General features: G+C 66.2%; 53 protein-coding genes, 1 tRNA gene, 2 pseudogenes and 1 riboswitch (2 of these 57 cut by a window edge). Of the genes and pseudogenes, 25 read left to right on the plus strand and 31 right to left on the minus strand.

Going from position 1 to position 56,630, the window contains the following annotated elements; all coding sequences use genetic code 11:
• On the plus strand, positions 1–323 hold the 3' portion of the coding sequence (gene purF, locus LOC60_RS03000) for an amidophosphoribosyltransferase (protein WP_230021811.1). 1,237 nt of this gene lie to the left of the window's left edge; the window shows 323 of its 1,560 coding nt (coding positions 1,238–1,560); the start codon falls outside the window, past its left edge; its stop codon occupies positions 321–323.
• Entirely contained in the window at positions 320–1,429 is a 1,110-nt protein-coding gene (purM, locus tag LOC60_RS03005) for a phosphoribosylformylglycinamidine cyclo-ligase (protein WP_230021813.1), read from the plus strand. The genes purF and purM overlap by 4 nt, the downstream gene beginning before the upstream one ends.
• Positions 1,430–1,574: 145 nt before the next feature.
• Here the strand turns inward: purM and LOC60_RS03010 are convergent, their stop codons facing one another.
• Positions 1,575–1,808 (minus strand): DUF3073 domain-containing protein, encoded by a 234-nt coding sequence (locus LOC60_RS03010; protein WP_146361664.1) that lies wholly within the window; start codon positions 1,806–1,808, stop codon positions 1,575–1,577.
• A 277-nt stretch (positions 1,809–2,085) separates the two neighbouring features.
• Here LOC60_RS03010 and LOC60_RS03015 point away from each other — a divergent pair, with 277 nt between their 5' ends.
• A complete protein-coding gene (locus LOC60_RS03015; RefSeq protein WP_230021821.1) occupies positions 2,086–3,552 on the plus strand; it encodes a septum formation family protein in 1,467 nt (488 codons plus the stop codon).
• A gap of 75 nt (positions 3,553–3,627) precedes the next feature.
• On the opposite strand, the gene clpB is transcribed toward LOC60_RS03015, so the two are convergent.
• On the minus strand, positions 3,628–6,252 hold the full coding sequence (clpB, locus tag LOC60_RS03020; RefSeq protein ID WP_230021822.1) for an ATP-dependent chaperone ClpB: 2,625 nt from the start codon (positions 6,250–6,252) through the stop codon (positions 3,628–3,630).
• 107 nt (positions 6,253–6,359) lie between these two features.
• Positions 6,360–6,956: an SRPBCC domain-containing protein gene (locus tag LOC60_RS03025; protein ID WP_230021824.1), complete on the minus strand. Its 597-nt coding sequence runs from the start codon at positions 6,954–6,956 to the stop codon at positions 6,360–6,362.
• 282 nt (positions 6,957–7,238) lie between these two features.
• Here LOC60_RS03025 and LOC60_RS03030 point away from each other — a divergent pair, with 282 nt between their 5' ends.
• Complete coding sequence (locus LOC60_RS03030) at positions 7,239–9,203, plus strand: penicillin-binding transpeptidase domain-containing protein (protein WP_230021827.1); 1,965 nt, start codon at positions 7,239–7,241, stop codon at positions 9,201–9,203.
• A 25-nt stretch (positions 9,204–9,228) separates the two neighbouring features.
• Here the strand turns inward: LOC60_RS03030 and LOC60_RS03035 are convergent, their stop codons facing one another.
• A complete protein-coding gene (locus LOC60_RS03035; protein ID WP_230021829.1) occupies positions 9,229–9,693 on the minus strand; it encodes a YccF domain-containing protein in 465 nt (154 codons plus the stop codon).
• An 87-nt stretch (positions 9,694–9,780) separates the two neighbouring features.
• Between LOC60_RS03035 and LOC60_RS03040 the strand changes: the two genes are divergently transcribed.
• Positions 9,781–10,242, plus strand: a complete 462-nt coding sequence (locus tag LOC60_RS03040; RefSeq protein WP_230021831.1) for a pyridoxamine 5'-phosphate oxidase family protein — start codon at positions 9,781–9,783, stop codon at positions 10,240–10,242.
• A 77-nt stretch (positions 10,243–10,319) separates the two neighbouring features.
• Here the strand turns inward: LOC60_RS03040 and LOC60_RS03045 are convergent, their stop codons facing one another.
• Positions 10,320–11,948 (minus strand): DEAD/DEAH box helicase, encoded by a 1,629-nt coding sequence (locus LOC60_RS03045; RefSeq protein WP_230021833.1) that lies wholly within the window; start codon positions 11,946–11,948, stop codon positions 10,320–10,322.
• Positions 11,949–12,235: 287 nt separating this feature from the next.
• Between LOC60_RS03045 and trmB the strand changes: the two genes are divergently transcribed.
• The 3 genes from trmB to LOC60_RS03060 all read left to right on the plus strand — a co-directional run bounded on the left by trmB (position 12,236) and on the right by LOC60_RS03060 (position 14,970).
• Positions 12,236–13,114 carry a tRNA (guanosine(46)-N7)-methyltransferase TrmB gene (trmB, locus tag LOC60_RS03050; protein ID WP_230021836.1) on the plus strand — a complete coding sequence of 293 codons (879 nt, stop codon included), beginning with the start codon at positions 12,236–12,238 and terminating at the stop codon, positions 13,112–13,114.
• A 5-nt stretch (positions 13,115–13,119) separates the two neighbouring features.
• A complete protein-coding gene (locus LOC60_RS03055) occupies positions 13,120–14,112 on the plus strand; it encodes an NYN domain-containing protein (protein WP_230021838.1) in 993 nt (330 codons plus the stop codon).
• A gap of 234 nt (positions 14,113–14,346) precedes the next feature.
• Positions 14,347–14,970, plus strand: a complete 624-nt coding sequence (locus LOC60_RS03060) for a dihydrofolate reductase family protein (RefSeq protein WP_230021839.1) — start codon at positions 14,347–14,349, stop codon at positions 14,968–14,970.
• A 19-nt stretch (positions 14,971–14,989) separates the two neighbouring features.
• Here the strand turns inward: LOC60_RS03060 and LOC60_RS03065 are convergent, their stop codons facing one another.
• The 5 genes and pseudogenes from LOC60_RS03065 to dnaK all read right to left on the minus strand — a co-directional run bounded on the left by LOC60_RS03065 (position 14,990) and on the right by dnaK (position 20,017).
• Positions 14,990–15,730: an MOSC domain-containing protein gene (locus LOC60_RS03065; protein WP_230021841.1), complete on the minus strand. Its 741-nt coding sequence runs from the start codon at positions 15,728–15,730 to the stop codon at positions 14,990–14,992.
• A 151-nt stretch (positions 15,731–15,881) separates the two neighbouring features.
• Positions 15,882–16,280 (minus strand): annotated as a pseudogene (locus tag LOC60_RS03070) (heat shock protein transcriptional repressor HspR); the annotation flags it as partial.
• A gap of 69 nt (positions 16,281–16,349) precedes the next feature.
• The gene (locus LOC60_RS03075; RefSeq protein WP_230021848.1) at positions 16,350–17,351 is read right to left on the minus strand and encodes a DnaJ C-terminal domain-containing protein; all 1,002 of its coding nucleotides are present in this window, start codon (positions 17,349–17,351) and stop codon (positions 16,350–16,352) included.
• A gap of 135 nt (positions 17,352–17,486) precedes the next feature.
• On the minus strand, positions 17,487–18,131 hold the full coding sequence (locus tag LOC60_RS03080; protein ID WP_230021850.1) for a nucleotide exchange factor GrpE: 645 nt from the start codon (positions 18,129–18,131) through the stop codon (positions 17,487–17,489).
• Between the two features lie 2 nt (positions 18,132–18,133).
• Complete coding sequence (gene dnaK / locus LOC60_RS03085) at positions 18,134–20,017, minus strand: molecular chaperone DnaK (protein ID WP_230021858.1); 1,884 nt, start codon at positions 20,015–20,017, stop codon at positions 18,134–18,136.
• Between the two features lie 242 nt (positions 20,018–20,259).
• Here dnaK and LOC60_RS03090 point away from each other — a divergent pair, with 242 nt between their 5' ends.
• From LOC60_RS03090 to LOC60_RS03100, 3 genes are all read left to right on the plus strand, one after another.
• On the plus strand, positions 20,260–21,063 hold the full coding sequence (locus LOC60_RS03090; RefSeq protein ID WP_230021861.1) for a methyltransferase domain-containing protein: 804 nt from the start codon (positions 20,260–20,262) through the stop codon (positions 21,061–21,063).
• A gap of 63 nt (positions 21,064–21,126) precedes the next feature.
• Positions 21,127–21,696 (plus strand): hypothetical protein, encoded by a 570-nt coding sequence (locus tag LOC60_RS03095; RefSeq protein WP_230021862.1) that lies wholly within the window; start codon positions 21,127–21,129, stop codon positions 21,694–21,696.
• Positions 21,697–21,742: 46 nt separating this feature from the next.
• Positions 21,743–21,925 (plus strand): hypothetical protein, encoded by a 183-nt coding sequence (locus LOC60_RS03100; protein ID WP_230021865.1) that lies wholly within the window; start codon positions 21,743–21,745, stop codon positions 21,923–21,925.
• A gap of 50 nt (positions 21,926–21,975) precedes the next feature.
• Here the strand turns inward: LOC60_RS03100 and cls are convergent, their stop codons facing one another.
• Positions 21,976–23,451, minus strand: a complete 1,476-nt coding sequence (gene cls, locus LOC60_RS03105; RefSeq protein ID WP_442860363.1) for a cardiolipin synthase — start codon at positions 23,449–23,451, stop codon at positions 21,976–21,978.
• 84 nt (positions 23,452–23,535) lie between these two features.
• Here cls and LOC60_RS03110 point away from each other — a divergent pair, with 84 nt between their 5' ends.
• Positions 23,536–24,417: an aminodeoxychorismate lyase gene (locus LOC60_RS03110; RefSeq protein ID WP_230021867.1), complete on the plus strand. Its 882-nt coding sequence runs from the start codon at positions 23,536–23,538 to the stop codon at positions 24,415–24,417.
• A 15-nt stretch (positions 24,418–24,432) separates the two neighbouring features.
• On the opposite strand, the gene LOC60_RS03115 is transcribed toward LOC60_RS03110, so the two are convergent.
• The 3 genes from LOC60_RS03115 to LOC60_RS03125 are packed head-to-tail and all read right to left on the minus strand — an operon-like array spanning position 24,433 to position 27,478.
• Positions 24,433–25,236 (minus strand): energy-coupling factor transporter transmembrane component T family protein, encoded by an 804-nt coding sequence (locus LOC60_RS03115; protein WP_230021869.1) that lies wholly within the window; start codon positions 25,234–25,236, stop codon positions 24,433–24,435.
• The gene (locus LOC60_RS03120) at positions 25,233–26,861 is read right to left on the minus strand and encodes an ABC transporter ATP-binding protein (RefSeq protein ID WP_230021871.1); all 1,629 of its coding nucleotides are present in this window, start codon (positions 26,859–26,861) and stop codon (positions 25,233–25,235) included. Before LOC60_RS03120 ends, LOC60_RS03115 begins: the two co-directional genes overlap by 4 nt.
• Positions 26,862–26,863: 2 nt before the next feature.
• Positions 26,864–27,478 (minus strand): ECF transporter S component, encoded by a 615-nt coding sequence (locus LOC60_RS03125; protein ID WP_230021872.1) that lies wholly within the window; start codon positions 27,476–27,478, stop codon positions 26,864–26,866.
• An 89-nt stretch (positions 27,479–27,567) separates the two neighbouring features.
• A riboswitch (TPP riboswitch) is annotated at positions 27,568–27,702 on the minus strand.
• 91 nt (positions 27,703–27,793) lie between these two features.
• Here LOC60_RS03125 and LOC60_RS03130 point away from each other — a divergent pair.
• A complete protein-coding gene (locus tag LOC60_RS03130; RefSeq protein ID WP_230021873.1) occupies positions 27,794–28,057 on the plus strand; it encodes a DUF4235 domain-containing protein in 264 nt (87 codons plus the stop codon).
• Between the two features lie 208 nt (positions 28,058–28,265).
• Here LOC60_RS03130 and mnhG read toward each other — a convergent pair.
• The 6 genes and pseudogenes from mnhG to LOC60_RS03160 all read right to left on the minus strand — a co-directional run.
• Positions 28,266–28,595, minus strand: a pseudogene (gene mnhG / locus LOC60_RS03135) (monovalent cation/H(+) antiporter subunit G); the annotation flags it as partial.
• Between the two features lie 43 nt (positions 28,596–28,638).
• Positions 28,639–28,899 (minus strand): monovalent cation/H+ antiporter complex subunit F, encoded by a 261-nt coding sequence (locus LOC60_RS03140; protein ID WP_227919225.1) that lies wholly within the window; start codon positions 28,897–28,899, stop codon positions 28,639–28,641.
• Positions 28,896–29,474 (minus strand): Na+/H+ antiporter subunit E, encoded by a 579-nt coding sequence (locus LOC60_RS03145; protein ID WP_230021874.1) that lies wholly within the window; start codon positions 29,472–29,474, stop codon positions 28,896–28,898. The genes LOC60_RS03140 and LOC60_RS03145 overlap by 4 nt, the downstream gene beginning before the upstream one ends.
• 14 nt (positions 29,475–29,488) lie before the next feature.
• Positions 29,489–31,099 (minus strand): Na+/H+ antiporter subunit D, encoded by a 1,611-nt coding sequence (locus tag LOC60_RS03150; RefSeq protein WP_230021875.1) that lies wholly within the window; start codon positions 31,097–31,099, stop codon positions 29,489–29,491.
• On the minus strand, positions 31,096–31,581 hold the full coding sequence (locus LOC60_RS03155; RefSeq protein ID WP_230021877.1) for a Na(+)/H(+) antiporter subunit C: 486 nt from the start codon (positions 31,579–31,581) through the stop codon (positions 31,096–31,098). The genes LOC60_RS03150 and LOC60_RS03155 overlap by 4 nt, the downstream gene beginning before the upstream one ends.
• Entirely contained in the window at positions 31,578–34,625 is a 3,048-nt protein-coding gene (locus LOC60_RS03160; RefSeq protein ID WP_230021879.1) for a Na+/H+ antiporter subunit A, read from the minus strand. Before LOC60_RS03160 ends, LOC60_RS03155 begins: the two co-directional genes overlap by 4 nt.
• Before the next feature lie 219 nt (positions 34,626–34,844).
• Here LOC60_RS03160 and LOC60_RS03165 point away from each other — a divergent pair, with 219 nt between their 5' ends.
• Positions 34,845–36,200, plus strand: coding sequence for an MFS transporter (locus LOC60_RS03165; protein WP_230022858.1), 1,356 nt, complete (start codon positions 34,845–34,847; stop codon positions 36,198–36,200).
• 174 nt (positions 36,201–36,374) lie between these two features.
• Here the strand turns inward: LOC60_RS03165 and dcd are convergent, their stop codons facing one another.
• Both dcd and LOC60_RS03175 read right to left on the minus strand, forming a co-directional pair.
• Entirely contained in the window at positions 36,375–36,995 is a 621-nt protein-coding gene (dcd, locus tag LOC60_RS03170; protein WP_230021887.1) for a dCTP deaminase, read from the minus strand.
• A gap of 22 nt (positions 36,996–37,017) precedes the next feature.
• Positions 37,018–37,872 (minus strand): tryptophan 2,3-dioxygenase, encoded by an 855-nt coding sequence (locus LOC60_RS03175; RefSeq protein ID WP_230021895.1) that lies wholly within the window; start codon positions 37,870–37,872, stop codon positions 37,018–37,020.
• Positions 37,873–37,941: 69 nt separating this feature from the next.
• On the opposite strand from LOC60_RS03175, the gene LOC60_RS03180 reads away from it, so the two are divergent.
• The 11 genes from LOC60_RS03180 to LOC60_RS03230 all read left to right on the plus strand — a co-directional run bounded on the left by LOC60_RS03180 (position 37,942) and on the right by LOC60_RS03230 (position 47,223).
• A complete protein-coding gene (locus LOC60_RS03180; RefSeq protein ID WP_230021897.1) occupies positions 37,942–38,445 on the plus strand; it encodes an SseB family protein in 504 nt (167 codons plus the stop codon).
• 137 nt (positions 38,446–38,582) lie between these two features.
• Positions 38,583–39,650 carry a M4 family metallopeptidase gene (locus tag LOC60_RS03185; RefSeq protein WP_230021899.1) on the plus strand — a complete coding sequence of 356 codons (1,068 nt, stop codon included), beginning with the start codon at positions 38,583–38,585 and terminating at the stop codon, positions 39,648–39,650.
• The gene (locus tag LOC60_RS03190; protein WP_230021902.1) at positions 39,647–39,928 is read left to right on the plus strand and encodes a protealysin inhibitor emfourin; all 282 of its coding nucleotides are present in this window, start codon (positions 39,647–39,649) and stop codon (positions 39,926–39,928) included. The genes LOC60_RS03185 and LOC60_RS03190 overlap by 4 nt, the downstream gene beginning before the upstream one ends.
• Positions 39,929–40,041: 113 nt before the next feature.
• Positions 40,042–40,115 (plus strand) — tRNA-Gly (locus tag LOC60_RS03195).
• A 64-nt stretch (positions 40,116–40,179) separates the two neighbouring features.
• A complete protein-coding gene (panD, locus tag LOC60_RS03200) occupies positions 40,180–40,641 on the plus strand; it encodes an aspartate 1-decarboxylase (RefSeq protein WP_230021904.1) in 462 nt (153 codons plus the stop codon).
• A 9-nt stretch (positions 40,642–40,650) separates the two neighbouring features.
• The gene (locus LOC60_RS03205; protein WP_230021906.1) at positions 40,651–41,577 is read left to right on the plus strand and encodes an AEC family transporter; all 927 of its coding nucleotides are present in this window, start codon (positions 40,651–40,653) and stop codon (positions 41,575–41,577) included.
• A gap of 140 nt (positions 41,578–41,717) precedes the next feature.
• Positions 41,718–43,040, plus strand: coding sequence for an extracellular solute-binding protein (locus LOC60_RS03210; protein WP_230021908.1), 1,323 nt, complete (start codon positions 41,718–41,720; stop codon positions 43,038–43,040).
• Positions 43,037–43,999: a carbohydrate ABC transporter permease gene (locus tag LOC60_RS03215; protein WP_230021910.1), complete on the plus strand. Its 963-nt coding sequence runs from the start codon at positions 43,037–43,039 to the stop codon at positions 43,997–43,999. The genes LOC60_RS03210 and LOC60_RS03215 overlap by 4 nt, the downstream gene beginning before the upstream one ends.
• Positions 44,000–44,842 (plus strand): carbohydrate ABC transporter permease, encoded by an 843-nt coding sequence (locus LOC60_RS03220; RefSeq protein ID WP_230021912.1) that lies wholly within the window; start codon positions 44,000–44,002, stop codon positions 44,840–44,842.
• Between the two features lie 41 nt (positions 44,843–44,883).
• Positions 44,884–46,143, plus strand: a complete 1,260-nt coding sequence (locus tag LOC60_RS03225) for an ABC transporter ATP-binding protein (RefSeq protein WP_230021914.1) — start codon at positions 44,884–44,886, stop codon at positions 46,141–46,143.
• A gap of 102 nt (positions 46,144–46,245) precedes the next feature.
• Entirely contained in the window at positions 46,246–47,223 is a 978-nt protein-coding gene (locus LOC60_RS03230) for a hypothetical protein (RefSeq protein ID WP_230021917.1), read from the plus strand.
• A 107-nt stretch (positions 47,224–47,330) separates the two neighbouring features.
• On the opposite strand, the gene LOC60_RS03235 is transcribed toward LOC60_RS03230, so the two are convergent.
• The 9 genes from LOC60_RS03235 to LOC60_RS03275 all read right to left on the minus strand — a co-directional run.
• Positions 47,331–49,289 carry an NHL domain-containing thioredoxin family protein gene (locus LOC60_RS03235; protein ID WP_230021919.1) on the minus strand — a complete coding sequence of 653 codons (1,959 nt, stop codon included), beginning with the start codon at positions 49,287–49,289 and terminating at the stop codon, positions 47,331–47,333.
• The gene (locus tag LOC60_RS03240) at positions 49,289–51,499 is read right to left on the minus strand and encodes a cytochrome c oxidase assembly protein (RefSeq protein ID WP_442860364.1); all 2,211 of its coding nucleotides are present in this window, start codon (positions 51,497–51,499) and stop codon (positions 49,289–49,291) included. The genes LOC60_RS03235 and LOC60_RS03240 overlap by 1 nt, the downstream gene beginning before the upstream one ends.
• Positions 51,500–51,715: 216 nt before the next feature.
• Entirely contained in the window at positions 51,716–52,003 is a 288-nt protein-coding gene (locus LOC60_RS03245; protein WP_269440137.1) for an HU family DNA-binding protein, read from the minus strand.
• 1,255 nt (positions 52,004–53,258) lie between these two features.
• A complete protein-coding gene (rpsN, locus tag LOC60_RS03250; RefSeq protein ID WP_227919276.1) occupies positions 53,259–53,564 on the minus strand; it encodes a 30S ribosomal protein S14 in 306 nt (101 codons plus the stop codon).
• Between the two features lie 2 nt (positions 53,565–53,566).
• Entirely contained in the window at positions 53,567–53,734 is a 168-nt protein-coding gene (gene rpmG / locus LOC60_RS03255) for a 50S ribosomal protein L33 (RefSeq protein ID WP_227919278.1), read from the minus strand.
• The gene (gene rpmB / locus LOC60_RS03260; protein WP_146360594.1) at positions 53,734–53,970 is read right to left on the minus strand and encodes a 50S ribosomal protein L28; all 237 of its coding nucleotides are present in this window, start codon (positions 53,968–53,970) and stop codon (positions 53,734–53,736) included. The genes rpmG and rpmB overlap by 1 nt, the downstream gene beginning before the upstream one ends.
• A 374-nt stretch (positions 53,971–54,344) precedes the next feature.
• On the minus strand, positions 54,345–55,487 hold the full coding sequence (locus LOC60_RS03265) for a glucose-1-phosphate adenylyltransferase family protein (protein WP_230021950.1): 1,143 nt from the start codon (positions 55,485–55,487) through the stop codon (positions 54,345–54,347).
• Between the two features lie 99 nt (positions 55,488–55,586).
• Positions 55,587–56,081: a MarR family winged helix-turn-helix transcriptional regulator gene (locus tag LOC60_RS03270; RefSeq protein ID WP_230021952.1), complete on the minus strand. Its 495-nt coding sequence runs from the start codon at positions 56,079–56,081 to the stop codon at positions 55,587–55,589.
• Positions 56,082–56,223: 142 nt separating this feature from the next.
• Positions 56,224–56,630 carry the 3' end of an MFS transporter gene (locus tag LOC60_RS03275; protein ID WP_230021954.1) on the minus strand. The gene runs 1,192 nt beyond the window's last position, so 407 of the gene's 1,599 nt are visible here — the last part of the coding sequence; the start codon falls outside the window, past its right edge; its stop codon occupies positions 56,224–56,226.

Genomic DNA, 56,630 nt, shown 5'->3' on the forward strand with positions numbered 1-56,630 from the left:
GCATCGATTTTGCCTCCCGCGCCGAACTGATTGCCAACGGAGCAGCGGTGGAGGAGATCCGCGCGTCCATCGGCGCGGACAGCCTGGCCTACATTTCCGAAGACGGAATGATCGACGCCACCATGCAGCCGCGGGAACGCTTGTGCACCGCCTGCTTCACCGGTGTCTACCCGATCGAGCTTCCCGCTGCGGACCGGCTGGGCAAGAACCTGCTGGAACCTGCCAATCCCGCGGAGGACGCCGGAGCCAACGGCTGCGACCCGGGACCGGACAGCGAATACGAGAACCTGCTTACCGATGCCGAAAAGAAAGAGGAAGTATGAACGCCACCTCCATCACTTACGCGTCCGCAGGGGTGGATGTCGAAGCCGGCGACAAAGCCGTTGAGCTGATGAAGGCGGCCGTAAGGGCCACCCACAATTCATCGGTACTGGGCGGGGTGGGCGGTTTCGCGGGGCTTTACGACGCCTCCCGGCTGCTCAGCTACCGGAAGCCGCTGCTCGCAACGTCCACGGACGGCGTCGGCACCAAGGTCGCCATTGCGCAGGCCATGGACATCCACGACACCATCGGATTCGACCTGGTGGGCATGGTGGTAGACGACATTGTGGTGGTTGGCGCCGAGCCCCTGTTCATGACCGACTACATTGCCTGCGGCAAGGTGGTGCCGGAGCGTATCGCCGACATCGTGCGCGGCATCGCGGCGGCCTGCGAGGTGGCCGGCACGGCACTGGTCGGCGGCGAAACCGCCGAACACCCCGGCCTGCTGGGTGAGCACGAGTACGACGTCGCCGGTGCCGCCACCGGGGTGGTGGAGGCAGACCGGCTCCTCGGGCCGGACCGTGTCCGCAGCGGCGACGTAGTCATCGGCATGGCGTCCTCGGGCATCCACTCCAACGGCTATTCCCTGGTCCGCCGGGTGATCAACCATGCCGGGTGGCAGCTTGAACGCCAGGTTTCGGAACTGGGACGCACCTTGGGCGAGGAACTGCTGGAACCCACCCGCGTCTACGCTGCGGACTGCCTGGATCTGGCGCGCTGGGAGGCGGCCGGGGTGCATGGCTTCAGCCACGTGACCGGCGGCGGACTGGCAGCAAACCTGGCCCGTGTGCTGCCCAAGGGGCTGCAGGCCACCGTGGACCGCTCCACCTGGGAGCTGCCTCCCGTATTCAAGCTGATCGCGGAACTGGGCAACGTGCCGCAGCCGGACCTGGAACGGACGCTGAACCTCGGGGTAGGCATGGTGGCGATCGTCGACGCCGGGAGCGCCGATGCCGCGCTGGAGCGTCTCGCAGCCCGCGGTGTCCCCGCCTGGACCATGGGCGCCGTCGGCCGGGCCGAAACCCCGGCCGGTAACGATTCCGATTTCGTTCAGGGTGCCAAGGGCGTGGACGGCGGCGCGGTCCGCATGGTGGGGACCTACGCCTAAGCGCTCCCGCTCCCGCTGCCCCGCCCCGGACCGGTCGCTGGTTCGGGGCTTAGGTGTCGAAGACGGCCGCTTAACGCCATTCAGCGGATCCACCCTGAGGTGATCCGCTGAATGAAGCAAATTGGCCAACGTCTTTGAGGAACCGCTAGCCTACGCGGCGGTTACCCTCATCATCGTCATCGTCGCCAAATTGATCCGCGTACTTATCTTCGTACGCCGAGTAGTCCGGCTCAGCCGGCTCCTCGGGATATCGACTTGATGGACGACTCGTCGGTCCTGAGAGCTCACGCTGCAGCGCCGAGTAGTCCGTGGCCGGGGTGAAGTACTTCATCTCCCGAGCCTGCTTGGTTGCTTTTGCCTTTTGACGGCCGCGCCCCATGGCGTGACCCCCTTTTTGCGTCGATCCGGAGGTTAGTCGTTCGGGCAGATGAACGAGGGCCCCGGAATATTTGGTCAATTTGTCGTAAGTACAGGTTACATGTTTTCCCGCTGCCTTGTGCCCCCTCCACCGCTGCGGGGCCTGTTGCCGGGGCACAAGAGCGGCGCGTCCGGCATGCCGTTGCCTGCACCCACCCTCGCATATTGGCTAAAGTCGGGGGTAGAGACAGTCTTGGGGTGCTTCACGGCACCGCCTACAGGGAGGACAGACGTTCACCATGAGCGATCAGAAAAGTACACCGGCAGCGGATTTTCCGCCACCGGAGAAGGACAGTACGCCGGGTGCCTTCCCCGATCTGAGCGCCCATTCGGACTCCCCCGCGTGGCTCTCCGAAGACGGAAGCCACGACGCCGGCGTCTGGAATCGGAGTTTCGACGCGGCAACGGATGGTGAAACCCCCGCTGCGGAAGCTGCGGACGGTGAAACGTCCGCTGCGGATGGGGACGCCGGAACCGAACCCATCGGTGACGAAACCGCCGCTGTGGATCTTCCGGCGGAGCCGGTGGTGGTGGCACCCGACGACCTCAAGCTGGAGGAACCTTCCCTGGCCGAACCGGCCCTGAGCGACGACGCCGTGGAAGCGGCTGCCCTCGACCAGATCGCCTCGGAAACCGCTGCGGCCGAGGCCGATGCAGCCGAGGCCGGACGCCTTTCCGGACTCGAACCCGCGCCCGCCGGAGCCGAAATCAAGGTGAACACCGCCGGGACCGCACCCGGAGCGGATTCAGAGAGCACGGGCGGTGAGGCAGCAGCCTCCGAGAACGAAGCGCCGACCGCGGACGGTGACACATCGGCCCCCGAAGACAAAGCACCGGCCACGGACGAAGCTGCCCTGACGAGCGCACCCGAAGCCGGGCCGGATGCCCTGGAACCCGAAGAGAACGCTGCACCGGCTCCGGACGCGGATAAGGAACCGTCCGCAGCGGACGCGGAACCGCACCCGCTGCACGGCATCAACGCGGCTGCTCCGATGACCGGAGCGCCCTTGGAGGGCACAGACGTCTCCGCTGCCGCGCCAAACGAACCGGAGGCCGTCACAGCAGCTGTCCCGGCCGGGGAGACCCGCCGGTCCCGCCGCCTCGCCGAAAACCGGGCGGCAGCGGGAGCGGACCGGAAGCAGCCCGTCGGCGCCACGGAAGCCGGCGCCACGGACCCCGGGGCGGACCACTCTCCAAGCGGAGCCGGAACAATTGGCGCCACGGCAAAGGACGGTGCCGGCAACAAGCGCAACACCCGCCTGCTCCTGGTGCTGGGCGGTGTTGTACTCGCAGCCGTCATCGCCATCCTGCTTTTTGTGTTCGTCTTTAACAACAAGGAGGAAGGCGTTATCTCCGAGGACGTCAGTCCGGTGGAGCTGGAAGACGGCGCATGCCTGCGGGGCTGGGATGATGTGAACTCCAGCGCCACCGTTGTCACCTGCGAAACACCGCATAACGCACAGCTCGTCGCTACCGACAGCTTCACCGAGGATGCTTCCTTCCCCGGCACCGCCGCTTTGGAAGAGCGGGTCAACGAGGTTTGTGCGGCTGTGGATTACTCCGACGCCGCCGCGGATTTCCCCGGCCTGAAGCTGACCAAGTCCATTCCCACCGAGCAGACCTGGTCCTCCGGGGACCGCCGCGTGGACTGCATCGTGTTCACTGCCGAGGACGAGGAACTCACCGAGTCCCTGCTGGCCGGATAGGCCGACCGTTAGGCCGACGACGGCGCGGCGGATACCACCGCCGCGCCGTCAGGCCGTGCCCCGCCGGATCCGGACCTAGGCCACTGCCGCCACGGTGAGGCCGGGCTCGGCCACCAGCCCGTCGCCGTCCAGGCTGTCGGCCGCCCGGTCCACCAGCACCGTGTTGCCGTCGTTGATCTTTCCGGCCAGGATGCCGCGGGCAAGCTGGTCGCCGATTTCCCGCTGCACCAGGCGGCGCAGCGGACGGGCACCGTACGCCGGATCGTAGCCGGTCAGTCCCAGCCATTCCCGAGCGGCATCGGTCACGTCCAGCACCAGGCGGCGATCATGCAGCCGGTTGGCCAGGGCACCCACCTGAATGTCCACGATCCGGGTCAGGTCCTCCAGGCTCAACGGATCGAACAGGATGACGTCGTCGAGCCGGTTGAGGAACTCCGGTTTGAAGTTTGCGTTGACCATGGACATCACCGACTCGCGCTTCTGATCCTCGGCCAGCCCGGGGTCCACCAGGAACTGGGACCCCAGGTTGGAGGTCAGGATCAGGATGACGTTGCGGAAGTCCACCGTCCGGCCCTGGCCGTCAGTCAGCCGGCCGTCGTCGAGCACCTGCAGCAGGATGTCGAAAACATCCGGATGCGCCTTCTCCACTTCGTCCAGCAGGATCACCGAATAGGGACGGCGGCGCACCGCTTCGGTGAGCTGGCCGCCCTCTTCGTAGCCCACGTATCCGGGCGGGGCACCGACCAGCCGGGAGACCGCGTGCTTTTCGGAGTACTCGCTCATGTCGATGCGGACCATGGCCCGCTCGTCGTCGAAGAGGAAGTCCGCCAAAGCCTTTGCGAGCTCGGTCTTGCCGACGCCGGTGGGGCCGAGGAACAGGAAGGAGCCGGTGGGACGGTCCGGGTCGGCGACGCCTGCCCGTGACCGGCGCACCGCGTCGGAGACGGCGGCCACTGCCTTGCCCTGTCCGATCAGCCGGGAGCCGATGGCTTCCTCCATGTCCAGCAGTTTCTGGGATTCGCCCTGCAGCATGCGTCCGGAGGGGATCCCGGTCCAGGCCGAGACCACTTCCGCAATGTCGTCGGCGGTGACTTCCTCGGAAACCATCAGTTCCCGGGTTTCTTCGCCGAAGTTGCTCTCCTCCGCCTGCTGGGCTGCCTCCAGTTCCTTCTGCAATGCCGGTATCTCGCCGTACAGGATGCGGGAAGCTTCCGTGAGGTCGCCGTCGCGCTGGAATTTCTCCGCCTCGCTGCGCAGCTCGTCAATCTTGGCCTTAAGGTCACCGACCCGGTTGAGTCCGGCTTTCTCGGCTTCCCACCGGGCATTGAGCGCGGCCAGCTGTTCCTTCTTATTGGCCATGTCCTCGCGCAGGACGGACAGCCGTTCGATGGAGCCCTCGTCCGTTTCGTTGGCCAGCGCGAGTTCCTCCATGGTCAGCCGGTCCACGGCACGGCGGAGTTCGTCAATTTCCTCGGGGGCGGAATCAATTTCCATCCGCAGCCGGGAAGCGGCCTCATCCACCAGGTCAATGGCCTTGTCGGGAAGCTGGCGTCCGGTGATGTAGCGGTTGGACAGCGTGGCGGCGGCCACGAGTGCCGAGTCGGCGATGGCAACCTTGTGGTGGGCCTCGTACCGCTCCTTCAGGCCGCGCAGGATGCCGATGGTGTCCGGCACGCTGGGCTCACCCACGTACACCTGCTGGAAGCGCCGCTCCAGCGCCGCGTCCTTTTCAATGTTTTCGCGGTATTCGTCCAGGGTGGTGGCGCCGATTAGCCGAAGCTCTCCGCGGGCGAGCATCGGTTTGAGCATGTTGCCGGCGTCCATGGATCCCTCGGCCGCGCCGGCACCAACCACGGTGTGCAGTTCGTCGATGAAGGTGACGACCTGCCCTTCGGCATTGGAGATTTCCTCAAGCACGGCCTTGAACCGCTCTTCGAACTCACCGCGGTACTTGGCGCCTGCAACCATGGACCCGAGGTCCAGGGACAGCAGCGTTTTGCCGCTGAGGCTCTCGGGTACATCCCCCGCGACGATGCGCTGGGCAAGTCCCTCCACCACGGCGGTCTTCCCGACGCCGGGCTCGCCGATAAGCACCGGGTTGTTCTTGGTGCGGCGGCTAAGCACCTGGATGACGCGGCGGATCTCCGCATCCCGGCCGATCACCGGGTCCAGCTTGCCCGAGCGGGCCATTTCCGTCAGGTCCGTGCTGAATTTCTCCAGGGCCTGGAAGGTGTTCTCCGGATCGGCATTGGTCACTTTGCGGTCTCCTCGTACTGATGGAAGCACGGCGCTGAGGGCGTCATGGCCGGCGTTGTTGTCCCGCAGCACTTTTCCTGCCGGACCGTTGTCGAGGGACAGTCCGAGCAGGAGATGTTCCGTGGATACAAACGCGTCTCCGAGCTTCTCGGCTTCCTGCTGGGCTGCGTTGATGACTTGGAGCAGCGGCCGGGAGAACTGGGGCTGCGCCACGGAGGAGCCGGAGGATGAAGGCAGCTGGTGGATGGCAGTGCTGGCTGCCGCACTGACGGTATCCACATTGACTCCGGCCGCCTTCAGCAATGCGACGGCCACCCCTTGCCGCTGGTCCATCAGCGCTTTCAGCAGGTGCGCCGGTTCAATCTGCGGATTTCCAGCAGTATTGGCGTTCATGGCCGCAGCAGAAAGCGCTTCCTGGCTCTTGTTCGTGAATTTGGTGTCCACGGTGGCTCCTCACCTCAGCGAAGAATACTTTGCTCAACAAAGTTGAGTCTAGTCAGCTCAACTTTTGAAGTAAAGTTGTTCCAGCGGATCCGCCGCGGAGGAATGGCCTAGGGAATGTGTTCCTGGTCGAAATCCAGCGCAGTCCGGCGCCACCGTTCCGTGCGTGCTTCGAAGAGCTGTGCAAGCGGGCCCCCGGATTCGATTTCGAACCGGATCCCCGGAGGCACGTCAGGAACAGTTCCAGCCAGGTACTCCTCCAGGACATCGAGGAAGTACTCCCATCCGGCACCGCCGGTCCAAAGGCCGGCACCCGGTGCCGCCGACACGGCGAACCCTTTGCGCACGGAGGCATACCGAAGTTCGAAGCGGGTATACCCATCCTCGTCGGTCAGATGGAACTCCACTTCCGCCACGGAGGATCCCTCCCGTGCCCAGGACAGGGTGAGAAGGCGGGGGCCGTCACAGCGCAGGATCGTCCCATGGGATCCGTCCGGAAGAGTGTAGGTGCCGCCGCGCCGGAGGTCCCCCTCCGGAAGCGCCACCCATTGGCCCAGCTGTTCCGGATCCGCCAGGGCGGACCACACCTCTCCGATGGGATGCGGTATGTCCCGTTCCATAACGATCATCAGCGCGTGGCCTGACTGGATCTGCCGGCGGCCGTAGGACCGCACCGTCTTCTCGAGAATTATGTCCAGATCGGACATTTGCCCACTCCTGCCGTAGAACAACCGGCAACCGATCCGGTTCTCCAGCGGCCATATCGGCCGTTCCGGCCGTCCGCGGGTTGCCGGTGGAAGCGAGTTGTATTCAGAGTTGTTCTGACTTCCCTTCAGTGGCCGTTTCCTGGCCGTTTTCCAAACCGTAGCAGGGAAACCAGGCACTGCACAGAGGCGGCGAGCGGCCGTCCGCCGGCCCCCGGGCAACCCGCCGAAGGTTTCCGGTGCACGTTCCGCCGGTCCGGGGCGCGCCCCGGGTAGCCTGTGCGGATGGGGAAAATCCGTACGCCTGTTTCCGTCCTAGCCGTCGCTGCCCTGGCCCTCACGCTGGTGTCCTGCTCGGGGGACAAGCCGTCGCCTGACGACGCCGCCGCGGACCTCGCCCGGGGCCTGAGCCAACTGGATGTGTCGGCGTCGGCCTTTACGGCGGGCACCCCCGAACAGGTGAACACCGAATTGGAAACGCTGCTCGCGGACATGGGTCCGTTCCGCCCCGAGGTAACCGTGGCCGGAGTGGACCAGGACGAAGACAACGACGACGCCGCCGCCGCACGGCTGGCCTTCGCCTGGGACGTGGACGGCGACGCACAGGCCGACTGGTCCTACGAGAGCACCGCACAGCTCCGCCGCGGCGAGGATGACCAATGGCTCGTCGAGTGGGCGCCGTCGGTACTGCTCGCTTCCCTGGCAGACGGCGACCGGCTGGTCCGCTCCACTACCCCCGGCAGCCGTGCAGACATCCTGGACCGGAACGGGGCACCGTTGATGACCCCCCGGCCAGTACTTCGTATCGGCATCAACAAACCTGACCTTCCCGAGGCGCAGCACGCCGCTTCGGCCGCTGCCCTCGCAGAACTGGTGGGTGTGGATCCCGCCGACTTCACCGCACGGGTGCAGGGCTCCGGCCCCGAGGCCTTTGTCGAGGCGATTGTCCAGCGTGAGGAAGCGGAGGGACCGGCCACCACCGCAGCCGTCGAGGCCATCCCCGGCGCCCTCGCGCTTCCCGCCCATCGGATCCTGGCACCCACCCGCGGCTTCGCCCGCGCCCTGCTCGGCACGGTGGGCGAGGCAACGGCGGAATTGGTCGAGGAGTCCGAGGGCAGGGTGTCCGCCGGGGACCAGACGGGGCTCTCCGGCCTGCAGAAGCAGTACGACGCGCAGCTGCAGGGCAGCCCCGGCGTCACGGTCACGGTCGAAGATGACGGCGGAACCAAGGACACCGTCCACAGCTCCGATCCCCAAACGGGCACGGACCTGCAGACCACCTTGGATCCGACGCTGCAGTTGCTGGCGGAAGGCATCCTGGAACAGGAACCCTCGGCCTCGGCCATCGTGGCCATCCAGCCCTCCACCGGCGAGATCCTGACCGTGGCCAACGGCCCCGGCAGCGAGGGCCAGCAAACAGCCCTCCTTGGCCAGTATCCGCCCGGGTCCACGTTCAAGACGGCCACTGCGCTGGCCATGCTGCGCAACGGCACCACACCTGCCAGCACGGTCGAGTGCCCGTCCGAGGTCACCATCGACGGCCGGAAGTTCAACAACGTCCCCGACTACCCCGCCCACGCCACGGGCAGCATCCCGCTGCGCACCGCATTCGCGAACTCCTGCAACACAGCCTTCCTCAATGCCCAGGACGCCGTGTCCCAGCAGAGCCTGTCAGCTGCCGCCGCGGACCTGGGCATCGGTGTTGATGCTTCCATCGGCACCGGTGCCTTCCTGGGCTCCGTACCCGCGGAGGCCGACGGCACGGCCCATGCCGCCTCACTGATCGGGCAGGGCGAGGTCCTGGTGTCCCCGCTGGCCATGGCCGTTGCCGGTGCCTCGATCGCCAACGGCGAAAGGATCACCCCCACGCTGATCCGGGAAGCGGCCGGATCTCCGGCGGCCGGATCCTCTTCGGCTTCGGCATCGGCTTCGGCATCGGCATCGGCTTCGGAACCCGCCGCACCCGCGCCGGGCAATCTCACGGCCGAGGAGGCGGCATCGCTGCGGGAGATGATGCGCGCCGTCGTCGCCGAGGGCGGAGTGCAGATGCTGCTCGGCGTGCCGGGCGAACCCGTGCTGGCCAAGACCGGAACCGCTGAGTTCGGCAGCCAGACACCGCCGGAAACCCACGCGTGGGTGCTGGCTATTCAGGGTGACCTGGCTGTCGCGGTGTTCGTGGAGCAGGGTGAGCGGGGCTCAACGTCGGGCGGCCCGCTGATGAAGACTTTCCTCGAAGGTGCCCGGAGGTAACCGGAGGTAACCGGAGGTAACCGGATCAGGACGGCCACTGCTGCTGCGGAACCACCCGTCCCTGATAGCCGGGCTGCCGGTAGGCGTTGCCGGCGTACGGGGTGACCTGCCAGGTGTCCGTGGGCACAATGACCTTGCCCAGCGGCATCAGCGAGATCGGCAGCATTTTCAGGTTCGCGATGCCCAGCGGGATGCCGACAATGCTGACGAACATCGGAACGGCCGTGAGGATATGTCCAATGGCGATCCAGATACCGGCGAGCAGCAGCCAGATGATATTTCCCAGCAGGCTGAGGGGGCCAGTGAAGCCGCCGCGGTCCACCACCGTCCGCCCGAACGGCCACAGCGCGTAGTTGGCGATCCGGAAGGACGCGATACCGAACGGAATGGTCACGATCAGCAGGCAGCAGATAACTCCCGCCAGCGCATAGCCAAGGGCAAGCCAGATACCGCCGAACAGAAGCCAGATGACGTTCAGGATCGCTTTCATGGCTCCATTGTTGTCCACCCGGCACCGATAAGCCACGGCTTCGCTGCCTGCATACCCGCCCGCCTGCTCCTGCCCTAGACTGGCGCCATGCCGACCAGCGATGAAAACACTGCAGACCACCTGACCTCCAGCCAGTGCTGGGAGTACGTCCGGCAGGCCCGGTTCGCCCGGCTCGCCGTGATTGTCGACGGGCATCCCGAGATTTTCCCGGTTAACTTTGCCGTGGACCACGGCACGGTGGTTTTCCGCACCGCCGCGGGAACCAAGCTGGCCGGCGCCCTTTCCGGGAACCCTGTTGCCTTCGAGATCGACGGGTACGATGACACGCTGTCCTCGGCCTGGAGCGTGGTCCTCAAGGGCAGTGCCACCCTGTTGGCGGACTATGCAGAGATTATGGACTCCGAGGAACTGGCGCTGTTCCCATGGCAATACGGCACCAAGAACGCGTTTGTCCGCATCGAACCGGAAGTGACCGCCGGCCGCCGGTTCCTGATCTCCAACGCAGCGCGCCGCAATGTGCTGCGCGGAATGGGGCTGTACACGGAGTAGCGGTGCCGCGGCAGGGACACAAAAAAGAGGCGCCGCATCCGAGGGGATGCGGCGCCTCTTTCAGCTCGGGCTAAACCCTAGCGGGAACGGCGTTCGTTCGAGGCCGGCGCGGTTGCGCGGCGGGGACCGGCGGCGCGTGCCGGACGGCCGGAGGCTGCACCGGCGGCACCGCGGGAGGCTCCGCCTGCACGCTGGCCGCTGCCGGCACCCTCGGCGCGCTGGCCGGTGGCCGGACGGCGGTTGCGCCCGGACGCGGTCGCAGCCGAGGCGCTGTTGCGGCGCCCGTCTGCGGACCGGGCCGGCCGCTGCGTACGCAGGTCGTCGCCTGCTGCTGCGCGGTCGTTGCGTTCGCTGCGGTCCGGGCGTTCAGCCGAAACGCGGCCGCGTCCGCCTGTACCGCCGCGTCCGCCGGCGCGGGGCGCACCGGTGGAGCGGGCTGCACGCTTGCGCTGGGCATTGGCGCCGGTGGAGCGCCCGCCGCCCTGCTGCGGGGACTTGGCCGCAAGCTGCGCTGCGCGGACGTGCGGTTCCACAACGGCCGCGCGTTCGCCGACAAGCTTGGCGATGGACGGCGAATTGTGGCTGACCTTCTCGATCGAAACGTCGACGCCGGCCGCCTTCATCAGCTTCGACACCTCGCTCTTCTGCTCCGGGAGGGTCAGCGTCACCACGGTTCCGCTGGATCCGGCGCGGGCCGTACGGCCCGAACGGTGCAGGTAGGCCTTGTGCTCGGTGGGCGGATCAATGTGGACCACGAGTTCAACGTCATCCACGTGGACGCCGCGGGCGGCGACGTCGGTGGCTACGAGGACGCGGACGTCGCCGGAAGCGAACTCGGCCAGGTTGCGGTCACGGGCATTCTGGGACAGGTTACCGTGCAGGTCCACCGTGGGGATGCCGTTGTCCGTGAGGAACTGGGCCATCTTGCGGGCGTGGTGCTTGGTGCGCATGAACATGATCCGGCGGCCCTGGCCACCGGCCAGTTCCTTGACCAGCAGCTTCTTGGCCGTCTGGTCCTGGACCAGCAGCACGTGGTGCTCCATGGTGGACACCGCTGCCTGCGGCTCATCCACGGAGTGCGTCAGCGGGTTGGACAGGTAACGGCGGACCAGCTTGTCGACGCCGTTGTCCAGGGTGGCGGAGAACAGCATCCGCTGGCCCTTTTCCGGAGTGCGGTCCAGCAGGCGCTGGACAACCGGCAGGAAGCCGAGGTCGGCCATGTGGTCGGCCTCGTCCAGGACGGTGATTTCGACGGACTCGAGGCTGATGACCTTCTGCTTCATCAGGTCTTCGAGGCGGCCCGGGCAGGCGATGACGATGTCGACGCCGGCCTTGAGTGCCTTTTCCTGGCGCTGCTGGGAGACGCCGCCGTAGATCACGGTGGTGTTCAGGCCCAGTTCCTTCGCCAGCGGCTCGATCACGTTGTTGATCTGCGTGGCCAGTTCGCGGGTCGGCGCAAGGACCAGGCCCAGCGGGCGGTTCGGGCGGCGGCGGTAGGCTGCTTCGTTCTCGGCGAGCCGGGCAACCAGCGGGAGGGAGAAGGCCAGGGTCTTGCCGGAGCCGGTACGGCCGCGGCCCAGGACGTCGCGGCCCTTGAGTGTGTCCGGAAGGGTTTCCACCTGAATGGGGAAGGCCTCGTCAATTCCGGCGGCGGCGAGGGAGGAAACAAGTGCCTTGGGCACACCAAGGGCAGCAAAAGTGGTCATTAAAGACAGGCAACTTTCGGTAAGAGGCCCCCAACGCCGTTTGGGCCGGGGGTTCGCCGAAGAAAAGTCAGACAGTGTCTACCGCACTGAAGCGGGACAAAAGAAAGCGTTCATCGACGCAGGCTGGACTGCTTACACACACTGTTGAAACCTTGGATTTTAAGCATGGTTCGACAGTGGCAGGACCAACATCTGCCTCCAGTTTACCGTAATGCGGAATCTTTCCTAATCGGCGGCGTCGCGGGCGGTGAAATCCGGGCCCCTCCCAGCCGATAGCATTAACGGTAATGACTACTGAACCAGCCCTGCCCGACGCCGCCGAAACCGGGTCCGAGGACATTAAGACAGTCGCAGACGCAGACACCGGCGAAGAGCAGCATTTCCGCGCTCCGGTGTCCTTCGTCCGGCGCGGCTCCCGCCTTCAGGGCCGCCGCCAGCAGGCCTGGGATGAGCTCTCGGACCGCTTCGTGGTGGATGTTCCGCGTGATGAAGCAGACACCTCGGTGCATCCGGACTACGTGTTCGACGCCGCCGCCGAATTCGGGCGCACCGCTCCCCTCGTCGTCGAAATCGGTTCGGGACTCGGCGAAGCCGTTGCCCACGCCGCCGAGCAGAACCCGGACAAGGATTTCCTGGCCGTGGAGGTCTATCTCCCCGGCCTGGCGCAGACCCTGCAGCGGATTGGGCAGAAGGGGCTGACGAATATCCGCGTGGTCCAGGCCAACGCCCCGGAGGTACTGAGCAGCATGCTCCCGGCCGGATCGGTGGACGAGGTGTGGGTGTTCTTCCCTGACCCCTGGCACAAGACCCGTCACCACAAGCGCCGCCTGGTCAAGGAATCCTTCGCCGAGCTGGTCGCCCGGGTACTGGTGCCCGGCGGCACCTGGCGCCTGGCAACCGACTGGTCCGACTACGCCGTGCAGATGCGCGAGGTCCTCGACGAGTCCGCGCAGTTCCGGAACCTGCACGACGGCGAGCGTGCCGGGGAAGAGAGCCCGCTGACCCGCGTTCACCGGGAGGGCCTGGAGAACAAGGCCCCGGAGGACGACGTCGATGCCCGCGGCGGCTGGGCCCCGCGTTTCGAGGGCCGGACCCTGACCAGCTTCGAGAACAAGGCCCATGAGGCCGGCCGACTGATTTTCGACCTTGCTTACCGAAGGATCTAGGAACCATGACTGAACCGAACGACGCCCGCGTCGGCCTCTACATCGACTTCGACAACATTGTCATCTCGCGCTATCAGCAGCTGCACGGCCGCAACGCCTTCCAGCGCGACGGCATCCGCAACTTTGACCGGACAAGCCGCGAGGCTGATCCCGAGGTGGCCGCCAAGCTCACCGCAGCGACGGTGGACTTCAACGCCATCATCGACTTCGCCGCCTCCTTCGGCACCCTCGTGGTCAACCGTGCCTACGCCGACTGGTCGGTGCCCGTGAACGCGAGCTACCAGCGCCAGCTGATGTCCCGGGCGGTGGACCTGACGCAGCTGTTCACCACCACCACGCGTGGAACCAAGAACGGGGCCGACATCCGCCTCGCCGTGGACGTGGTCGAAGACCTCTTCCGGCTGCCGGACCTGACCCACGTCATCATTGTGGCCGGCGATTCGGACTACATCGCCCTCGCGCAGAAGTCCAAGCGCCTCGGCCGCTTTGTGGTCGGCATCGGCGTCGCCGGGTCGACCAGCACGTCCCTCGCCGCCGCCTGCGACGAATTCGAGGACTACGATTCCCTGCCCGGCATCGTGGCCGCCGCTGCTGCCCCGGCTGCGGCCGATTCATCCGCCGAGAAGCGGCCGGCACCGGAACAGCCGGATCCGGCCCCGGCGCGCAGGCTCACCACGGTTCCGATGTTCTCCCACACCGGCCAGGCCGGGTTTGAGGAGCCGGAACCCGCCGACGACGTCGATCCGGGTGTGCTCGCCACGGAACTCCTCGTGCGGGCGCTGCAGATCGGCCACGCGAAGGGCGACGCCGACGAGTGGCTCAACACGGGTACGGTCAAGAATCAGATGCGCCGGATGGATCCGGCCTTCAACGAGAAGCCGCTGGGCTTCCGGTCCTTCACCGATTTCCTCTCCTCGCACGGCGACCTGGTGGAGCTGGACGACGACGGCCCGCAGCGCCTCATCCGCCTTCGCCCGGAAGCGGCCGCCAAGCGCTGAGCGACTCCCCCGCGGGCCGTCTACGGGCACAGGGTCCCACTGATTGGTGCTCCTGTTGCAGATGGGGTCCCGGGCGGCAACAGAAACCCCAACCAGTGGGATGCTGTGCTGCCGCCCGGCCGATCGGCGCGCCGGAACGGAGGATGACGCCGGTTCCGTTGACAGGCAGATGCTTCCGTAGCCAGCATGGGAACCGGCACCGCTGCCCGGTGCCGCAGTGAACGGGAGAGCACCATGGCCGGCCGCATTTCCATCGACATATTCATGACCCTGGACGGCGTCGCCCAGGCTCCGGGCGCCCCGGAGGAAGACCCGGAGGGCGGCTTCGCCTACGGCGGCTGGCAGGCTCCCCTGCTGGATGACACAGCAGGCGCTCAAGTGGACGAGGGCATCTCCTCCATGGACGCGCTGCTGCTGGGGCGGAAAACGTACGACATCTTTGCCGCCTACTGGCCGCACCAGCTGGAGGGGACGGATTCCTCAATTGCACGGAAATTCGATGCCATCCCTAAATACGTGGCGTCGCGGGGCACCCCGGAGCTGGGCTGGCGGGATTCGCACCTCCTCGACGGAGAGCTGGCGGCGGCGGCGGCAGGTTTACGGGAGCGGCACCAGGAGATCCATGTCATCGGCAGCGTCGACTTCGCACGCACCCTGGTGGCCGAGGGGCTTTTCGATTCCCTGAACCTGTGGGTACATCCGATAGTGCTCGGCCCCGGAAAGCGCCTGTTCCCGCCGGACGGACCGCCCGCTGCCCTCACCTTGCTGGAGGCGCCTGCGGTTTCGGAGAAGGGCGTGGTTCTCCTGCGCTACGGCTGGTCGGGCGCAGCCCCGGCGACCGGCACTATCGGGTCCTGAGGCCTTCCCTCACATGCCGTTATCCGTTCCTGCTGCGGCGGAGGGTGACAACGTCGCCCACATCCAGCGTCCCGGTCCGCGCAGCATGCGCCTTGAGGCCGAAGTCCGTGGAGTGATGCGCACCGAGAAGCTTCAGGGCTTTGGTCTCTGCCGGGACACCGGCCTGCGCCTGGTCGATCATCACGCAGCGGGGCATCCCCTCCCCCAGACGCAGGATGACCTCGCCTCCGAGGACCAGGTCGGCGCCGACCCAGTCATCCTCACAGAAGCCCGGCAGGGACCCGGTGTCAATGACGATGTTGGCGCGGAAGCGCCGCTCATCCACTGCACCACCGGCCATGTCCCCGAGGGCAGCCAGTGAGGATGTTGTCACCAGGTGCAGGGGTGTCTCGTCGTGATGCCCGACGGCGGTTGTTTCGGGCCGCAGGCTCAGTTCCCGGCCGAAGGCCGTACTCAGAGCCTGGGACGCGGCTGGATCATCGACTTGGTACCGGACCCCCTCGGGGCTCAGAAGCAGCGGCACACCATCATCGTCCTCGACACTGGAGGACCACTGCATCAGCCCGGGCACCGGGCGGAAGCGCTGGGTCCGCTTACCGCTGGCGATGCCGCCGTCGTCCGTGTACACGGCCCACCGGCGGTCGTGCAGCAGTCCCGCGTCGGTGACGGCGGAGGTGCGCAGCAGCTGGCCCGCGGTGGACTTGACCGGATAGCGGTACAGCGCGCTGACGGTACCTACCCGAGTTTCCTCATATGGCATCCCGGCATTGTGTCACAAGGGCACCGGTGGCCGGCACTTAAAGCGACTGCACGTAGCCGTCGTCGGCGTAGTTCCGCTCGGCGGACTTCCCGGCCGGAAGCGCACGCAGCCGGCTCCGGCGCTCCATCAGCGAGACCAGTCCCAGCTGCTGCACCGCCGTGGCGGCGGCCGGCGGGCGCTGGCCGCGGCTGAGGGTGACGACGTCGCCGGCCAGTCCGGCAGCGAAGACCCGGCTGCGGTCGGAGGACCGCCGTTGGGCCTCATCCAGTTCGGTGGAGAGTTCCACGATCCGCTGGCGCAGGCCGGTGACCTGGTTCTGGAGCTCCATGATCCGCTTGATGCCCTCGAGGGATACCCCCTCCTGGGAAAGCTTCTGGACCTCGCGCAGCAGTTCGATATCCCGCTGGGAATAGCGGCGCGAACGCCCCGGAGCCCGGCTGGGACGGACAATCCCGAGCCGGTCGTATTGCCGGAGGGTCTGCGGATGCATTTCCGCGAGCTCAGCGGCAACGGAGATCACGAAAATAGGCGCATTGACGTCTATGCCCATTGTTCCTCCTTCACTGCTGTTGAAATGGTAACGCGGGAAGTGAACCCTCCGGCGAACGGAACGCCGGAATTACAGCCGTGCCTTGGCCGCCAATCCGACCCGGGGGTCCTCGCCCTTGGTCGCGTCGGCAAATGCCTCCACCGCTTCCCGGGCGTCCTTGCTCAGGTGCGAGGGGACGGCGACGTCGATGGTCACCAGCAGGTCCCCGTTGCCCTTCGAGGTGTGCACGCCGCGGCCCTTGACCCGCAGGGTGCGGCCCGACGGGGTTCCGGCAGGCACCTTGAGCCGAACGGTGTCGGAGGTGAGCGTAGGTACCTCGATCGTGGCACCCAGGGCGGCCTCCGGGAACGAGACCGGCACGTGGATCCGGATGTTGTTGCCCTCACGGACAAAGAAGTCGTGCGGCGTGACGTGGACGGTGACCATCAGGTCTCCCGCACCCGCGGCACCAGGGGCGCCCTTGCCGCGCACACGGATCTTCTGGCCGTCCTTGACGCCGGCCGGCACGCGGACCTCGACTACTTCGCCGTTGGGTTCGCGCAGGCCGATCACGGTTCCGTTGATGGAACCGGCAAACGAAATGGTGGTGCTGGCAGTACGGTCCGCACCCTTGGTGGGCGGCGGGGCGCCGAAGCCGCCCCCGCCGAATCCGCCGCCGCCGCCGAAGAGGTCGGCAAATTCGGGCGGGATATTGCTGCCGCCGGCGTTGAACGTGCTCCGCCGGCTGCCGCCGCGTGCTGTCTGGCCGAACAGGTCCCCGAAGATATCCTCGAAGCCCGCCCCGCCGGCTCCGCCGCCGCTGCCCGGAGCGCCGCCGGCAGTGAACCGGGCGCCGCCTCCCATGGCACGGATGGCGTCATACTGCTGGCGTTCCTCGGCGTCGGAGAGCACCGAATACGCCTCGGAGAGGTCCTTGAACATCCGCTCGGAGTTGGCATCCCCCTGGTTCTGGTCGGGGTGGTACTTCCGCGCCAGTTTGCGGTATGCCTTCTTGATGTCGGCGTCGGACGCATCCTTGGGAACACCCAGAATCTTGTAAAAGTCCTTATCGACCCAATCCTGACTAGCCAATTGGTGTCCCTTCCTCATTTGCCGATCCCGCTGCATTGCCGCGAACACGGCTGCCGGGCCTGCTGCCCCTTCTGCGGGACCTGCCGATGGAAAAATGTCCGGGGCCGCAGTACTGCGGCCCCGGACACTGTGCAACTACTGTTCCGGAACCGAAACAATCACCTGCGCGGCACGCAGGACCCGGGCGCCGGACTTGTAGCCGGCCCTCAGGATCTGCGTGACCGTATCGAACGTGACATCCGCACTCTGCTGCTGGATGAGTGCCTCGTGGATGTTCGGATCGAACTCCACGCCGGTCTCATCGATGCGGCTGAGGCCGTACGTCTTCAGCGAGTTCTCCAGCTTGGCAGCGATTGCGGCGAAGGGTCCCTCCGCCAGGTCGCCGTGCTGGCGCGCCGCGTCGATGTCGTCCAGAACAGGCATCAGTGAGTTCAGCACACCAATGACGGCCATGTCCCGGGCGACGTCGCGGTCGCGTTCCACCCGCTTGCGGTAGTTCACGTACTCGGCCTGCAGGCGCAGCAGGTCGTTGCGCAGTTCCGCTGCCTCCGGCGAACCGGTGGCGGCAGGCTGCGCCGGCACGTCGGCGTTGTTCAGGATCTGCTCGGCCTGGGAGAGTGCGTCGCCGTCTGCCCCGGCGGCGGGGGTGGAAGCCGAAGCTTCCTCCCCTCCCGCGGCACCGTTGGCGGAATCCGCGGTCTCGCCCGAGCCGGGCGTGTCCTGGCCGTTTACGGGCTCTTCACCTTCGGGAGTGTTCCCGTGCTCGTTTTCCGCCGGCATGATTACTTCTTTTCTTCGTCGTCGACAACTTCGGCGTCAACGATGTCTTCGTCACCGGCGGCGCTGCCTGCAGCAGCACCGTCAGCCGGAGCACCGTCAGCAGCACCGGGGGCACCTTCGGCGCCGGCGGCGGAGGCCTGGGCGTAGATGGCTTCGCCCAGCTTGGTCTGGGAAGCCTGCAGCTTCTCAAACGCGGTCTTGACCTCGTCGTCGTTGTCCGTGCCCTCGAGCGCCTTCTTCAGCGCGTCGACGTCGCCCTTGACCTCGGTCTTGACGTCTTCGGGCAGCTTGTCGTCATTGTCGGTGAGGAGCTTGTCCACCGAGTAGGCGAGCTGTTCGGCCGAGTTGCGGACGTCTGCTGCCTCGCGGCGCAGCTTGTCTTCCGCTGCGTGCTCTTCGGCTTCGCGGACCATGCGGTCGATGTCTTCCTTGTTAAGGGAGGACCCGCCGGTGATGGTCATGGACTGCTCGGCGCCGGTGCCCTTGTCCTTGGCGGACACGTGCACAATGCCGTTGGCGTCGATGTCGAAGGTGACCTCGATCTGCGGGACGCCGCGCGGAGCCGGAGCAATACCGGTCAGCTCGAAGGTGCCCAGCGGCTTGTTGTCGCGGGTGAACTCGCGTTCGCCCTGGAAGACCTGGATGGCCACGGACGGCTGGTTGTCATCCGCGGTGGTGAAGGTCTCGCTGCGCTTGGTGGGGATGGCCGTGTTGCGCTCGATCAGCTTGGTCATCACACCGCCCTTGGTTTCAATGCCCAGGGACAGCGGGGTGACGTCGATGAGCAGGACGTCCTTGCGCTCACCCTTCAGCACGCCGGCCTGCAGGGCAGCGCCCACGGCGACAACCTCGTCAGGGTTAACACCCTTGTTCGGCTCCTGGCCGCCGGCCAGTTCCTTCACCAGTTCGGAGACGGCAGGCATACGGGTGGAGCCGCCCACGAGGATGATGTGGTCAATGTCGGAAACCTTGATGCCGGCCTCGGAGATGACGTCCTGGAACGGCTTCTTGGTGCGGTCCAGCAGGTCCTTGGTCAGGTCCTGGAACTTGGCACGGGACAGGTGCTCGTCCAGGTGGACCGGACCTTCGGGAGTGACCGAGAGGTACTGCAGGGAGATGTTGGTGGAGGTGGCCGAGGAAAGTTCCTTCTTGGCCTGCTCCGCTGCTTCCTTCAGGCGCTGCAGGGCGATCTTGTCCTTGGACAGATCCGCACCCTTGGCCTTGGCCTGGCTCAGCAGGTAATCGACAATCCGCTGGTCCCAGTCGTCGCCGCCGAGGCGGTTGTCGCCGGCCGTGGCACGGACCTGGATGGTGGAGAATTCGTCTTCGTCCTTGCCGACTTCCAGCAGGGAGACGTCGAAGGTGCCGCCGCCGAGGTCGAAGACGAGGATGAGTTCGTCTTCCTTGCCCTTGTCCAGGCCGTAGGCCAGGGCCGCCGCGGTGGGCTCGTTGACGATGCGCAGCACGTTCAGGCCGGCAATCTCGCCGGCTTCCTTGGTGGCCTGGCGCTCGGCGTCGTTGAAGTACGCGGGAACGGTGACCACGGCGTCCGTGACCTTCTCACCGAGGTAGGCCTCGGCGTCGTTCTTCAGCTTCATCAGGATGCGGGCGGAGATCTCCTGGGCGGTGTACTTCTTGCCGTCCACGTCTACGTTCCAGTCGGTGCCCATGTGGCGCTTGACGGAAGCGATGGTGCGGTCAATGTTGTTGACGGCCTGGCGCTTGGCGATCTCGCCGACCAGGACTTCGCCGGACTTGGCGAAGGCTACGACGGACGGAGTGGTGCGGCCGCCTTCGGCGTTGGCGATAACCGTGGGCTCGCCGCCTTCCAGGACCGAAACAACCGAGTTGGTAGTACCGAGGTCAATACCTACTGCACGTGACATATTTGCTTCCTCTTTCCTTGGAGAAACCCGCATCTCGCGGCGGCACCGGCGCGGCCTGCCTCGGAGGACAGCCACTCGGTTCGCCGCGGAGAGCAATTGAGCGTTCTACACTCAACTTTACTCAGCAGCACTTCTTTGTCAACAAACTTGAGCGCCCAAGGCTCAACTTTGCCTCTCGGCTTGAAGAACACGGCCGCTTCGGCTTCCGGGCCCGAAAGGCCAACGGGCGGTAGGGTCCTGCCATGGCTTTCGAAACCTATTCCCACGGCCATCACCGCAGCGTGGTGGACGTCCATGCCCTCCGCACGGCACGGGACTGCGCGGCGTATCTGCTGCCGGAGTTGACGCCCGGAACAGGCATTCTCGACGTCGGCTGCGGTCCGGGCAGCATCACCGCCGACTTCGCGGCGCTCGTGGCTCCGGGGCCGGTGGTGGGCCTGGACTCGTCCGAAGACGTCCTCGTCCAGGCCCGGGAGCTGGCCGCCGGGCGCGGGCTGGCCAACGTCTCCTATCTGGCCGGAAATGTCTACGACCTCGACTTTCCGGACGAAACCTTCGACGTGGTCCATGCCCACCAGGTGCTTCAGCACCTGATGGATCCGGTGGCCGCACTGCGGGAAATGCGCCGGGTCACCAAACCGGGCGGACTGGTGGCGGTACGCGACGCCGATTTCTCCGGCATGGTCTGGCATCCGCCCACACCGGAGCTGGCGGAATGGATGCGGATCTACCAGGAGATTGCCCGCGGCAACTCCGCCGAGCCCGACGCCGGCCGGCACCTGCTCTCCTGGGCGCTCGAAGCAGGCTTCACCGACGTCACGCCCTCCTCCTCCAACTGGCTCTACGCCACACCGGCGGAGCGCAGCCGACACGCCGACTCCTGGTCGGAACGTGTTCTTCAGTCCGCCTTCGCCGAACAGGCCCAGGAACGGGGCCTGGCGGAGCGGCCGCTGCTGGACCGCCTTGCCGCGGGGTGGCAGGAGTGGGCTGCAGCCCCGGACGGCTGGTTCCTGGTTCCCTGCGGGGAGCTGCTGCTTCGGGCCTGACCCTTTCTGGCTAGGCTTGGGGAATGTTCCGAATCCTGACCGTGTGCACGGGCAACCCGCGCGATGCCCGCTAAACCCGGCATTCCCCTGCTCATCGCGGTGGACGGCTTCTCCGGTGCCGGTAAAACGACCCTGGCCACCGAAATTGCCGCCGCCATGTCCCGCCTCGGCTCCGTGCGGCTGTTCCACCTGGAGGACATCTACCCCGGCTGGGACGGGCTGGAATCGGGAATGACCTCCTACCGGGAATGCGTCCTGCGGCCGCTTGCCGAAGGGCGGCCGGCGCACTGGCAGGCCTGGGACTGGGACGCCGGCCGCTACGGGGACTGGCAGACCACCGATCCGGCCGACGTCGTGGTTTTTGAAGGGGTCGGCGCGGCGCACCGCGAGGCCCGGCCGCTGCTGGACACCAGTGTGTGGGTGGACGGTGAGGAATCTGTCCGGCGCCGGTATGCGCTGGACCGTGACGGCGGGACCTATGCGCCGCACTGGGAGCGCTGGGCCGCGCAGGAACGCCGCTGGGCGGCCGACGACGACGCCGCCTCCGCCGCGGATCTCACCGTGCGTCTGGTGGGATCACAGGGAAACGCCGCGGCGGCACTGGCGACAGTCCTTGCCCGGCTGCCTCGCTAAGCTCCGCAGCGAACCGACGCCGGACGGAGTGGAAAGGGCGCGGGAGTTGGCCGCTTCCACGTTTCGCTACTCCGGCTGGGGAAGCATCATCGACCGATACGTCTCCAGGCCGGACGGCTCCGTCGACGAAGTCCTGAACGATGACTACGAGGAGCTGACCCGGAAACTGAGCAACTTTGGCCACGGCGGACTCTGGCCGGACAGTCCGGGACCCGCGCCGGCGCAGTAGTTTCGACGCTGTGGGCTGCCGGCACGGGAGGCCGGCATGGTCCGGGCCCGCTACTGCAGGGTCGCGGTCAGCCGGGCCACGTTGTCGATGTACCGCTGCCAGAGTGGCCGGCCCACCCAGTTCTCCAGGATGAGCTCCTTGGACAGGGCCCGGTAGGTGTCCTCGATGCGGCGGATCTGCTTCACGATGGTGCCGTCGAACATCATCACCGACACCTCGAGGTTCAGCGAAAAAGAGCGCATGTCCATGTTGCTGGACCCCAGAACCGCCACATCCTCGTCGATGGTGAAGTGCTTCGCGTGCAGCACCAGCGGTTTGGGGTACTGGTAGATCCGGACACCGGCACGCAGCAGCGCCTCATAGTAGGAGCGCTGGGCGTGGTCCACCAGGAACTGGTCGCCTTTTTCGGAGACGAACAACTCCACTTCCACACCCCGCTGCGCCGCCGTCGTCACGGCGTACAGCAGCGTGTCATCGGGGACGAAGTACGGGCTGGTGATGGAAATGCGGTCACTGGCCGAGTAAATAAGGGACGCGAAAAGGCGCAGGTTGTTCTCGGTGCTGAACCCGGGGCCGCTGGGTACCACCTGGCAGGTGACGTCGCCGGGATTGAACGACGATTCGTACAGGTCCAGTTCCCGTTCCAGGTTTTCGTCCGTCTCGGCGTTCCAGTCGGTGGCGAAGACAACGTTGAGTTCGTCCACCACCGGCCCTTCCATCCGTGCCATCAGCTCTACCCATTTGCGGCCGGACCGGCGGTTGCGGCGTTTGTTGTAGGCCGGCTCCACCATGTTCTGGGAGCCGGTGAAACCCACTGCTCCGTCCACCACCAGGATCTTGCGGTGGTTGCGCAGGTCGGGGCGGCGCCAGCGGCCGCGGAGCGGCTCCACCGGAAGCATCCGCCGCCATTGGATGCCGCTGCTGCGTAGTTCCCGCAGCAGCTTCCGGTAGCCGGGAATGCGCAGGGTGCCGATGTGGTCGAAAAGCAGCCGGACGGTGACGCCGCGCCCTGCGGCGTCCTTCAGGGCCCGGTAGAAGTCCCGGGTCACGGCGTCATAGCCCATGATGTAGAACTCCACGTGGACGTACCGCTTGGCCAGTTCCACTTCGCGGGTCATATCCGCAATGGACTCCAGGTAGTCGCGCTGCACGTCCACCTTATTGCCGTCCAGGGTGGGAAAGGAGCCCAGCCGGCGGTTGAGTTCCGCGGCATTCAGCACCCACTCGGGGCCGCCGTAATTGGTGCCCTCGGTTTCCAGTTCCTTGGTGTTTTCACGGACCAGGCGGCTGATTTCAGCCTGCCGTTTGACCCGGTGTTCGGAGAGCCGGTGGTTGCCGAAGAGCGAAAAGAGGATGATCCCCGGAATCGGCAGGAAGAAGATGCACAACAGCCAGGCCATCGCTGTGGTGGGACGGCGGTTGCCTGGCACAATGCCGAGGGCAATGATCCGGATCGCGTAATCCACCGCCGTCAACACACCGGTAGTCCACCCGGGCAGGTCAATACCGGTCAGAGACCACCACACACTTATGCTCCTCCCCGCAGCCGCCTTTTAGACAGCCTATCCGCCGGAAGGTCCTATCCGTGCCAGCGCCGTTACGCTGGGCCCATGACTGTTCTGGTTTTCCTGGATTCCGCCTTCCCCGACGGACGTCCGGCCGACGCCGGCGTCCCCCAGCTAATGATCAATGACCTGGGCGTGACGCGCGGAGACGGGATCTTCGAATCGCTCCTGGCCGTGGACGGGGTGCCCCGCAAACCGGACGCCCATTTGGACCGGATGGCTTCCTCGGCGCAGCTGCTGGAACTGGAGATTCCCCCTCGGACGGCCTGGGAGCGGGCCATCGCCACCGCCCTGGCCCTGCATACGGAGGCGGAAACCGCCGGTTCCACCGGCCGGGCGGCGGTGAAGCTGGTGGTGACCCGCGGCGTCGAGGGTGCCGGCACGCCCACCGCGTGGGTGCAGGTCACCCCTGCCTCCGATGCCTCGCGGCAGCGCAGCGAGGGCATCAGGGTCCTGCTCCTGGACCGCGGTTATGACAGCCTGGCCGCTGCCCGCGCGCCGTGGCTGCTGCTGGGTGCCAAGACGCTCTCGTATGCCGTGAACATGGCGGCACTGCGCTATGCACGGCAGAACGGCGCCGACGACGCCATCTTCACTTCCTCCGACGGCAAGGTGCTCGAGGGGCCCACCTCCACCGTGGTGCTCGCCCGCGAGCGCGACGGCGTGCGCACCCTGCTTACCCCCGAGCGGAAGAGCGGCATCCTGGCGGGCACTACGCAGGATGCCCTCTTCAGGGCCGCCGAAGCCGCCGGCTGGGAGCTGGGGTACGGGCCGCTGGTGCCCGAGGACCTGTTCGCGGCCGACGGCGTCTGGCTGGCGTCCAGCATCCGGCTGCTGGTGCCGGTGCGGTCCATTGACGGCCGGGAGCTGCCGTTCTCCGAGGTCCTGAACACTGAGCTCACCAAGCTGGCGGACGCGGCGCTCTAACCGGGCCGGGAAGTCTCAGGTCAGGATGAAGTTGAACGTTCCGGCCGACACCGCAGCTGCCACGGCAGCAGCGGACACTGCCGCCCCGGCTCCGAACACGACGGCGTCGATCCGGCTGAAGGTCGACGTTCGGGCCCAGGTCCGCTCCGCGGCCCCGAAGCCGCGCGCTTCCATCGCCGTCGCAAGCCGGGTGGCCCGGCGGATCGCCTGCACCAGGAGCGCCAGGGACTGCCCGGCAAACCCCCGAAGCCGGGCCGCTCCCCCGGCGTCGGGACCTGCGCCGCGGGCGTGCCGGGCCAGTCCGATGGTGCGCCACTCCTCCACCAGCAGGCCGACCAGCCGCATGGCCGCCAGCGCGCCCAGGACAAACCGGTGCGGCAGCTTCAGCTTCTGCGCCAGGGCATCGGCCAGGTCCGTGGGATCGGTGGTGGTCAGCAGGTAGATTCCCGGCAGGGCGATTGCCAGGCCGCGCAGCCCGATGGCTATGCCGGCAGCCACGGAGCCGGAGGTAAACAGCAGCGGGCCGGCGTCGAGCAGTACCGTCCCGGTTTTTTCCGCCAGCAGCGCCGTCCCCCACGCACCGATCAGTGCTGCGGCGAGCAGCGGCCAGATCCGCCGTACCAGCGTCCCGATCCGGATATGCAGCAGCGGCAGCAGGGCCAGTTCGGCAGTGAGCACAACGGCGGCGCTCACCCAGTCCACCGTCACCAGCACTGCCAGGGTCAGGAGCACCGCCGCGGCCAGCTTGGAGAGCGGGTTGGCGCGGGCCAGGAACGTGCCCACGGGACGGGCCGGCACCCCTGCAGCTGCCGCGCTCATGGCCGCCCCCGGCCAGTCGGCGCTTCGGCCGTGTCTCCAAGGCCCGGCGTAAGCGTCTCGACGGCGCCGAGTTCACCGCCCGCCGCCTGAAGGTTCCGGGACCCGAGCGCCTGGATGAACTCGGCGTCATGCGTCACGGATACCACGCAGCTCCCTTCCGACAGCTGCCCGCGCAGCAGTGCCACCAGCTCGGCCCAGGTGCGGGCATCCTGTCCGAAGGTTGGTTCATCCAGCAGCAGGATGGCCGGTTCCGTGGCGAGCATGGTTGCCACGGACAGCCGGCGTTTCTCCCCGCCGGAAAGCGTGAACGGGTTGGCCTCAAGCAGCCCGTCCAGTCCGAGCCGTTCGGCGAGGTGCTGCACTCTGGCCAGCACCTGCCCGTCGGTGTCCCGGCCCAGGCGGCGGGGACCGAAGGCCAGTTCGTCCCGCACGGTATTGGTCAGGAACTGGTGTTCAGGTTCCTGGAAGACGGTGCCGATCCGGTCCACCAGCTGTGCCGACGTCCAGCGCCCCGGTTCCGTGCGGGCGGTTCCGGCCAGTGCCGGGGCAGCGGTAAGGGTTCCGGCCCTTGGCCGAAGCAGGCCGCCCAGGGTCAGGGCAAGCGTGGATTTGCCGGCACCGTTGGGTCCGGTGATGCCGACGGCGGTTCCGGCGTCCAGGGTCAGGTCCACTCCGGACAGCACGGCGGGACCACGGGCCGAACGCGCAACAGCCAGCCCGCGGGCCTCCAGCAGCCGGGGGCCCGCCGCTGCGGGGGTCCAGGGGCCGCCGGGGATTTCCGGGGCGGCGCCGGGAAGCCAGACCCCGGACGCGGCCAGGGTGCGCCGGTGCGCCGGATTGCCCAGCACCTGCTCCGGGGAGCCGTCAGCCAGCACCCCGCCTCCGGCGGCCAGGACCACCACCCGGTCCACGACGCCGGCCCAGACCTCCACCCGATGCTCAACCACAATCAACGTTGCACCGGTGCGGTCCAGCACCCGGGTCACGGCGTCGCGGATTTCGCCCACACCGTCCGGATCCAGGTTGGCAGTGGGTTCATCGAGCAGCAGCAGGCCCGGTTCCATGGCCATCACCGAGGCCAGGGCCAGGCGCTGCTTCTGCCCGCCCGAGAGCATGGCAGTGGACCGGTCCAGCGGAACATCCAGTCCGACGTCGGCCAGCGCGGACCGCACCCGCGGCCAGATTTCCCCGGCCGGCACAGCCAGGTTCTCCGCTCCGAAAGCCACTTCGTCCCCTACCCGGGACAGGACGGTCTGCGAGTCGGGGTCCTGCAGGACCAGCCCGGTCCGGCCACGGGCGGCGGGATCGGCCGGGTGGACGCCGTCGAGCGTCAGCGTTCCGTGTTCCTCCCCGCCGGTGTCCGGCCCCAGGACCCCGGCCAGGGCGTGCAGGAACGTGGATTTCCCTGCACCGGAAGCACCCAGGAGCAGTACCCGTTCGCCGGGGGAAACCGCCAGGTCCAGGCCGCACACTGCCGGAGCGTTCCGTCCGCCGTGCTGCCAGCCCCAGCCGGCGGCGGTGACGGCAGCCGGGCGGGACCGGCGTCGGGAACCGGGTGCCTCGGGGATCACGGCGGCCGGCGCCACCGCGGGCGGACGGCTCCGGGGCTTCCTGCCGAACAGCATGGCTACGCCTGCCGCGTTCGTCCTGACGCGAACGGTGCCAGCGCACCCGTCCGGGCCAGGGCGCGGACCGCCAGCCAGGACAGGGCGCCGGCAATCACCGCGCCGGATACGCAGGTGAGCAGGACGTACAGCACCTGCCACTGCGCTGCCCACTCCACGTTGTAGAGGACGTTTTCACTCAGGCCGAGGAACAGTCCGGATCCCAGCCCGGCCAGCAGTGCCACGGGCAGGGAGAAACGCCGGTACAGGAACAGCAGGAACACCAGCTCGGCGCCAAGGCCCTGCAGGAAGCCGGAAAGGAGTACGGACAGGCCGAACTGGGTGCCCAGCACACCCGACACGGCCGCGGCCAGCATTTCGCAGTAGACGGCGGCGCCGGGCTTGCGGATGATGAGCCCGCCCAGCACCCCGGCAATCAGCCAGCCGCCCGTGTAGAGCCCGGCAAGCGGCGGAAACGCCGCGGTAAGCGCGCTGATCCCGGCGTAGCCCAGGGACCAGGCCCAGAAGATCACGCCCACGGCCACCGCGAGGACGGAAGCCACAACAATGTCCACCACGCGCCAGGTGCGTCCGGAGGCCGTGGGCCGACGGCCCGGTGCTGCAGATTGGTCTTTCATGAATATCCTCCTGTTATCAGGAGGGGAGGGTGATGCTGCACCGGTAAACCGGCGCACTTCTCCCGCAGGCCGTTGCCGGCCAACGGGGATTCCCTGAGCTCTCGACTCCCTTCGCCGGTACTAACCGGATCAGGTTCGAGGGTCTGCGGATCTCCGCACTCTCAGCGCCTTGTCCTTCGGGGTCCGAAGACCTGCTGCGGGACGGCGCTCCCCTGTCGTATGTTTGCCGTTCCACTCTACACACGCACTCCCGATCCGGCGACGGGTAAACGGGTACCGTAGGGTTAGGAAAAACGCCCGAAGCTAGGAGTATTCATGAACCTGATCCTCAAACTGCTCGGAACCGGAGCGAGCATCCTTTCCGGAATCGTCGCCGCCAAGGTGCTGGACTTCGCCTGGACCAAGTCCACCGGCAAAGAACCGCCCAAGGATGCCGAGGGCAGCCTGGAAAACAGCCTCCGCTCCGCCGTGGCCTTCGCAGTGGTCTCGGGTGCCGTCAGCCAGGTCATCCGTGTGCTGACCAACCGCGGCACGCAGCGCGCCATCCAGCGCTACCAGAAGACTCCGGAAATCGTCTAAGCCCGGAACGGTTCCACCTCCGCCGCCGGCGGAGAAGCCGCGCTCAGCCCTCGGGGTTTTTCCCCGGGCGCTGGGCGTCGCTGTTTAACGCCTCGCCTGCACCGGTTCCGCGGGCGCGCAGCATCTCGTCGTCGTCGAGCTCCCCGGTGTAGCTGTGCCCGGGATCATCATCTACGCGCGGATCATCGTCCTCGTCTTCGAGTGCTTCCTCTTCCGCTTCCCGCAGCAGGCGCTGTGCCCGCTCGACGACGTCGTCCAGCTCGTCGATGACCAGCAGCTCGGGCCGCAGGTGCTTGGTCCGGTACCCGGCGCGGCCCACCATGTGGGCGGAGACGGGGGCCGTCAGGAGCATAAAGATCCACACCACGGCCAGGACGGGCAGCAGCTTCCAGCTCCGGAATTCCACGGCCAGCGCCAGCAGGAACAACAGCAGCCCAAGGACCTGGGGCTTGGTGGCTGCATGCATGCGGCTGAGCAGGTCCGGGAAGCGGATCAGGCCGATGGCGGCGGCCAGGGACATCAGGGCGCCGCCGAGCATCAGCACGGCCGTGATCACGTCATAGACGGTCTCTTCCACGGTGCTACCGCCTGTCCGTTACGAAGCGGGCAACCGTCACGGAGCCGATAAAGCCGATCAAGGAAATGGCGACCACCAGGGCCAGGTAGTCCAGGTTGCGGTAAACGATCATGTCGGTGATCAGGGCCGCACCAACAATGGCCAGCAGGACGTCCGAGGCCAGCACCCGGTCCAGGATGGAGGGACCGCGGGCAATCCGGTAAATGGCACCGGCGCCGGCCACCGCCAGCATGACGGATACCGCCACCACAGCTGCGCTCATCATGCCCGGCCTCCAATCTTTCGCTTCCGTGTTTCAGCGGTTTCGGCACGCAGGGCGGCCAGCTCCTCTTTGGTTCCCAGGGTGCGGATCAGCCAGGCCTCGGTGTCCAGGGCATCGGCCCGCACCTTCTCGGCCTGTTCCGCCGTGGACACATTCAGTGCGTGCAGATAGAGCGTCGAGGTGGAACGGTCGACGTCGACAACCAGCGAGCCGGGAATCAGCGACAGCACGTGGCCGGTGGCCGTGACCATCAGGTCCGACCGGCTGCGCAGCTTCACCCCGATCACTCCGTTGCGGATCCGCGGACCGCGGAAAACCGCCAGCCAGAACACATGGAAGCTGGCCTGCACCAGCTTGTAGAGAAAGCTTCCGGCGAAGGCGAGCCCGTAGATCGGGTTGAACCTGCCGCTGAGTTCCACGGGCGGCAGATAGAAGATGTTCGCCACGAAAAACGCGATCACCGCACCGAAGATCAGGTTGCCGGCGCTAAAGTCCTGCCACAGCGCCCCCCACAGGAACACCAGCCAGATCAGCAGGGGCAGTTCCTGCAGCAGCGGAACGCGGGACCCCTCACGCATGCGTGCTTCCTTGGTCACTGAGCTGCACCTTCTCCCAGGACCGCTTCAATGTACGGGGTACGGTCCAGCAGGTCCCTGGCTGCACCGTCGCTGAGTGAAAACAGCGGCCCGGCGGCCACGGTCAGGGCGACGCCGAGGGCCACCAGGCCCACCGTGGGGTAAACCATGGTCCGCGGCAGCAGGTCCACGGAGTCCCGGCCGGAGAACCGTCCGGTGGCGTGCTCGTTGACATTCTCGGAGCTGCGCAGGCTGGACCCGTCGGAACTCGTAGCGAGCAGGATCGGGTCCGGGTGCACGGCGTCCTCGGGGGTCCGCCAGAAGGCCCGGTTCCAGACCCTCGCCATGACCAGCAGGGTCAGCAGGCTGGTGGCGGCGCCTGAGCCCACCAGTACATACGCCAGCGGGGTGCCCAGGTCCACACCGGCCTGCATCAGGCCGAGCTTGCCCAGGAAGCCGGAGAACGGCGGGATGCCGGCCAGGTTAATGGCCGGAATGAAGTACAGCACGGCCAGCAGGGGCGACAGGCGGGCAAGTCCGCCGAGCCGGTCCATGTTCGCGGTTCCGCCGCGGCGTTCAATCAGGCCCGTGACCAGGAACAGCGAGGTCTGCACCGTAATGTGGTGCACCACGTAGAACACCGCGGAGCCGATGCCCGCCACGGAGGCCACCGCCAGCCCGAACACCATGTAGCCGATGTGGCTGACCAGGGTGAAGGAGAGCATTCGCTTGATGTCGGTCTGGGCCAGGGCACCCAGGATGCCGACCAGCATGGTCAGCCCCGCCACCACCATCAGCAGCGTGTTGATCCGGTCTCCCGGGAAGAGCAGGGTTTCGGTGCGGACCATGGCGTAGACACCCACCTTGGTCAGCAGGCCGGCGAACACGGCGGTGACCGGGGCCGGTGCCGTGGGATAGGAGTCCGGCAGCCAGAACGACAGCGGGAAGATTGCGGCCTTGATGCCGAACGCCACCAGCAGCATCAGGTGCAGCATCAGCTGGGTTGCCGGGTCCAGTTCGCCGAGCTTCAGGGCAAGGTCCGCCATGTTCACCGTGCCGGTGGCGCCGTAGATCATGGCGATGGAGATCAGGAACAGCAGCGAGGAAACCACGCTGACCACCACGTAGGTCACGCCGGCGCGGATGCGGGGCGTAGTTCCACCCAGGGTCATCAGGACGTAGCTTGCGGTGAGCAGGATCTCGAAGCCGACGTACAGGTTGAACAGGTCCCCGGCGAGGAAGGCATTGGAAACACCGGCCACGAGGATCAGGTACGTCGGATGGAAGATGGAAATCGGACCGTCTTCGTCGCCGTCGGCCATACCCTGGCCGGCGGCATAGATCAGCACGGACAGGCTGATCGCCGAAGAGACCACCAGCATCAGTGCGGAGAACTGGTCCACCACCATGGTGATGCCGAACGGCGGAAGCCAGGCACCCAGGTTCACGGCCTGCGCACCCGTCTCCCAGACCGAGGACAGCAGGACAACTTCCAGGATCAGGGTGACGCTGAGGATGCTGATGCTCACCGCCCGCTGCGCACGCTGGTGGCGGATCAGGATGAACGCGAGGGCAGCACCGAGGACCGGGAGCACCACCGCCAGCGGCGCAAGGCTGGCTGTATTCATCGGGTCACCTCCGGGTCGTTTGCTGTGTTGCCGCGTTGGGAGCCGGGAGCCTCTTCGGCTTCCTCCGGCGGAGTGAATTCCGTGGTGTCCTCCGGGACGTCTGCGTCATCTTCGGCATCGAAGCTGCTCTGGCTGGCCACGCGCCGGTCCTCAAGGTCGTCCTGGACCTCGTCCTGCCGGCCCAGCACCCAGGACCGGTAGATAATGCCGAGCATAAAAGCGGTGACCGAGAAGGAAATCACGATCGAGGTCAGGATGAACGCCTGCGGCAGCGGATCGTTGTAGGCATCCGCTGCAATGTCCTTGTTGAAGATGGGTGCCAGCCCGGCCGGTCCGCCGGTGGCCAGCAGCAGGATATTCGTGGCATTGGTGAGCATGGCCAGGCCAAGCACCACCCGGGTCAGGCTCCGCTCCAGCAGCAGGTAGATGCCGGCGGCGTACAGGCACCCCATAACCAGGAGGAGGGTGAGGTTCACAGTCACCGTGCCACCTCTTCCTCTTCGGGACGGGAGCCGGCATCGCCGGCGGGACTGGTCGCGATAGCCAGGATCTGGGGTTCCTCCACAATGCTGTCGTCTTCATCGTCATCGGCGTCGGCCTCGCTGCGCTCGTCGATCTCCGAACCCAGGCTGCGCAGGACATCCAGCACCAGCCCCACCACCACCAGGTAGACGCCGATGTCGAAGATCGTGGAGGTGACGAACTTGATCTCCCCGAAGACCGGCCAGGTGAATTTGAGAATCGCGCTCTGCAGGATCTGCCCGCCGAAGAACAGCGGCGCGGCAGCGGAAAGGGCAATCACGCCAAGACCGCCGCCCAGCAGGGTGCCGGCGCTGACCGGGCTGGCCTCGGCCAGCTCAAAGCGGCCGCCGGCAAGATACCGGATGGTCAGCGCGAGTCCGGCCATCAGTCCGCCGGCGAACCCGCCGCCCGGGGCGTTGTGGCCGGCAATCAGCAGGTAGACCGAGAACATGATGACGGAGTGGAAGATTAGCCGGGTAATGACCTCGAAGATGATGGACCGCCGCTCGGGTGCAAGCGTCCGGCCGGCCACCAGCCAGGCGTCACGGCCGACGCTGGAGAATTTCCGGGCCAGGGCGAGGGTGGCCTGGCGGCGGCCGGTGGGGGCAAACTGCTCCCGGCCGCGGTCCACCGAGCCGCTGGCCACTCCCTCGGCCCGGCGCCGCTTGTCACCGCGTCCGCGGACGAAGATCAGGGAAGCAAGGCCGGTGGCCGCGATGGCCAGCACAGTGATTTCCCCGAACGTGTCCCAGGCGCGGATGTCGACCAGTGTCACGTTGACAATGTTGGATCCGCCGCCGCCCTCATAGGCCAGCTTCGGGAAATCGAGGGAGACGGGGGCGGCGACGCGGGAGGCCATTGCGGTCATGGCAAACACGACCATGCTCGCGCCGAAGGCGATGCCCAGCAGTGCCCGCAGCAGGCGGTGGCGCTTGGGTTCGCGCTTCCACAGGCGGGCCGGCAGGGACCGCAGGGCCAGCACGAACGCCACCAGCACAATCGTCTCGACGAGCATCTGCGTCAGGGCAAGGTCCGGGGCACCCTGCAGGGCGAAAATCAGGGCTATGCCGTAGCCGCTGACCGAAACCATCAGCACGGCGAGGAAGCGCTTGGTGGCGCGGGCTGCGGCAACCGCGCCCAGGATGACCGCCGCGCCGATCACGGCCTGCAGCGGGGTATCGAACCAGCGGAAATTCTCCGGCAAGGGAGCGGAGCGCAGGATCAGCGCCGTCAGCGGGACCACGATCGCCATGGACAGAATGACAAACAGGTAGAACATCAGCGAACCGCGCTGGGTCCGGCCCGTGACCCACACGGCGACGTCGTCAAGCACACCGATGGCGCCGCGGTAGGACCGCTCGGCGTCGAGCGGGGACGCAACGGTCCGCTGGAAGGATTCCACCCGGCGGCGCAGCAGGAACAGGGCGGCGCCGATGGCGAGGGTAAGTACACTCAGCCCTAGCGCCGGGGTGAGTCCGTGCCACAGTGCCAGGTGCGTGGGCTTCCCCTCGGCCGGGAAGAGGTCCGCGTAGGAAGCGATCACCGAGTCCAGCGGAGCCGGCCACAGCCCGAACACCACGGTGGCGGCGGCCAGGAGCGCCGGGGCGGCGAGGAAGGACCACGACACGCTCTTGAACGGGGTGGGTGTGCGGCCTTCCTTGGAGGCAAAGGCACCCCAGACGAAGCGGGAGCTGTAGGCAACGGTGAGGATGGAGCCCGTCACCACGCCGGCCAGCAGGAGCCAGGCGGCGAAGGTGCCCTGCTGCTCGCCGTAATGCACAAAGGTCTCGTAGACGGATTCCTTCGCCACATAACCAAGCAGCGGGGGCACACCGGCCATGGACGCCGCACCGATCACGGCAACGACGGCGAGTTTCGGTGCTGCGCGGAAGATTCCGGAGAGCTTGCGGATGTCCCGGGTGCCGGCCTGGTGGTCGATGATCCCGACCACCAGGAACAGGGTCGCCTTGAAGAAACCGTGGGCCAGGAGCAGTCCCATTCCGGCGACGGCGGCTTCCCGGCTGCCCAGCCCCACCACCAGGGTGAGGAAGCCGAGCTGGCTGACGGTGCCGTAGGCGAGGAGCAGTTTGATGTCGAACTGGCGCAGGGCACGCCAGCCGCCCAGCAGCATGGTCGTCAGTCCCAGGACCAGCACAATGGGATGCCACAGCAGCGTCTCGGAGAATCCGGGTGCGAGCCGGGCGACCAGGTAGATGCCCGCCTTCACCATTGCCGCTGCGTGCAGGTAGGCACTGACCGGGGTGGGAGCGGCCATGGCCGCGGGCAGCCAGAAGTGGAAGGGCACGAGGGCGGATTTGGAAACGGCGCCGACCAGCAGCAGGGCAATGGCAACATTGACCAGCGTCCCGGTGGCCGCCAGTTCGGGTGCCTGCGCCAGGATCGCGGAGATCCGGTAGGTCCCGGCGACGGTGCCGAGCACGATCATGCCGACCAGCATCGCCAGGCCGCCGAAGGTGGTGACGATCAATGCCTGCAGGGCTGCACGGCGGGCGGAGAGCCGGTGCGCGGAATACCCGATCAGCAGGTAGGACAGGATGGTGGTCAGTTCCCAGAAGATGAACAGCAGGATCAGGTCATCTGCCGTAACCAAGCCGAACATCGCGGCGGCAAATGCCAGCAGCTGGGCGCCGAAGCTGCCCATCTTCGGATCATTGGGCCGGAAGTACCGGGCGCAGTAGAACAGGACCAGCGCGCCCACACCGAGGATCAGGATGGACAGCACCGCCGAGAGCGTGTCCATTCGGAAGGCGAGCTCCACACGGAGTTCGGGAATCCAGGGAATCGTGACCGACGGCGGCGCGTTCGGGGCGCCGGAGGCCAGGGTCTGGTCTGCTCCCGTGTACCGGGGGAAAGTGGCCATCAGCCAAACGAATGCGGCGGCGGGGAAAGCCGCAAGGATGTAGAACGCAGACCGGCCGACCTTCCGGAACACCAAGGGCGCAACAAGTGCCACCGTAAACAGAACGGTGAGCACAAACAGCACTATGATCTCCCGGGCTTTCGTCGATGATCCAGCGTCAAACGGCTGTAATTATCAAGGGGGCGGTCAAGGTCGGTATATACATTCTACCCATGGCATACGCATGCCCTCCTATTCGGCCGGTCCGGCCCGGAATGCAGGAATCGGCGTTTTAGGCGTCGAATACCGTTCCGGGCCGCGGGAGCCGCTAGGCTCGGCGGCATGAGTCTCAGCACAGATAACATGTCTCCGGACCGCCGGACGGCAAACCCCCCGGCACCTGCACGCTGGAAGCAGGTGGCGGCATGGGCTGCCTGGGACTGGGGCTCCGCTTCCTTCAACGCCGTGATGACCACCTTTGTGTTCACCGTCTACTTGACCTCGGAGCAGTTCGGGGACAAGGACCATAATTCCGCCGTCCTCGGCGCCGGCCTCGCCATTGCCGGCGTGGCCGTGGCCGTCCTCGCACCGGTTACCGGCCAGCGCTCGGACGCCGGCGGACGCCGCCGCACATGGCTGACCGTCAACACCCTGCTGACCTGCGCCCTGGTCGCGGCGTGCTGGTTTGTCCTCCCCGCCCCCGAGTACCTGATCCTGGGTGTGGCCCTGATCGCTGCGGCGAACCTGTTCTTCGAGTTTGCGGGTGTGAACTACAACGCCATGCTCAGCCAGATCTCCACGCCGGCTTCGGTCGGAAAGATCAGCGGCCTGGGCTGGGCGATGGGCTACGTAGGCGGAATCGCCGCCCTGGCGCTGGTACTGGTGGGCTTCGTGCAGCCCGACGTCGGCTGGTTCGGCGTCACTTCCGAAGACGGACTGAACATCCGGGCCGTGGCACTGTTTTCCGCCGTCTGGTTCCTGCTGTTCGCCCTGCCGCTGATGTTCACCGTGCCCGAGGTTCCCCGGCAGGATGCAGTGGCACGGCTGGGGATCCTTGCGTCCTACAAGCTCCTGTTCCAGCGCATCAAGGCCCTCTTCCGGACCGACCCCCACACCATTTACTTCCTGCTCGCCAGCGCGGTCTTCCGCGACGGGCTGGCAGCAGTGTTCACGTTCGGCGGCGTTATTGCGGCCGGCACCTTCGGCTGGGAACTCTCGGAGGTGATCATGTTCGCAATCTTCGGCAACGTGGTGGCCGCCGTCGGGTCCGTGATCGGCGGGTTCCTCGATGACCGTGTCGGTCCCAAGGCCGTGATCGTCGGTTCGCTGATCGGGCTGATCCTTGCCGGCACTGCCGTGGTGGTGCTGGGCCCGAAGGACCAGGATCTGCTGGGGCTGCAGTGGACCGGCGACACCACCTTCTGGATCTTCGGCCTGATGCTGTGCCTGTTCGTGGGCCCGGCCCAGTCCGCTTCCCGGGCGTTCCTGGCCCGGCTCGCCACGGAGGGCAAGGAAGGCGAGCTGTTCGGCCTGTACGCCACCACCGGGCGGGCGGTCAGCTTCCTGGCCCCCGCCCTGTTCTCGGCCTGCATCGCGATCTTCGGTTCGCAGCGCTACGGCATCATCGGCATTATGGCCGTGCTGCTGGTGGGCCTGCTGGTCCTGCTCCCGGTCCGCTCCCCCGCAGCACGGACCGCTCCGCCCGTCGATAAGGACTAAGCGCTATGGGTCCGGCCTATGGGCCTGGCTCCGGTTCCGGCCTATGGGCCTGGCTCCGGCGGCAACGAAATTCCTTCGCTCGCAGAGCTCTCTTGGAATATTAAAGCCGCCTCCGCCAGGCCCTCCGGCCGGACGTTCTCGCCGCCTCCGCCAGCCGGACAGTCCCGCCAGGCCCTAGGAGGCGCTGACTGCGTCCCCGTCCTTGGCCGGGGTGCCGGCAGTGACATCCGTGCGGTGGAAGTTCAGGTGGCTGCGCGACGCCGTCGGGCCGCGCTGGCCCTGGTAGCGGTTGCCGTAGCGGCCGGAGCCGTAGGCGTGCTCGGCCGGGGAACTGAGCCGGAAGAAGCACAGCTGGCCGATCTTGGAGCCGGGCCACAGCTTGATGGGCAGCGTTGCCATGTTGGAAAGCTCCAGCGTGACGTGGCCGGAGAACCCCGGGTCGATAAAGCCGGCGGTGGAGTGCGTCAGCAGCCCCAGCCGGCCCAGCGAGGACTTGCCCTCCAGCCGCGCGGCAATGTCGTCCGGCAGGGTGACCTGCTCGTAGGTGGAGCCCAGGACAAACTCGCCGGGGTGGAGGATGAAGGGCTCATCCGGGTCCACTTCCACCAGGCGGGTCAGCTCCGGCTGATCCTGCGAGGGATCAATGTGGGCGTACTTGTGGTTGTCGAAGAGCCGGAAGAAGCGGTCGATGCGGACATCGACGCTGGAAGGCTGGACCATTGCGGGGTCATAGGGGTCCAGGGCAATCCGGTTGTCGGCAATTTCGGTTCGGATGTCGCGGTCAGAAATCAGCACTCTTCAAAAATAGCGCATGCCCCTAGCGGCCGATTTCCGTCCGCACCGCATAGAGCTCGGGGAAAAACGTCAGTTCGAGGGCACGCCGCAGGAAGCCGGCGCCGCTGGAACCGCCGGTTCCGCGCTTCATGCCGATGGTGCGCTCCACCGTTTTCACGTGTCGGAAACGCCACAGCTGGAAATTGTCCTCCAGGTCCACCAGCTCTTCGCAGGCCTCGTACACGTCCCAGTTCTCCGCCGGGTTTTCGTAGACGTATTTGTAGACCGCCAGCAGCGACTCGTCATAAACGTGCGCCTGCCTCACGTCACGGTCCAGGAGTTCCGGTGCCACCGCGTAGCCGCGGCGGGCTAGGCAGCGGATGAACTCGTCATAGATGCTGGTCCCGGAAAGCAGGCCGGACAGCAGTTCCTGTGCCGCAGGGTCTGCCGCGAACACGGCAATCATTGCCTCGTTCTTATTGCCGAGCAGGAACTCGACCGCCCGGTACTGGTAGGACTGGAACCCGCTGGAGGCACCCAGGTCATCACGGAACCCGGCGTACTCGGACGGAGTCAGGGTTGCCAGCACGGACCACTGCTCGGTCAGCGAGCGCTGGATGTGCTTGATCCGGGCAATTCCCTTCATGGCCGACCGCAGGTCATCGGCCGCCAGGCGGGCACGTACGGCGAGCAGCTCGTGCAGGACGAGTTTCAGCCACAGCTCCGAGGTCTGGTGCTGGATGATGAACAGCATCTCGTCGTGGTGCTCCGGGCTGCTCACGGGATGCTGCGCGGAGAGCAGTTCATCCAGGGCGAGGTAGGACCCGTAGCTCATCTTGTCGCTGAAGTCCCGTTCAATGCCTGCTTCAAGGCTGCGGGTGTTCTCGTTCGGACTCATGCCCACCACGGTATCCGCTCGATATGCCAGACTTGGAGTTTTGGCACCGATCCCCCAAAGGAGTCCTTCATGGAACCGGACAACACCCCCGAGATCCCGACAATGCCGCTGGCCCACGACGACGTCGAAGCACCCGGCGCGGCGCTCGAAGAAGCCATCACCGCAGGCCGTGAAGGCCGGATCACCAACCGCGAGGTTATGTCCGTCATCTGGACGTCGGAACTGCTCAGCGTAGGGCGCCTCGCCAAGGAAGACGATCCGTCCACCTTCCAGGCAGTGGTCCTGAAGGCCCCCGACGCGGACTACTCCGTAGCTGCCACCTTCACCTCCCCGGACCGCATCCCGCAGCAGCTGCGCGAGGCAGCACCGGTGATCGTCAAGGCGAGCGGCGAGGCAACCATCCGCAGCATTGCCCCGGGATACGGCATGTCAGTGAACCCCGGGCACGAAGTGGGGCTGGAAATCGGCCCGGACGTGGTCGCCTCCCTCAACGAAGCGTCCGCACAGACCGCTGCCCAGGCGGAGGAACAGGCGGAGGAACAGGCGGAGGAACAGGCGGAGGAACAGGGCTAATCCTGCGCGGGAAGGGGCAAAAACGGCCGGTTAGGTTGCGTTATGGCCATTTGATGCCGTTTTTGCAGGCCTAGCCCTTGCAGTGTCGGTGGCGGGGCCTACGCTGGGGAACCTCACAACAGAGGGAGGGCTGTACCGTGACCAACTCGAGCGTGGCTTCTTCGATTTGCTCCATCGTTCCGCCGTATCTGCTTGCCCGCCTGGCCGCCGCCGAAGACCCCGCAAAGGCAACGGCGGCCAAGGCGGCCCGCCGGGCCCTGACCGGGATCGAGGGCGTGGAATCGGCGCGCTCAGTGCCCCGTTCAGCCCCGTCCCGGGGCTCAGGTACCGCGTTTCCCCCATCCCTGCGCCGTTCCATCGCCGATGCCCTGGGCCTCGAGGAACTGCCGGGCACCGTGGTGCGCTCCGAGGGCGAACCGGCCACGGGGGACGCGGCGGTGGATGAAACCTATGACGGTCTCGGTGCCACCTACCGGCTTTTCAGCGATGCGTACGGCCGCTCCTCGCTCGACGGTGCAGGGCGGACGCTGGAGGCCACGGTCCATTACGGGCACGCCTACGACAACGCCTTCTGGGACGGTTCGCGGATGGTGCTCGGCGACGGCGACGGCGAGGTGTTCGAACGTTTCAGCAAATCCCTCACCGTGATCGGCCACGAGCTGACCCACGGCATCATCCAGTACACCGCACAGTTGGATTACCGCGACCAGGCCGGAGCGCTGAACGAATCAGTGGCGGATGTGTTCGGCGTCCTGGTTGAGCAGAAGCTGCTGGGCCAGAGTGCTGACCAGGCCAGCTGGCTGGTCGGCGAAGGCCTGTTCACGGATTTGGTCCAGGGACGGGCGCTGCGGTCGCTGCAGGCGCCGGGCACGGCCTATGACGACGACGTGCTCGGCAAGGACCCGCAGCCGGCCTCCATGGAGGACTTTGTGAAGACCGCGGCGGACAACGGCGGTGTCCACATCAACTCGGGGATCCCCAACCGCGCCTTCTACCTGGTGGCTGAGGCCCTGGGCGGGTATGCCTGGGAGCGTGCCGGCCAGATCTGGTACGACACCATCACGGAACGCAATTTCCCCGCAGACGCCACCTTCGCCGTCTTCGCCGCCGCTACGCTCACTGCAGCGGAAAAACGGTACGGAGCCGGAGCGGAGGAAAGTACTGCTGTGCAGGCCGCATGGAAAGAGGTTAACGTCTTGGTATGAGACTGGTTGTAGTGCGCAGCGGCGGCTTCGCAGGCATGCAGCGCACCTGGAGCACGCAGGTCAGCTCCGAAGAGGCACAGGAGCGGTGGCTGCCGCTCCTCAGCGATCCGCCCGAGGCCGCGGACGGCGAACCGGACCGGTTCATCTATGAAATCTCCGTAGGACCGGCGGCCGTCACCATCCCGGAACGGCAGGTGAAGGGCAGGTGGCGCGAACTCGTGGAGCGTGCCCGGAACGGCGACGCCGGACAGGCCACCGGCGAGGCTGCCCGGGAGTAGGCCCGATGCCTGCAGGGCGAACCGGAACCCATCGGGGAACGGCCCTGCACGGATTAGGCAACCGGCGGGTTCCATGTAAAGTTAGGAGCTGTGCCGGATCCCTTCCGGACACTGCGGGCGTAGCTCAATGGTAGAGCGCTAGCTTCCCAAGCTTGATACGCGGGTTCGATTCCCGTCGCCCGCTCCACTGTGACCAACCGGTGTCAACCCCCGGCTCGAGTTCCGGCGTAATCGGCGTAGACTTGTCCGCGATGAACCGGAAAATGTTTAAGTCCAAAATCCACCGTGCAACGGTGACCCATGCCGACCTTCACTACGTGGGCTCCGTGACGGTTGACCTCGACCTCCTTGAAGCCGCGGATATCCTGCCCGGCGAGCTCGTATCGATCGTCGACGTCGACAACGGCGCCCGGCTGGAGACGTACACCATCGCCGGCGAGCGGGGCTCGGGGGTGCTGGGCATCAACGGCGCCGCGGCACACCTGGTACATGTGGGCGACACGGTCATCCTCATCACCTACGCAGACATGACCACCGAAGAAGCGCGCACCTTTGTGCCCACCGTGGTCCACGTTGATTCCGCCAACCGGATCCTGGAGCTTGGAACGGACCCGGCCGAGGCCGTGACCGAGGGGACCGAGCGTCCTCCGCTGGCCCTGGACAACACCCAGGTCATGGCCGGCAACCCGGGCGCCGCCGCCGAAGCCAGATAGCCGCATCCGGTGCTGGGGGTACTCACCGGATTCGCCGTTGTCTGGATCATCATCCTCACCGGCTATGCAATCGGCCGGCTCGGGGTACTGGGGGAAAACGCCCAGACCGTACTGAGCCGCCTGGCGTTCTTCGTCGCATCCCCGGCGCTGCTGCTCACTACCCTCAGTGATGCGGACCTGCGCACGGTCTTTTCGCTCCCGCTGCTGGTGGCCGCCGCCAGCGCCGGAGCCACGGCGCTCCTGTATGTGCTCGTCACCCGCTGGTGGCTGCGCCGTCCGCTGCCCGAGGTCCTTGTCTCGGCCATGTCCTCGTCCCTGGTGAATGCCGCCAACCTTGGGCTGCCTATCTGCGTGTATGTCCTCGGGGACGCCGCCTACATCGCGCCCGTGCTGATATTCCAGCTCGCCTTCTTCACCCCCTTCTTCCTGATGATGATGGATTCGGCCACCAGCGGCCGGCGGACGTCCATCCGGATCTTTGCAGGCCAGGTGGTGCGCAACCCGATCATCGTCGGTTCCCTGATCGGCCTGCTGCTGGCTGCCACCGGCACGCAGCTGCCCGAAATCATCCACGAACCCGTCTCCCTGATCGGCGGAGCCGCGGTTCCTGCCATGCTGCTGGCCTTCGGCCTCTCCCTGGTGGGTTCGCGGCCGCTGGACGCGGACGGCGGCCGGCGGGTCGACGTCGTCCTCGCCTCTGCCTTCAAGCTCCTTGTCCAGCCCCTGCTGGCTTTCCTGCTGGCACGCTTCATCCTCGGCATGGACGGGCACCTGCTTTTCGCCGTCGTCGTGACCGCTGCCCTGCCCACCGCGCAGAATGTGTTCGTTGCCGCGGCCCGCTACGGGGAAGGCGTGCTGGTCGCCAAGGACACCGTGCTCCTCACCACCATTGCCTCGCTCCCCGTGCTGGTTCTGGCCGCGGCCCTACTGACCTGAGGCAACACCCGGTTTGGCGGGTTTTGATGTGGCATAAATTACGTTCAAGGCATATGGTCAAACCGAAGGCTGCTTAGTGTGCAGCCCGTCACCTGCACCGCCGCAGGCGACGCCTACGACGAGGTGGAGGCACAGTACCGATGCCAAAGGACGCAAGATACTGGGGGCGTACCCGGAAAGGGGCACGGGCTGCTGCCGGCGTTGCTCTGGCCCTGGGTGCGACTCTCCTGACCGGCTGCGGAACCGACGAGGGCGCAGTGCCCACATTGACCTGGTATATCAACCCGGATGCGGGCGGCCAGGCAGAACTGGCGAAGCAGTGCAGCGAGGCCTCCGGGGGTGCCTACACCATCGAGACCTCCCTGCTGCCCAATGATGCCGCCTCCCAGCGCGAACAGCTGGCACGGCGGCTCGCGGCCGGCGACAAGAGCATGGACATCATGAGTCTCGACCCGCCCAACGTGCCGGAGTACGCAGAACCCGGCTACCTGGCCCCGGTCCCCGACGACGTCGCCCAGCGCACCACCGAGGGCGTCCTGGAAGGTGCCCTCGAGGGTGCCAAGTGGAAAGACAAAGTGGTGGCCGTCCCGTTCTGGGCCAACACCCAGATCCTTTGGTACCGCAAATCCGTTGCTGAAGCGGCGCAGCTGGACATGACCAAGCCGGTTACCTGGGACCAGATCATCGCTGCCGCCGAGAGCCAGGACAAGTACATCGGCGTGCAGGGCGCCCGCGCCGAGTCCATGACCGTCTGGGTCAACGCCCTGGTGGCGTCGGCCGGCGGCCAGATCGTGGAGAACCCGGACGCACCGGCGGACGAACTCAGGCTGGGACTGGATTCCGAGGCCGGTAAGCAGGCCGCCGACGTCGTTTCCACCATCGGCAAGGAAGGCCTGGGCGGTCCCGGGCTGCCCACGCAGACGGAAAATACGTCCATGATCCAGTTCCAGGGCGATCAGGGCTCTTTCATGGTCAACTACCCCTTCGTCTGGCCGGCCACCAACGCATCGGTCGAGGAAGGCGCACTGCCTGAATCCCTCATCGACGACATCGGCTGGGCCCTCTACCCGGCTATGAACGAGGGCGAGGACACCGCTCCCCCGCTGGGCGGCATCAACCTCGGGGTGGGCTCCAACAGCCAGCACCCCGATCTGGCGTTCGAGGCCATCGAATGCATTGTTTCGCCCGAGAACCAGGCCCAGTACTTCACAACCAACGGCAACCCGCCGTCGAATGAAGAGGCCTACAACGCACCGGGGATCGAAGAGACATTCCCGATGGCTCCGACCATCCGGGATTCGCTGGAGCTGGCCGTTCCGCGGCCGCAGACCCCGTACTACAACGAAATCTCCACCGGCATCCAGCAGACCTGGACCCCGCCGAGCGACGTAAACCCCGATACCACTCCGGCCGAGAGCCAGGAATTCATTCTCGAAGTCCTTAGAGGGGAGAAACTGCTGTGAGCACTTCCGTTGAAGCGGTCCGGGACGCACCGGCCAAGCCCACTCCGTCCAAACAGCCCCTCAGCGACCGCGCCAAAGCGGAGCGGCGGATGGGCTTCTGGCTCGCCGGCCCCGCCTTCATCATCATGCTGGCGGTCACTGCGTACCCGATCCTCCTGGCGCTCTGGGAATCGCTGTTCAAATACCGCCTGACCGCCCCGGCGGACCGGGAGTTCGTGGGTCTGGGCAACTACGCCACCATCCTTTCGGACGGCCTGTTCTGGCGGGATCTGGGGGTCACGGTCCTGATTACGGTCATCACCGTCGTGATTGAGCTGATTCTGGGCTTTGCCCTGGCCCTGGTGATGAACAGCGCGCTGAAGTCCGTCCGCGGCTGGCTGCGCACTGCGATCCTCGTGCCGTACGGCATCATCACGGTGGTTTCCGCCTTCGCCTGGTTCTATGCCTTCGACATCAATTCCGGGTACATCAACAGCTGGTTCAACTGGGTGCCGGGCATTGATGCGGACCTGAACTGGTTCGCCGACACCTGGACGGCGCTGTCCGTCATTATGGCCTCGGAAATCTGGAAGACCACCCCGTTCATCTCCCTGCTGCTGCTCGCGGGCCTGGCCCAGGTTCCGGGTGAGCTGACCGAAGCTGCAGAAGTTGACGGCGCCTCCTGGTGGCAGCGGATGTCCAAGGTGATCATCCCGAACATGAAGGCAGCCATCATGGTTGCCGTCCTGTTCCGGGCCCTGGACGCCTTCCGCATCTTCGACAACGTCTACATCATGACCAACGGCGCGTACGGCACCGAGGTGCTTTCGCTGCTGGCCTACCGGACCTCGATTACCCGCCTGGAAATCGGCATGGGCTCGGCTGTGTCGGTCCTGCTGTTCATCTGTGTCATCATCATCTGTTTCATTGCAATCAAACTGTTCAAAGTGGACCTTTCTGGCGCTCGAGGGGGTAAATAAGTGAAGTCCTCACCTGCCAAACGGCGGACGATCTGGGCCATTATTTCGGTTCTGGTCATCCTGTACGCGCTGTTCCCGGTGGCGTCGATCCTGGCGACCTCGTTCAAGCTGCCCAGCGACCTGACGTCCGGGACTTTCCTCCCGACCAATTGGTCATGGAGCAACTACGAGCAGATCCTGGTCGGCGACGCCCAGGGGCTCTTCCTGAGCAGCCTGCGCAATTCCATCGGCATCTGCCTGATCGCCACCTTCATCGCGGTCGTCCTGGCCACGCTCTGCGCCTATGCCATTGCCCGCCTGGACTTCCCGGGCAAGAAGCTGGTGCTGACCACGGCGCTGGGCGTCTCGATCTTCCCGGTGATCTCCATCGTGACCCCGCTGTTCAACCTGTGGCGCAACATCGGTCTCTATGACACCTGGCCCGGCCTCATCATTCCCTACCTGTCCCTGACCCTGCCGATCTCCATCTGGACCTTGGCGGCATTCTTCCGGCAGATTCCGTGGGAGCTGGAACAGGCGGCACAGGTGGACGGCGCCACCACGTGGCAGGCGTTCCGCAAGGCGATTGTTCCCCTCGCCGCACCCGGCGTCTTCACCACGGCGATCATCGCGTTCTTCATTGCCTGGAATGACTTCGTGTACGGCATCTCGCTGACCTCCACCGAGGCAGCACGGCCGGTCCCGGCAGCGCTGGCGTTCTTCACCGGCGCTTCCCAGTTCGAGGAACCCACCGGCGCCATTTCCGCCGCGGCGATCATCGTCACCATTCCCGTAGTTGTCCTGGTGCTGGCGTTCCAGCGCCAAATCGTCTCCGGCCTAACCCAGGGCGCCGTCAAGGGCTAGTTCCCTTACGGCACCCGGATTGAAGAAAAGGATCCCTAACCATGGCATCTATCACCCTTAACCACCTCGTCAAGAAGTACGGCGACGGTTTCCCGGCCGTCAACGATGTCAGCCTGGACATCGCCGACGGCGAGTTCATCATCCTCGTGGGCCCCTCAGGCTGCGGCAAGTCGACCTTGCTGCGCATGATCGTGGGCCTGGAGGACATCACCTCCGGTGATCTGCTGATCAACGGAGAGCGGGTTAATGACAAGGCACCCCGTGACCGCAACCTGGCGATGGTGTTCCAGAACTACGCGCTCTACCCGCACCTGACCGTGTATGAAAACATTGCCTTCCCGCTGCGCCTGAACAAGGGCAAGTACAACGACGAGCAGGTCCGCAAGCTCGTGACCGACGCAGCAACCACGCTGGAACTGACGGACCACCTGGACCGGAAACCAGCCAACCTCTCCGGCGGCCAGCGGCAGCGGGTGGCCATGGGCCGGGCCATCGTCCGGCAGGCCGATGCCTTCCTCTTTGATGAGCCGCTCTCCAACCTGGACGCCAAACTGCGCGGCCAGATGCGTGCCGAGATTGCGCAGATGCAGCGCCGCCTGGGCACCACCAGCGTTTACGTCACCCACGACCAGACCGAGGCCATGACGCTGGGAGACCGGGTGGCAGTGCTGAAGAAGGGCATCCTGCAGCAGGTCGCTTCCCCGCGCGAGCTCTACGAGCAGCCCATCAACCTTTTCGTGGCCGGCTTCATCGGTTCCCCCTCCATGAACTTCCTGCCCGCCACGCTGGAGAACGGAGTGCTGAAGACCGCCGTCGGCGACCTCCGCATTCCCGAGGAAAAGGCAGCGAAGGCCGCCGGCAGGCAGGTTGTCCTGGTGGGCATCCGTCCCGAGTTCTTCGAGGATGCTTCGCTGGTGGAGGAACACAAGCTGCAGCACGGCTCCACGTTCACGGCACCGATCACGCACACGGAGTGGCTGGGCAACGAACAGTACGGCTACATCCACTTCGACCCCACGCCCGAGGTGCGTGAGCTGCTGAACAACCTCGCACGGGACATGGATGCCGACGAACTGCGCCCGCAGGTGGTGGTTACGCTCGACGCCGCCAGCCGGATCCGCGGCGGCCGCGACGCCGAACTGTGGCTGGACACCCGCAAGGTGCACCTCTTCGACCCGGAGACCGGCGAGAACCTGACCCGCGATGCGGCTGCCGGTGCGGAGCTGACGGAGGAAGCCAACGCCCACCGTGCCGAGGAGATCGCCGCTGCACACGAGGAAGTTCCGGCCGCGGCTTCCTAGCCGCACACAACACACACAGCCCGAGGGCAGGGCGCCTGACACGAAGGCCGGAGCGGGAAACCGATCCGGCCTTCGTCCGTCCGGGCAGGTAACGTAAGACCGGTGCAGGGAACATCACCGGTAATCAAGGCAGTAGCCGCCTGGCTGCTTGCCCTCATGCTCACCATCGCGGCCGCCGTCGTCGTGATCTATTTCGTTAACGCGAAGACCTACGGCCCCGGGCAGCACGTCGAAACCTATCTGCAGAAGCTGGCCGACGGCGAGGGCGAACAGGCGCTGGGGATGCTCAACGCGCAGGTCCCGGACGCCAATGCCGCCCTGCTGGACGGTGAAGCGCTCCGCGCCTCCGTGAAGGGGCTTCAGGTGCGCGAAATCGGCGATGCCGAGGACATTGGCGGGGACCGCGTTGAAGTGGCCCTGGACTACGCCTACGGCGAGACCGAGGGAACAACCAGGTTCGTGCTGGAAAACGCCGGAAAGCGCTGGCTTTTCTTTGACACGTGGGAGTTTGTGCCGGCCGCACTGCCCACCGTGCAGGTCAGTGCTCCGGCGCTGCGGGAAGCGACCCTCAACGGTGTCCGGGTAACCCTTCCGGAGGGAGCCAATACGTTCGCGGCCTTCCCCGTTTCGCGGGTGGCTGCATCCTATAAAAGCCAGTACCTGGCCGCTCCCGAGCAGGAAACCCTGGTTACGGCCGAAGCGGATCCCCAGCTCGCCCTCGTACCGGAGGCAACCAAGGAACTGGTCTCCAAGATTGATGCCGGCATCCGAGAGTTCCTCGACGGCTGCACCGCCGCAGACCGCCTGGCGCCTCCCGGCTGCCCGTTCTACCACTCCACCAACAACCGCGTGGAACAGCCGGTCCGATGGAGCATTACGGATTACCCTGAGGTTGAACTGACCCAGGCGGAGGGCAACTGGGTGCTCAGCCCGCTGAGCGGCACCGCCCAGGTCACCGCCACGCAGGTTGATCTCTTCACCGGAGACAAAAGCCCGTTGGTGGCCGAGGAGCCCTTCACCTTCAACGCCTCCCTGCGGGTGGACGGGGAGACTGTCACGCTGAGCCCGCAGGTCCAGTAGCGGCCCGGGTTAAACCCCTCAGGCGGCGGTACGGAGTTCTTCCGTGCCGCCGCCTGAGCGGGTTAAGGGCAAAGTGGAGCCGGCGTGCCCCGTCCAGCCGGTGGTGCTTAGTCCAGGCCGCGCAGGTCCAGGACCAGCTCGGACTCGCCGTCCGCCTGCACCGCTACCGGAATCCCCCAGTCCTGCTGGTACATGTGGCAGGCTGCGTGGTCCGGGATCTCGCCGCCCGGTTCTCCGTCACAGGCCGCCGCACGGGCGGTGATGTGGAGGACGCCGTCCGTCACCGTGTCGGAAAGCACCAGCTCACGGGTCAGGCCCGTGGCCGTGCCGCCGCCGGAGACGAGCAGCCCCTCCGGCGATGCGGAGATTTTCAGCTGGGTGGGATCTCCCCAGCGGTCGTCGAGCTTCTGGCCCTTGGGAGCCGCAAAGCGCACGGCCAGGGACAGGGCACCGGCGCTGACGGCGGTCTTGGGCCGCTGCGTCTGCCGGGCGCCTTCATCCACGGACTGGGCTTCCTTCGGAATCGGCAGCCGGACCAGCTGGTGCCGGTTGGACTCGACCACAATCAGCAGCGGTTCGGCGGCGCTGCTGTCCACCAGCACGTCCGAAGGCTCGGAGAGTCCGCGGGCCAGGGTGGACACGGAGCCCGTCGCCGGGTCGTAGCGCCGCACAGCGCCGTTGTAGGTATCCGCTATGGCCACGGAGCCGTCCGGCAGCACGGCTACGCCCAGCGGGTGCTGCAGGCGGGCCACCGAGGCGTCGCCGTCGCGGAAGCCAAAGTCGAACAGGCCGGTCCCCACGGCGGTTTCCACCTGGACGCTTCCGCCGGTGCCGTCCAGGGTCAAACGGCGCAGGGCCGATGTTTCGGAATCGGCTACCCAGAGGTTGCCGTCACCGTCTTCGGCAAGGCCGGAGGACTGGGCGAACCAGGCTGCGGAGGCGCCGCCGTCGAGCAGGCCTTCAAGCCCGGTGCCGGCCAGGACCGCTACGGATCCGGTGACCGGATCGAAGCTGAAGATCTGGTGGGTGCCGGCCATGGCGATGACCAGCCGCTGCAGCTTCGAGGACCAGACCAGGTCCCACGGTGAGGACAGCGAAATGTTCAGCGGGTCGGCGCCGAGCAGATCGGAGGAATCGGAGGGGGCGCTGTCGTCCGCGGCCTCACCTGATCCGGCGGATGCTGCCCCCGCCTTGGTCTGGTTCCCGGCATCCAGCAGCCGCTGGACCCCGTTGCCGGCGATGGTCTGCACGGCACCGGTTGCGAGGTTCACGGAGCGCAGCCGGTGGTTGACCGTGTCCGCCACAACGACGTCGTACCCGGCCTTTTCCGCCACGTCCGCGGGCAGCAGGGCCACGCCCTGGGGTTCGTTGAACCGTGCCGTCCCGGCATCCCCGTCCTGCCATCCCTTGACGCCGTCACCGATGGTCCGGCGCACACCCGCAAGGTCCGCGTCCAGCTCCACGAGGCGGTGGTGGCCGGTGTCGGCAACCAGGAACGTCCCCCCGGGCAGTGCGGTTACCTTGCCGGGGAAGCGCAGGTCTCCGGCAGTTGGTTCTGCGGGAACGTAGGGGCCGTCACCGCGGTGCAGTGTCCCCTTGGCCTCGTGTTCCTCCACGAGTTCGGCCACAAGCGATTCCAGGCCCGCTGCGTGCCCTTCACCGGACAGGTGCGCCACGATGTACCCCTCGGGGTCCAGGACCACCAGGGTAGGCCAGGCACGGGCGGTGTAAGCCTGCCAGGTGAGCAGCTCCGGGTCGTCCAGCACGGGGTGGTGGATTTCGTAGCGCTCCACGGCGGCCGCCAGGGCCACCGGGTCCGCTTCGTGCTCGAACTTCGGGGAATGGACTCCCACTGTCACCAGCACGTCGGAGAACTTTTCCTCCAGGGGCCGAAGCTCGTCCAGCACGTGCAGGCAGTTGATGCAGCAGAAAGTCCAGAAATCCAGCAACACGATCTTGCCGCGGAGATCCTCCAGGTTCAGCTGCCGGCCGCCGGTGTTCAGCCAGTTGCGGCCCTCAAGCTCCGAGGCCCGCACCCGGTATCCGGCGCGCACGGTTCCAGTCATTAACGATCTCCTTGATCCGGGGTCCCGGCATCGCGTTGTGCCAGGTTTGCAAACATGTTGTTGTAAGCGGTCAGATCGGCGTCGTTATTCCGCTCGGCTGCGCGGTCCGAGCGCCGGGTCTCACGTGCGTCGCTCTTGGACCACTGGTAAGCCACGCCGATGGCTACGAAGAGGGTCGGGATTTCGCCGATTCCCCACATCAATGACCCGCCCAGCTGCTGGTCAGCCAGCGCCGAGAGTCCCCATTCCCGGCCCATGTTGCCGAAGTAGGAGGCCTGGATCAGCGCGGTGCCGCCCATCACCGCCACGCCGAAGAAGGCGTGGAAGGCCATGGTGGCGAGCAGGATCACCAGGCGCAGCGGGTACGGCGCGCGGCCGGGCAGCGGATCGATGCCGATCATCGTGAGGATGAAGATGTAGCCGGTAAGGAGGAAGTGCACCACCATCAGCTCGTGTCCAACGTGCTCGCGCAGAGCCAGGCCGAACAGGTCCGAGTAGTAGAAGATCACAATGGAACCGGCGAAGTTGACGGCTGCCACGATCGGGTTGGTGATGATCTTCGAGAAGCGCGAATGCACGCCGATGAGGATCCATTCGCGGATCCCCCGGGTGCCGTCCGTCCGGGGCCGCAGGGCTTTGAGCGCCAGCGTGACGGGCGCGCCGAGCACCAGGAACAGCGGAACCACCATGGTCAGGGCCATGTGCGCGAGCATGTGGGTGCTAAACAGGACCATGCCGTAGATCTGCGGCGCACCGCAGGTGATGTAGCCGAGGGCCAGCAGGCCGATGAGCCAGCAGGCCGTACGCAGGACCGGCCACTTGTCGCCGCGGCGGCGGACCCGCACCGCGCCGATCAGATAGGAGGTGGCCAGGGTCAGGATGACGGCCACCCAGAGCCAGTCCGGCCGCCACTCGGTCAGGTAACGTTCGGGGGTCAGCTCGGGCGGGAGGTCATAGCCGGTGAGGATGCGTGCCGGCGAGGCGTCCTGCGGGAGCTCTTCGGCGCGCGGCGGCGCGGTACGCCCCAGGGCAACGGCCACGCCGGACACTGCGCCCATGATGGCCAGTTCGACGGCGATGAGCTGCCAGAGCACCCTCCGGGCTGTCAGTCCGTCCTTGGGGGCAGCCGAACCGGCCGGCACCGGGGTGCGGGACGGGTTGGAGCCCGCCAGGCGGGGAATGATCCAGCTGCGGTGCATCAGCCCCAGGAAGCCCAGGAGCAGCGTCAGCCCGGCTTTGGTCAGGACGAGGCCTCCCCAGGGGGTTCCGAGCTGGTCCAGCGAGTTGATCCGCAGCGAAGCGTTAACGACGCCGGACAGGAACACCAGCGCGAAGGCGAAGCCCGCGAGGGCGGAGAACCGGGCCAGGACTACCCCGGTGATGGCACCAAGCTGCCGGGAGATCACCGCGAGGACAATGATTCCGCCGATCCACAGGCAGACACCCAGCAGGTGCAGTCCGATGGAGTTCACCGCGGCAGCGTGGTCATCGCCGCCTGCGGAGTGGCCGATCAACGCCGTGGGCAGCAGCGCCCCGACGGCGAGGACCAGGGTGAAGGCCAGCATGCCCAGAGACCGGACGCCGAAGGACAGTGCGGTGACTACGGCCGCGATAATGCTCACGGCCAGCCATGCCCGTCCCGTCGCGAAGTCCGTCAGGAAGGAAGCCAGTCCGTCGGTGTAGGTGGAGTCGGCGCTGAGCGGCAGGCCGGAAACATCCGAGTAGGTGAACACCATAACCGCCAGCGCGGACAGCGTCCAGGCGACGGCGGCAACCGAGGTCAGGTTCAGCGCCCGGGTGAACGCCGGATGCTCGGGCTCAGCCGCTGCCGGACGGCCGGAGGCGGATTTGCGGACCCGTTTAAAGTTAAGGCTTTTGGGCAGGATCGCCACGGCAAATACCAGCGAGCCGATCACGGCCGCCATGGAGATATTCTGTACGGCCTTCGCCGCAGGGAGGGCCCAGCGAGTCAGTGACCCCGGATCGCCCAGCTGCGAGGCCCCGGCCGCTCCCGTGAAAAGCAGGGCTGCCGCGAGGGAAATGAAAACGAGGGCACCGGCGGCTGCGAGCCAGCCATTACGCACTGCAGGAACCGGGTTGCCGGTCTCCCCTGCTGTGCTTGGGTCGCCCCCGTTGCCGCGCTGCGGAAGCAGCGAACTGCCGGCGGGGCGGTCGGTCTGGATTTTGACGGATTTTGGCACAATACCCATTCTCTACCCGCGGTAAAAATAGGGCCAATCATTGTTGCCGCCCTCACGGCTTTTCGGGGTGCAGCCCCGGTTAGCTGACCGTTCCGCGGCAATTGGTCCCGGAACGCGGGAGGGCCGGCATCCGTTCCGCGGCATATCAGCCGGAAACGCGGAAGGGCCGGCATCACAACGATGCCGGCCCTCTCAGTGCTGCGGCAGGTCTGCCGCGGCGTAATGCTACTTCTTGGTGGAGACAGCAGCCTTCAGCTTGGAGCCGGCGGTCAGCTTGACGCTGTGGCCTGCCGGGATCTGAATGGTTTCGCCGGTCTGCGGGTTGCGGCCCGTACGTGCAGCGCGGTCGGTGCGCTCAACTGCGAGCCAGCCCGGGATGGTGATCTTCTCGCCCTTGGCAACGGAGTCTACGAAGATGTCGAAGACGGCATCCAGCACGCCGTTGACTGCGGTCTGGCTGTTGCCGGACTTTTCTGCAACTGCGGCAACAAGTTCACTGCGGTTCATAGCCAATTTATGTCCTCCTGGACTCTGGGTAACTCGAGCGGATCGCGGATGCGAAACCGCCGCTGTTCGAAAACTTACCAGCTTGGACCCCCAACTCCCGCAAAAACCCCTGCATTTAGCGGATTTTTCCCGATTTTAGGACCGAAAAGTGGCTTTTTGTCCCCAAGAGCCGACTAACTCGCACGGAGGCCAGTCCCGTGCTACACGGTTGCCCGGGGGCGGGCATCACCAGCACCGGCACCTCCGCTGGAGGGGTCGTGTGCTGGCGTCCCACGCAGGGTTTCGAAGCTTTCGGAACCCTGCGGCTGGAGCGAGTTCCTTGGGAAGCGGGGCCCAGGGCGCGGGACTGCCTGCACCGGGCGGTTCCGATGTCCGGCGTCGAGCCTCGTGAGTGCAGTCTCCGGTCTCCGGAGTTCAGCATCTGCTGCACACTCAAGTGGCCGTAGCCCCGCCCATACCGATCTGGTGAGCAGGTAACGGGCTTATCCGACGGCCATAACCCCGTTATCTGCACACTAGATCGAGCCGAACCTAGAGTCGGATGGAATAGCCGGGAACTCCAGCACTGCATCCCAGTCGGGGGTGCTGGACTGGTTGACGTGCCCACTTCCGCAACAGCAGCACCAGCGGGTGGGAATTCCTGCTCGGCGCGGCCTTCCAGGTCCGGATTCGGGCGTTCCTACTGCAGCAAATGCTCATCGAGCAGAAGATGCTGCCTGACCGGGATGCAGAGCGCGTGAGCTGTCCACCAGATGCGGCCTGGCCGGGGGCAGAGAAGCCTCCTGTACAGCAGATGCTGCCTGGCCGGGGGCAGAGAAGCCTCCTGTACAGCAGATGCTGCTTGGCCGGGGCGCGGAGCGCATGAGCTGTACAGCAGATGCAGCTTGGCCGGGGCGGAGGAGCCCTCCTGTACAACAAATGCTGCCTGGCCGGGGCGCGGAGCGCATGAGCTGTACAGCAGATGCAGCTTGGCCGGGGCGGAGGAGCCCTCCTGTACAGCAGATGCGGCCTGTCCGGGGGCAGAGGAGCCCTCCTGTACAGCAGATGCTGCCTGGCCGGGGCGCAGAGCGCATGAGCTGTACGTTAGGCGCTTCCCCTGAGCGTCCTCCACCTGAGCCCCAGCCTCCGCCCCTGGAAAAGCTGGCCAGGACCGCAGCCGAGGGAAAGGCAACGGCAGAACCACCCATGCCGCAAACGCCCCTTAACAGCAAAAAGGACGGCCCCCGTAAGGGACCGTCCTTCTTGAAGCGGTAGGCAGTGCTTACCAGCTGGACTTCTTGATACCCGGCAGTTCGCCTGCGTGGGCCATGTTGCGGAAACGCACACGCGAGATACCGAACTTCTGGAGGGTACCGCGGGGGCGGCCGTCAATCTGGTCGCGGTTACGAAGGCGGACCGGGGAAGCGTTGCGCGGAAGCTTCTGCAGGCCGAGGCGTGCAGCTTCGCGGGCTTCGTCGGTAGCGTTTGCGTCGACCAGGGTCTTCTTCAGTTCGAGGCGCTTGGCAGCGTAGCGCTCAACAATAACCTTGCGCTGCTCGTTGCGGGCAATCTTGGACTTCTTTGCCATTCTTAGCGCTCCTCACGGAAATCGACGTGCTGGCGGATCTTGGGATCGTACTTCTTCAGAACCATACGATCCGGATCGTTGCGACGGTTCTTGCGAGTTACGTAGGTGTAGCCGGTGCCCGCAGTGGACTTCAGCTTGATGATCGGACGTACGTCCTTGTCCTTAGCCACTACAGCTTCACACCCTTCGCGATCAGGTCGGTAACAACAGCGTCGATGCCGCGGATGTCAATCGTCTTGATGCCGCGTGCAGAAACCTGCAGCGTCACGTTGCGACGCAGGGACGGAACCCAGTAGCGCTTCTTCTGAATATTCGGGTCGAACCGACGCTTGTTGCGGCGGTGCGAGTGCGAAATGCTGTGACCAAAGCCGGGGATGGCTCCGGTTACCTGGCAGTAAGCTGCCATGATCTCTCCTCCAGTTGTAGTAAATATGACGGTCCTCAAAAAACAGACACAAGGCGGAAGCGCCTAAGCACCTGCCATAAAGAGCGTCCCGCCACCAGTTTTGACACCGTTATTACTGCGACTTTCCGGAGGTTAACCTGGCGGGGTGAGATCCAGCCGAAGTGCCTCGCCGCGGGGAAGACGGTGAAGTTCAGGCAGCCGAACGGGAGAACCCGGCTCGACAGCCTTCAATTCTAGGTTTATACGGGTGGCCGTGCAAATGCTCCCCTGCCCGCGCGAAGCGGAACAGGTTAACACACACACGACTTAACGCCTCTCTATCCTAGGGCCAACGGGCGTTTCGTTCAAACTCGGAGGTACGTGCGTGCCGGGTATCACGACGACGGCGCATCCACCTTTGAATCGCGTCCCACCACTGCCACGCCGTTTTCGGGATCCAGCTCCGCGCCGTCCAGTTTCCGCCCGCCGCCGATCACCGTTGTGGAGTCCACAACCAGGTTTGCGATGCGCGCTCCGGACCGGACCACCACACCGTCCAGCAGCACGCAGGAATCCACTTCGGCACCGGCCTCGACCACGGCCCCGGCACTGAGGACACTGCGGCGGACGCTGCCCTCGACCCGGGCACCGGGAGACAGCAGGCTCTCCACGGCAACACCGTCCGGCCCGACATAGGCCGGCAGCCGCCGCGGGCTGGCGGAAAGGATCGGCCACTGCGGATCATCGAAGTCCAGGCCGTTGCCCTCAATCAGGTCCAGGTGCGCCTGGTGGTAGCTGCGCGGCGTACCCATGTCCCGCCAATACCCCGGCAGACGGTATTCCAGTACCTTTTCCTGCTCCACCAGGTACGGAATGAGCTGGTCTCCGTAATCCTCGAGCTGACCATCCCGCTTCACCAGGGTTTCCAATGCGTTCAGCAGGACATCGGTCTCATACAGGAAGATTTCCGCCGCCACCAGGTCCGTCTTGGGATCCTGGGGCTTGTACTCGAATCCGGTCACCAGCCCGTCGGTCACCTCGACCACCCCGTGGTCGCCGGGATTGTTGTTGATCTTCGTGGTGACCAGGGTCAGGGCAGCCCCGTTTTCCTGATGGGCCTCGACGACGTCGCGGTAGTCCAGGCGGTAGAGATGGTCGGCGCTGAGCACCAGGACGAGGTCCGGGTTGAATTCCCGGATGTAATCCACCTGGCGGTACAGGGCGTCGGCATTGCCCTGGGCGAAGCCTTCGCCGTTCCCGCCCTGGAAGGGCGGGAGTACCCGCAGTCCGCCCTGGGTCCGGTCCAGGTCCCAGGGCCGGCCGCTGACCAGCTGGTCATTGAGGGACTGGGGCTTGTACTGCTCCACAATCCACACGTCGCCAAAGCCGCTGTTGTGCAGGTTGGAGAGGGAAATATCGATCAGGTTGTAGGACCCGGCAACCGGGATGGCCGGTTTCGCCCGGTGATCCGTCAAGCTGCCCAACCGCCCGCCGGCACCGCCGGCGAGGATGACGGTCAGGATTCGGGGTACGCGCATGCTGTGGTGCCTCTCATCGTGCCGTGGAAGTCGTTGCGTTAATCCGCATGTACCACGCTAACAAGGGCAGGCACCCGGAGGACAAGTTGACTAATGGCGCTACGGTGCCTCGTTGGGCCCCAGAATCCCGTTGCACGGGTCGAGGCGGGCGAGTATCTTCTTCCCCACGCGTTCCAGGTCGGCGACATCCTTTTCGGTGAGGCAGTCGAAGACCGCCTTCCGGACCGACTCCACATGTTCAGGGGCCAGCGCCTCGAGGGCTGCCATGCCCTCATCGGTCAGTGCCGCCGTCGTTACCCGGGCGTCGGTGGGCGAGGGCGTCCGGGACATCCAGCCGCGCTGCTCGAGTTTCTTCACCACATGGGAGAGCCGGGAGAGGGAGGCGTTGGACCGCGCGGCCAGCTCGCTCATGGGAAGGGCCCGGCCTTCGGCCTCGGAAACCATGGCCAGGACGTGGTAATCGAAGAGGGTGATCCGCGCACGGCGGAACAGGTCGGCGTCGAGCGCCGCCGGGAGGAGACCGGATACGGCATACAGTGCCAGCCAGGCCTGCCGCTCCGGAGCGCTTAGCCAACGCGGGGCGTCTTCGGTCATGCCGGCCTCCTCTCGTCAAAGCTTTACCGTTCAATGATTGCAGGCTTACGCCGGCGCTCCAACCGGCACCCCGACAACAGAAGCCGACCGGACGTATGTCCGGCCGGCTTCTGGCAGGCGGTGTTGCTAGTGCGGTTGGCGCTTAGCGATTGGCGCCGGGCTCCATGCGGTTGCCAGCCGGGTCAACACTGTTGGGCTCGCTGGCGGGAGCCTGCTGGCTCCCCAGCGTGTCGAACGGCAGCGCGTCGACGTCGAGCAGCGGGTTCTTGTCCTGGCCGGCGACCAGTTCGTGTGCCTCGGCGTGGGTGTCCACGCTCGGCATGGAACCGGGCATCGGCCGCTTGGCGGATTCCTTCATGAAGACGACGGCGATGGCACCGGCCACGGAGGTGAACATCAGCCAGTACGCCGGCGCCATGTCATTGTCCGTGAGGGTGATCAGGCCCTGCATGATCAACGGAGCAGTACCGCCGAAGATGGCGGTGGCAAGGTTGTAGGAGATACCCATGGCCCCGTAGCGGCTGGAGGTCTGGAACAGGGAGGGCAGCG

Origin of the sequence: Arthrobacter sp. zg-Y769 (genome assembly GCF_020907405.1) — a bacterium.
Lineage (GTDB): Bacteria > Actinomycetota > Actinomycetes > Actinomycetales > Micrococcaceae > Arthrobacter_B.

Excerpts from the sequence above, each read along its gene's own strand:
- LOC60_RS03265 (WP_230021950.1), bottom strand. The coding sequence starts at position 55,487 with ATGCGCGTACCCCGAATCCTGACCGTCATCCTCGCCGGCGGTGCCGGC.
- LOC60_RS03240 (WP_442860364.1), bottom strand. The coding sequence starts at position 51,499 with ATGGGTATTGTGCCAAAATCCGTCAAAATCCAGACCGACCGCCCCGCC.
- LOC60_RS03065 (WP_230021841.1), bottom strand. The coding sequence starts at position 15,730 with ATGCCATATGAGGAAACTCGGGTAGGTACCGTCAGCGCGCTGTACCGC.
- LOC60_RS03010 (WP_146361664.1), bottom strand. The coding sequence starts at position 1,808 with ATGGGGCGCGGCCGTCAAAAGGCAAAAGCAACCAAGCAGGCTCGGGAG.
- LOC60_RS03270 (WP_230021952.1), bottom strand. The coding sequence starts at position 56,081 with ATGACCGAAGACGCCCCGCGTTGGCTAAGCGCTCCGGAGCGGCAGGCC.
- rpsN (WP_227919276.1), bottom strand. The coding sequence starts at position 53,564 with ATGGCAAAGAAGTCCAAGATTGCCCGCAACGAGCAGCGCAAGGTTATT.
- LOC60_RS03095 (WP_230021862.1), top strand. The coding sequence starts at position 21,127 with ATGCCCGCTAAACCCGGCATTCCCCTGCTCATCGCGGTGGACGGCTTC.
- LOC60_RS03055 (WP_230021838.1), top strand. The coding sequence starts at position 13,120 with ATGACTGAACCGAACGACGCCCGCGTCGGCCTCTACATCGACTTCGAC.
- LOC60_RS03190 (WP_230021902.1), top strand. The coding sequence starts at position 39,647 with ATGAGACTGGTTGTAGTGCGCAGCGGCGGCTTCGCAGGCATGCAGCGC.
- LOC60_RS03120 (WP_230021871.1), bottom strand. The coding sequence starts at position 26,861 with ATGCTGTTCGGCAGGAAGCCCCGGAGCCGTCCGCCCGCGGTGGCGCCG.
- LOC60_RS03035 (WP_230021829.1), bottom strand. The coding sequence starts at position 9,693 with ATGAAAGCGATCCTGAACGTCATCTGGCTTCTGTTCGGCGGTATCTGG.
- LOC60_RS03060 (WP_230021839.1), top strand. The coding sequence starts at position 14,347 with ATGGCCGGCCGCATTTCCATCGACATATTCATGACCCTGGACGGCGTC.
- LOC60_RS03040 (WP_230021831.1), top strand. The coding sequence starts at position 9,781 with ATGCCGACCAGCGATGAAAACACTGCAGACCACCTGACCTCCAGCCAG.
- LOC60_RS03175 (WP_230021895.1), bottom strand. The coding sequence starts at position 37,872 with ATGAGTCCGAACGAGAACACCCGCAGCCTTGAAGCAGGCATTGAACGG.
- LOC60_RS03015 (WP_230021821.1), top strand. The coding sequence starts at position 2,086 with ATGAGCGATCAGAAAAGTACACCGGCAGCGGATTTTCCGCCACCGGAG.
- rpmB (WP_146360594.1), bottom strand. The coding sequence starts at position 53,970 with ATGGCAGCTTACTGCCAGGTAACCGGAGCCATCCCCGGCTTTGGTCAC.
- purM (WP_230021813.1), top strand. The coding sequence starts at position 320 with ATGAACGCCACCTCCATCACTTACGCGTCCGCAGGGGTGGATGTCGAA.
- LOC60_RS03090 (WP_230021861.1), top strand. The coding sequence starts at position 20,260 with ATGGCTTTCGAAACCTATTCCCACGGCCATCACCGCAGCGTGGTGGAC.
- LOC60_RS03150 (WP_230021875.1), bottom strand. The coding sequence starts at position 31,099 with ATGAATACAGCCAGCCTTGCGCCGCTGGCGGTGGTGCTCCCGGTCCTC.
- LOC60_RS03225 (WP_230021914.1), top strand. The coding sequence starts at position 44,884 with ATGGCATCTATCACCCTTAACCACCTCGTCAAGAAGTACGGCGACGGT.
- LOC60_RS03145 (WP_230021874.1), bottom strand. The coding sequence starts at position 29,474 with ATGCGTGAGGGGTCCCGCGTTCCGCTGCTGCAGGAACTGCCCCTGCTG.
- LOC60_RS03110 (WP_230021867.1), top strand. The coding sequence starts at position 23,536 with ATGACTGTTCTGGTTTTCCTGGATTCCGCCTTCCCCGACGGACGTCCG.
- LOC60_RS03030 (WP_230021827.1), top strand. The coding sequence starts at position 7,239 with ATGGGGAAAATCCGTACGCCTGTTTCCGTCCTAGCCGTCGCTGCCCTG.
- LOC60_RS03025 (WP_230021824.1), bottom strand. The coding sequence starts at position 6,956 with ATGTCCGATCTGGACATAATTCTCGAGAAGACGGTGCGGTCCTACGGC.
- dnaK (WP_230021858.1), bottom strand. The coding sequence starts at position 20,017 with ATGTCACGTGCAGTAGGTATTGACCTCGGTACTACCAACTCGGTTGTT.
- LOC60_RS03140 (WP_227919225.1), bottom strand. The coding sequence starts at position 28,899 with ATGATGAGCGCAGCTGTGGTGGCGGTATCCGTCATGCTGGCGGTGGCC.
- LOC60_RS03125 (WP_230021872.1), bottom strand. The coding sequence starts at position 27,478 with ATGAAAGACCAATCTGCAGCACCGGGCCGTCGGCCCACGGCCTCCGGA.
- trmB (WP_230021836.1), top strand. The coding sequence starts at position 12,236 with ATGACTACTGAACCAGCCCTGCCCGACGCCGCCGAAACCGGGTCCGAG.
- LOC60_RS03210 (WP_230021908.1), top strand. The coding sequence starts at position 41,718 with ATGCCAAAGGACGCAAGATACTGGGGGCGTACCCGGAAAGGGGCACGG.
- panD (WP_230021904.1), top strand. The coding sequence starts at position 40,180 with ATGAACCGGAAAATGTTTAAGTCCAAAATCCACCGTGCAACGGTGACC.
- LOC60_RS03130 (WP_230021873.1), top strand. The coding sequence starts at position 27,794 with ATGAACCTGATCCTCAAACTGCTCGGAACCGGAGCGAGCATCCTTTCC.
- LOC60_RS03235 (WP_230021919.1), bottom strand. The coding sequence starts at position 49,289 with ATGACTGGAACCGTGCGCGCCGGATACCGGGTGCGGGCCTCGGAGCTT.
- LOC60_RS03045 (WP_230021833.1), bottom strand. The coding sequence starts at position 11,948 with ATGACCACTTTTGCTGCCCTTGGTGTGCCCAAGGCACTTGTTTCCTCC.
- LOC60_RS03180 (WP_230021897.1), top strand. The coding sequence starts at position 37,942 with ATGGAACCGGACAACACCCCCGAGATCCCGACAATGCCGCTGGCCCAC.
- LOC60_RS03115 (WP_230021869.1), bottom strand. The coding sequence starts at position 25,236 with ATGAGCGCGGCAGCTGCAGGGGTGCCGGCCCGTCCCGTGGGCACGTTC.
- LOC60_RS03080 (WP_230021850.1), bottom strand. The coding sequence starts at position 18,131 with ATGCCGGCGGAAAACGAGCACGGGAACACTCCCGAAGGTGAAGAGCCC.
- LOC60_RS03165 (WP_230022858.1), top strand. The coding sequence starts at position 34,845 with ATGTCTCCGGACCGCCGGACGGCAAACCCCCCGGCACCTGCACGCTGG.